General features: G+C 66.8%; 48 protein-coding genes and 2 tRNA genes (2 of these 50 only partly in view). 21 read left to right on the top strand and 29 right to left on the bottom strand.

The features are described 5' to 3' along the window. Positions 1–908: the 3' portion of a nucleoside-diphosphate sugar epimerase/dehydratase gene (locus tag EV560_RS09045; protein WP_131855514.1), read on the top strand. The gene continues 1,048 nt to the left of window position 1, outside the view; 908 of the gene's 1,956 nt are visible here — the last part of the coding sequence; its start codon lies off the left edge, out of view; it ends in the stop codon at positions 906–908. Here EV560_RS09045 and EV560_RS09040 read toward each other — a convergent pair. Beyond that, positions 832–1,761 (bottom strand): NAD-dependent epimerase/dehydratase family protein, encoded by a 930-nt coding sequence (locus tag EV560_RS09040; protein WP_131855394.1) that lies wholly within the window; start codon positions 1,759–1,761, stop codon positions 832–834. The genes EV560_RS09045 and EV560_RS09040 overlap by 77 nt on opposite strands. Continuing rightward, positions 1,751–2,776, bottom strand: a complete 1,026-nt coding sequence (locus tag EV560_RS09035) for an MraY family glycosyltransferase (RefSeq protein WP_248311946.1) — start codon at positions 2,774–2,776, stop codon at positions 1,751–1,753. The genes EV560_RS09040 and EV560_RS09035 overlap by 11 nt, the downstream gene beginning before the upstream one ends. A 168-nt stretch (positions 2,777–2,944) precedes the next feature. On the opposite strand from EV560_RS09035, the gene EV560_RS09030 reads away from it, so the two are divergent. Beyond that, entirely contained in the window at positions 2,945–3,406 is a 462-nt protein-coding gene (locus EV560_RS09030; protein ID WP_131855393.1) for an MmcB family DNA repair protein, read from the top strand. Positions 3,407–3,607: 201 nt separating this feature from the next. Here EV560_RS09030 and EV560_RS09025 read toward each other — a convergent pair whose 3' ends face one another. Further along, positions 3,608–4,162, bottom strand: a complete 555-nt coding sequence (locus EV560_RS09025) for an ActR/PrrA/RegA family redox response regulator transcription factor (RefSeq protein ID WP_131855392.1) — start codon at positions 4,160–4,162, stop codon at positions 3,608–3,610. A gap of 152 nt (positions 4,163–4,314) precedes the next feature. Then, positions 4,315–5,649: an ActS/PrrB/RegB family redox-sensitive histidine kinase gene (locus EV560_RS09020; protein WP_131855391.1), complete on the bottom strand. Its 1,335-nt coding sequence runs from the start codon at positions 5,647–5,649 to the stop codon at positions 4,315–4,317. 175 nt (positions 5,650–5,824) lie between these two features. Between EV560_RS09020 and EV560_RS09015 the strand changes: the two genes are divergently transcribed. From EV560_RS09015 to EV560_RS09000, 4 genes are all read left to right on the top strand, one after another. Next, on the top strand, positions 5,825–7,141 hold the full coding sequence (locus EV560_RS09015; protein ID WP_282568843.1) for a polyhydroxyalkanoate depolymerase: 1,317 nt from the start codon (positions 5,825–5,827) through the stop codon (positions 7,139–7,141). Positions 7,142–7,276: 135 nt separating this feature from the next. Beyond that, a complete protein-coding gene (locus EV560_RS09010) occupies positions 7,277–8,017 on the top strand; it encodes a M48 family metallopeptidase (protein ID WP_131855390.1) in 741 nt (246 codons plus the stop codon). 65 nt (positions 8,018–8,082) lie between these two features. Then, complete coding sequence (locus tag EV560_RS09005) at positions 8,083–9,279, top strand: multidrug effflux MFS transporter (RefSeq protein ID WP_131855389.1); 1,197 nt, start codon at positions 8,083–8,085, stop codon at positions 9,277–9,279. 68 nt (positions 9,280–9,347) lie between these two features. Next, positions 9,348–9,746, top strand: a complete 399-nt coding sequence (locus EV560_RS09000; RefSeq protein WP_131855388.1) for a VOC family protein — start codon at positions 9,348–9,350, stop codon at positions 9,744–9,746. 79 nt (positions 9,747–9,825) lie between these two features. Here the strand turns inward: EV560_RS09000 and EV560_RS08995 are convergent, their stop codons facing one another. Then, complete coding sequence (locus EV560_RS08995; protein ID WP_131855387.1) at positions 9,826–11,988, bottom strand: transglycosylase domain-containing protein; 2,163 nt, start codon at positions 11,986–11,988, stop codon at positions 9,826–9,828. Between the two features lie 568 nt (positions 11,989–12,556). Here EV560_RS08995 and EV560_RS08990 point away from each other — a divergent pair. Continuing rightward, positions 12,557–12,958 carry a DoxX family protein gene (locus EV560_RS08990; protein WP_131855386.1) on the top strand — a complete coding sequence of 134 codons (402 nt, stop codon included), beginning with the start codon at positions 12,557–12,559 and terminating at the stop codon, positions 12,956–12,958. A 74-nt stretch (positions 12,959–13,032) separates the two neighbouring features. Here the strand turns inward: EV560_RS08990 and trxA are convergent, their stop codons facing one another. The 13 genes from trxA to EV560_RS08925 all read right to left on the bottom strand — a co-directional run bounded on the left by trxA (position 13,033) and on the right by EV560_RS08925 (position 31,207). Next, a complete protein-coding gene (gene trxA, locus EV560_RS08985) occupies positions 13,033–13,353 on the bottom strand; it encodes a thioredoxin (protein ID WP_131855385.1) in 321 nt (106 codons plus the stop codon). A 107-nt stretch (positions 13,354–13,460) separates the two neighbouring features. Then, entirely contained in the window at positions 13,461–16,922 is a 3,462-nt protein-coding gene (gene addA / locus EV560_RS08980; protein WP_165923394.1) for a double-strand break repair helicase AddA, read from the bottom strand. Then, a complete protein-coding gene (gene addB, locus EV560_RS08975) occupies positions 16,919–20,026 on the bottom strand; it encodes a double-strand break repair protein AddB (RefSeq protein ID WP_165923393.1) in 3,108 nt (1,035 codons plus the stop codon). The genes addA and addB overlap by 4 nt, the downstream gene beginning before the upstream one ends. Beyond that, on the bottom strand, positions 20,019–20,762 hold the full coding sequence (locus EV560_RS08970) for a nucleotidyltransferase family protein (RefSeq protein ID WP_465246985.1): 744 nt from the start codon (positions 20,760–20,762) through the stop codon (positions 20,019–20,021). Before EV560_RS08970 ends, addB begins: the two co-directional genes overlap by 8 nt. Before the next feature lie 86 nt (positions 20,763–20,848). Next, the gene (locus EV560_RS08965; protein WP_131855382.1) at positions 20,849–21,061 is read right to left on the bottom strand and encodes a hypothetical protein; all 213 of its coding nucleotides are present in this window, start codon (positions 21,059–21,061) and stop codon (positions 20,849–20,851) included. Positions 21,062–21,137: 76 nt separating this feature from the next. Beyond that, positions 21,138–22,685 carry a tRNA (adenosine(37)-N6)-threonylcarbamoyltransferase complex ATPase subunit type 1 TsaE gene (gene tsaE / locus EV560_RS08960; protein WP_131855381.1) on the bottom strand — a complete coding sequence of 516 codons (1,548 nt, stop codon included), beginning with the start codon at positions 22,683–22,685 and terminating at the stop codon, positions 21,138–21,140. After that, a complete protein-coding gene (locus EV560_RS08955) occupies positions 22,682–25,150 on the bottom strand; it encodes a sensor histidine kinase (RefSeq protein WP_131855380.1) in 2,469 nt (822 codons plus the stop codon). The genes tsaE and EV560_RS08955 overlap by 4 nt, the downstream gene beginning before the upstream one ends. A gap of 372 nt (positions 25,151–25,522) precedes the next feature. Then, positions 25,523–26,917: an adenosylhomocysteinase gene (gene ahcY, locus EV560_RS08950; RefSeq protein ID WP_131855379.1), complete on the bottom strand. Its 1,395-nt coding sequence runs from the start codon at positions 26,915–26,917 to the stop codon at positions 25,523–25,525. Positions 26,918–27,295: 378 nt separating this feature from the next. Then, positions 27,296–27,622, bottom strand: coding sequence for an HPr family phosphocarrier protein (locus tag EV560_RS08945; protein ID WP_248311945.1), 327 nt, complete (start codon positions 27,620–27,622; stop codon positions 27,296–27,298). A gap of 8 nt (positions 27,623–27,630) precedes the next feature. After that, positions 27,631–28,032 (bottom strand): PTS sugar transporter subunit IIA, encoded by a 402-nt coding sequence (locus EV560_RS08940; protein WP_114828604.1) that lies wholly within the window; start codon positions 28,030–28,032, stop codon positions 27,631–27,633. 101 nt (positions 28,033–28,133) lie between these two features. Further along, positions 28,134–28,607 (bottom strand): HPr kinase/phosphorylase, encoded by a 474-nt coding sequence (locus EV560_RS08935; RefSeq protein ID WP_131855377.1) that lies wholly within the window; start codon positions 28,605–28,607, stop codon positions 28,134–28,136. A gap of 8 nt (positions 28,608–28,615) precedes the next feature. Further along, positions 28,616–30,409, bottom strand: a complete 1,794-nt coding sequence (locus EV560_RS08930) for a sensor histidine kinase (protein ID WP_131855376.1) — start codon at positions 30,407–30,409, stop codon at positions 28,616–28,618. Positions 30,410–30,505: 96 nt separating this feature from the next. Further along, the gene (locus EV560_RS08925) at positions 30,506–31,207 is read right to left on the bottom strand and encodes a response regulator transcription factor (RefSeq protein WP_131855375.1); all 702 of its coding nucleotides are present in this window, start codon (positions 31,205–31,207) and stop codon (positions 30,506–30,508) included. A 142-nt stretch (positions 31,208–31,349) separates the two neighbouring features. On the opposite strand from EV560_RS08925, the gene EV560_RS08920 reads away from it, so the two are divergent. The 3 genes from EV560_RS08920 to EV560_RS08910 all read left to right on the top strand — a co-directional run bounded on the left by EV560_RS08920 (position 31,350) and on the right by EV560_RS08910 (position 35,083). Next, on the top strand, positions 31,350–32,141 hold the full coding sequence (locus EV560_RS08920; protein ID WP_465246995.1) for a HugZ family pyridoxamine 5'-phosphate oxidase: 792 nt from the start codon (positions 31,350–31,352) through the stop codon (positions 32,139–32,141). Positions 32,142–32,433: 292 nt separating this feature from the next. Further along, positions 32,434–34,044 carry a phosphoenolpyruvate carboxykinase gene (locus EV560_RS08915; RefSeq protein ID WP_131855373.1) on the top strand — a complete coding sequence of 537 codons (1,611 nt, stop codon included), beginning with the start codon at positions 32,434–32,436 and terminating at the stop codon, positions 34,042–34,044. A gap of 37 nt (positions 34,045–34,081) precedes the next feature. Next, positions 34,082–35,083, top strand: a complete 1,002-nt coding sequence (locus EV560_RS08910; RefSeq protein ID WP_165923392.1) for an Lnb N-terminal periplasmic domain-containing protein — start codon at positions 34,082–34,084, stop codon at positions 35,081–35,083. Positions 35,084–35,218: 135 nt separating this feature from the next. Here the strand turns inward: EV560_RS08910 and EV560_RS08905 are convergent, their stop codons facing one another. Further along, positions 35,219–36,637: a sodium:proton antiporter gene (locus EV560_RS08905; protein ID WP_465246984.1), complete on the bottom strand. Its 1,419-nt coding sequence runs from the start codon at positions 36,635–36,637 to the stop codon at positions 35,219–35,221. 199 nt (positions 36,638–36,836) lie between these two features. On the opposite strand from EV560_RS08905, the gene EV560_RS08900 reads away from it, so the two are divergent. The 3 genes from EV560_RS08900 to hrpB all read left to right on the top strand — a co-directional run bounded on the left by EV560_RS08900 (position 36,837) and on the right by hrpB (position 40,807). Beyond that, entirely contained in the window at positions 36,837–37,313 is a 477-nt protein-coding gene (locus tag EV560_RS08900; protein ID WP_131855370.1) for a hypothetical protein, read from the top strand. A gap of 97 nt (positions 37,314–37,410) precedes the next feature. Continuing rightward, the gene (locus EV560_RS08895; protein WP_131855369.1) at positions 37,411–38,199 is read left to right on the top strand and encodes a class II glutamine amidotransferase; all 789 of its coding nucleotides are present in this window, start codon (positions 37,411–37,413) and stop codon (positions 38,197–38,199) included. Positions 38,200–38,302: 103 nt separating this feature from the next. Beyond that, positions 38,303–40,807 carry an ATP-dependent helicase HrpB gene (gene hrpB / locus EV560_RS08890; RefSeq protein ID WP_131855368.1) on the top strand — a complete coding sequence of 835 codons (2,505 nt, stop codon included), beginning with the start codon at positions 38,303–38,305 and terminating at the stop codon, positions 40,805–40,807. Between the two features lie 6 nt (positions 40,808–40,813). On the opposite strand, the gene EV560_RS08885 is transcribed toward hrpB, so the two are convergent. The 3 genes from EV560_RS08885 to aroA form a co-directional block, all read right to left on the bottom strand. Next, positions 40,814–41,626 carry a DUF1194 domain-containing protein gene (locus EV560_RS08885; RefSeq protein WP_131855367.1) on the bottom strand — a complete coding sequence of 271 codons (813 nt, stop codon included), beginning with the start codon at positions 41,624–41,626 and terminating at the stop codon, positions 40,814–40,816. A gap of 77 nt (positions 41,627–41,703) precedes the next feature. After that, positions 41,704–42,372, bottom strand: coding sequence for a (d)CMP kinase (gene cmk, locus EV560_RS08880; RefSeq protein ID WP_465246983.1), 669 nt, complete (start codon positions 42,370–42,372; stop codon positions 41,704–41,706). Then, a complete protein-coding gene (gene aroA / locus EV560_RS08875; RefSeq protein ID WP_131855366.1) occupies positions 42,369–43,709 on the bottom strand; it encodes a 3-phosphoshikimate 1-carboxyvinyltransferase in 1,341 nt (446 codons plus the stop codon). Before aroA ends, cmk begins: the two co-directional genes overlap by 4 nt. A 169-nt stretch (positions 43,710–43,878) precedes the next feature. Between aroA and EV560_RS08870 the strand changes: the two genes are divergently transcribed. Next, positions 43,879–44,274 (top strand): TIGR02300 family protein, encoded by a 396-nt coding sequence (locus tag EV560_RS08870; RefSeq protein WP_131855365.1) that lies wholly within the window; start codon positions 43,879–43,881, stop codon positions 44,272–44,274. Positions 44,275–44,451: 177 nt separating this feature from the next. Next, positions 44,452–44,527 (top strand) — tRNA-Ala (locus EV560_RS08865). Positions 44,528–44,661: 134 nt separating this feature from the next. Here EV560_RS08865 and EV560_RS35735 read toward each other — a convergent pair. Both EV560_RS35735 and EV560_RS08860 read right to left on the bottom strand, forming a co-directional pair. After that, the gene (locus EV560_RS35735; RefSeq protein ID WP_165923391.1) at positions 44,662–44,802 is read right to left on the bottom strand and encodes a hypothetical protein; all 141 of its coding nucleotides are present in this window, start codon (positions 44,800–44,802) and stop codon (positions 44,662–44,664) included. A gap of 167 nt (positions 44,803–44,969) precedes the next feature. Further along, positions 44,970–46,646 (bottom strand): glucan biosynthesis protein G, encoded by a 1,677-nt coding sequence (locus EV560_RS08860; RefSeq protein ID WP_348982203.1) that lies wholly within the window; start codon positions 46,644–46,646, stop codon positions 44,970–44,972. A 30-nt stretch (positions 46,647–46,676) separates the two neighbouring features. On the opposite strand from EV560_RS08860, the gene bglX reads away from it, so the two are divergent. Then, positions 46,677–49,229: a beta-glucosidase BglX gene (gene bglX / locus EV560_RS08855; RefSeq protein ID WP_348982202.1), complete on the top strand. Its 2,553-nt coding sequence runs from the start codon at positions 46,677–46,679 to the stop codon at positions 49,227–49,229. A 340-nt stretch (positions 49,230–49,569) separates the two neighbouring features. Here bglX and EV560_RS08850 read toward each other — a convergent pair whose 3' ends face one another. Beyond that, positions 49,570–50,652 (bottom strand): ATP-grasp domain-containing protein, encoded by a 1,083-nt coding sequence (locus tag EV560_RS08850; RefSeq protein WP_131855363.1) that lies wholly within the window; start codon positions 50,650–50,652, stop codon positions 49,570–49,572. 214 nt (positions 50,653–50,866) lie between these two features. On the opposite strand from EV560_RS08850, the gene EV560_RS08845 reads away from it, so the two are divergent. After that, complete coding sequence (locus EV560_RS08845) at positions 50,867–51,463, top strand: CAP domain-containing protein (protein ID WP_131855362.1); 597 nt, start codon at positions 50,867–50,869, stop codon at positions 51,461–51,463. Positions 51,464–51,579: 116 nt separating this feature from the next. On the opposite strand, the gene EV560_RS08840 is transcribed toward EV560_RS08845, so the two are convergent. Further along, on the bottom strand, positions 51,580–52,167 hold the full coding sequence (locus EV560_RS08840; protein ID WP_131855361.1) for an SCO family protein: 588 nt from the start codon (positions 52,165–52,167) through the stop codon (positions 51,580–51,582). A 39-nt stretch (positions 52,168–52,206) separates the two neighbouring features. Beyond that, positions 52,207–52,383, bottom strand: coding sequence for a hypothetical protein (locus tag EV560_RS35730; RefSeq protein ID WP_165923390.1), 177 nt, complete (start codon positions 52,381–52,383; stop codon positions 52,207–52,209). 367 nt (positions 52,384–52,750) lie between these two features. On the opposite strand from EV560_RS35730, the gene EV560_RS08835 reads away from it, so the two are divergent. Together EV560_RS08835 and EV560_RS08830 are read left to right on the top strand one after the other, a co-directional pair. After that, positions 52,751–53,248 (top strand): hypothetical protein, encoded by a 498-nt coding sequence (locus tag EV560_RS08835; RefSeq protein WP_131855360.1) that lies wholly within the window; start codon positions 52,751–52,753, stop codon positions 53,246–53,248. 73 nt (positions 53,249–53,321) lie between these two features. Next, complete coding sequence (locus tag EV560_RS08830) at positions 53,322–54,521, top strand: acyltransferase family protein (RefSeq protein ID WP_131855359.1); 1,200 nt, start codon at positions 53,322–53,324, stop codon at positions 54,519–54,521. A gap of 148 nt (positions 54,522–54,669) precedes the next feature. Here EV560_RS08830 and EV560_RS08825 read toward each other — a convergent pair. Next, a tRNA-Gly gene (locus tag EV560_RS08825) sits at positions 54,670–54,744 on the bottom strand. 102 nt (positions 54,745–54,846) lie between these two features. Next, positions 54,847–55,938: a 2'-deoxycytidine 5'-triphosphate deaminase gene (locus EV560_RS08820; RefSeq protein ID WP_131855358.1), complete on the bottom strand. Its 1,092-nt coding sequence runs from the start codon at positions 55,936–55,938 to the stop codon at positions 54,847–54,849. A gap of 380 nt (positions 55,939–56,318) precedes the next feature. Between EV560_RS08820 and apaG the strand changes: the two genes are divergently transcribed. Further along, complete coding sequence (gene apaG, locus EV560_RS08815) at positions 56,319–56,711, top strand: Co2+/Mg2+ efflux protein ApaG (protein WP_131855357.1); 393 nt, start codon at positions 56,319–56,321, stop codon at positions 56,709–56,711. 44 nt (positions 56,712–56,755) lie between these two features. Continuing rightward, positions 56,756–57,671, top strand: partial view of an acetylornithine deacetylase gene (gene argE / locus EV560_RS08810; protein ID WP_131855509.1) — the 5' portion only. Its footprint extends 215 nt past the window's final position; only the first 916 of its 1,131 coding nucleotides appear in the window; the start codon lies at positions 56,756–56,758; its stop codon lies beyond the right edge, outside the window.

Genomic DNA, 57,671 nt, shown 5'->3' with positions numbered 1-57,671 from the left:
ATGTCCGCGATCGCGCCCGGCTGACGCAGCTCTTTGCCGGCTTCGCCCCCGATATCGTGATCCATGCCGCCGCGCTGAAGCATGTCCCCTATCTCGAGGCCGATTGGGCCGAGGGCATCAAGACCAATATCTTCGGCTCGATCAACGTCACGGACGCGGCCATTGCCGCCGGCGCCAAGATCTTCGTGATGATCTCGACCGACAAGGCGATCGAGCCCGTCTCGATGCTGGGCGCGACCAAGCGCTTCGCCGAGATGTATGCGCAATCGCGCGATGCCGAGTTCGTCGCGGCCGCGGCCGGCATGCGCCTCGTCGCCGTGCGCTTCGGCAATGTGCTTGGCTCGGTCGGCTCGGTCGTGCCGAAATTCAAGGCGCAGATCGAGCGCGGCGGGCCGGTCACCGTGACCGACCCCGAGATGATCCGCTATTTCATGACGATCCGCGAGGCCTGCGACCTCGTGCTGACCGCCGCTTCCCATGCCCGTGCCGACGGGCCCGAGGCCGAGCGCGCCGCCGTCTATGTGCTGAAGATGGGGCAGCCGGTGAAGATCATGGACCTCGCCGAGCGCATGATCCGGCTGGCCGGCTATGAGCCCAATATCGATATCGAGATCGCCATCACCGGCGTGCGTCCGGGCGAGCGCCTCAACGAAATCCTCTTCGCCCATGACGAGCCGATGGCCGAGACCGGCCTCGACGGCGTCATGGCGGCCAAGCCGAGCTTCGCGGCCAGGGCGCGCATGCAGGGCTGGCAGTCGCGGCTGGAGGCGGCGGTAAAGGCCGAGGACCGCGCCATGGCCGAAGCCGTGCTCGACGAGGCGATCCCGGATTTCAGTCGGCGTGAGCAGAAGCGGCTAGCCGCGCCAGCGCCTCAGCCGTCTCTGCCGGCGGCTGCCAGCCGGCCCTGAGCAAGGCGTTCGGCCGGGCGACGAGCCCGCCGCTCAGCTTGGCGAAAAGCTCCCCGCGGCCGAGAAGCGTCGCCGCCAGCCGCAGCAGCATGGCCGGAACCGGCAAGAGGCCGGGCTCGCGCCCGAGCCCCTGGCGCATTGCCGTGATCATCTCGGCCACGCTGACCGGTTCGGTATCGGCGACGATGAAGCTGCGGCGCACCGGGCAGGCCGGCGTCAGCGCGAAGGCGATCGCCTCCGCCAGGTTTTCGACCGCAACCAGCGAACGCAGCGCCTTGAGGCTGCCGAGCGGCAGGGGCAACGGCGATTGCGCGAGCTTGAGCAGCGCCGCCATGTTGGCCTTCACGCCCGGTCCATAGACCAGCACTGGCCGTAGCGCGATCCAGTCGAGATCGAGCCCTGCGAGCCCCTGCTCGGCCGCGAGCTTGGAGCGGCCATAGGCATCGTCGGGCCTGGGCTCGTCGCTTTCGCTCAGCGTGGCGCTGTCGACATCGCCGATCTGCGCCTTGATCGAGGAGAGGTAGACGAAGCGCGAAACCCCGGCCAGCCGGGCCGCCTGGGCCAGTTCCAGCGTCGCCTGCGTGTTGATGCGCTGGTAGAGCGCCTCATCGAGACCCGGACCGGCATGGGCGAGGCCGGCGAGATGGACGACATGGCTCACCCCCGCCAGCGCCGCGCGCCAGTCGGTCGACTCGGAGAGATCGCCGGTGACGATCCGCTCCACGCCTTCGGGGACGGGCGCGTCGCGCCGCTGCGTGACGCGGATCGGATAGCTCTCCGCGCGCAGCCGCGCGACGACATGCGGCCCGATGAAGCCGCTCGCGCCGGTGACAAGGATCCGTTCAGCCGGCAAGGCTGAAGCGCTTTCGCGAGAAGCGGCGCAGCAGTATCCCGGTCAGCAACAAGGCCGCGAACAATCCGGCGAACTGCACCCAGACATTCGGGAAGGCGATGGTCATCGCCGCCAGGGCGACCAGTCCGAGATTGAGCAGCGCCACCTGCGCCACGATCTCGCTGACTCCATAGCCGTTGCTCGTCGCCTGCTGGTAGAAATGCGAGCGATGCGCCTCCCAGACTTTCTCGCCGCGCGCGAGCCGTCGCATGAGCGTGATCGTCGCATCCAGCACATGGTAGAGCGGCAGGATCAGCGCGGCGGTGAAGGCACCGGTGCCGGCGAGGCGATAGAGCAGATAGGCGGTCAAGAGGCCAATCGGCAGCGAGCCGACATCGCCGAGGAAGAGCCGCGCCGACGGCTTGTTGAACGGCGCGAAGCCGAGGAGCCCGCCGAACAGCGCCGCTGCCAGCAGTCCGCTGGCCGGATCGAGCGGCCCGGCAATGCCCGCCAGGGCCAGCGCGCCGGCGAGCGGCACGATGCCCATGACGGTGATCCAGTCGATTCCGTCCATGAAATTGGTGAGATTGACGAACCAGACCCCGGCGATGAGTGCGAGTGCCCGTTCCAGCGGCAAAGGCAGGGCCGGGAACAGCCTGATCTCCGGCGCGGCATAGAGCAGCACCAGCCCGACACAAAGTGCCTGCAGGACCAGCCTGATCGAGGCCGGCAGTGGCCTGATATCGTCCCAGGCGCCGACGATCGCGAGCAGGATGGAGGCGGCCATCACCAGCAGCAGCGCATCGCGCGCGGCAACCGGCATCGGCAGGAACAGCAGAGCTGCCCCGAGCGCCAGGAAGGCGCCAGCCAGGACCGCGATGCCGCCGCCCTGCGGTGTCGGGACGCGATGGCTCGAGCGCGCATTGGGCCGGGCCAGCGCGTAGCGCACCAGCAGCGGGCGCAGCAGCACGCATAGCCGGCCTGCGGCGGCAGCGGCGGCAATCGCGATCAGCAAGGTGGCGGCATAAGGTTCCAAGGCGGCGGCACCATAGTCGAGCGGAGCGAAATGCCTAGTGCCGATCGTCGTCGCAAGCCCCGGAAACTTTGGCCATTATCCGTCGGAGTGGGGCGGCCGGTCCGCCGCAGGAAGAGGTTCGCGTTCGGCAAGACTTGCAAATCCCGGCACAAATGGTGAACGTAGCCTATGCCCGTCGCCGATCCCGTCCTGAACCCGCCGCCCGCGCGGCCTGACATCACCCGCGCCGTCTGCCGCGGCGCCGGCCGCCATTTGCGCGAGCGCGGCTATGCCATCGTCAAGGAGATGACCTTCGCCAATGGCCGCCGCGGCGACATCGTCGCCCTCTCGCCATCCGGCGAATTGCTGGTGGTCGAGGTCAAGTCCGGCATTGAGGATTATCGCGTCGACGGCAAATGGCCGGATTATCGCGAATATTGCGACGGTTTCCTCTTCGCCGTCGCGCCGGAATTCCCGCGCGAGATCTTGCCTGAGGATGTCGGACTGATCGTCGCCGATGCCTATGGCGGAGAATTGCTGCGCGATGCCCCGCGCCATCCGCTCGCACCGGCGAGGCGCAAGATGCTGACCATTGCCTTCGCCAAGCTCGCAGCAGGGCGCCTGGCTGCGATCGAGGACCCTGCGCTCTAGAGCATTTTCGAGCGAAGTGGACACCGGTTCGCGTGAAGAAAATGCGTCAAAACAAATAGATAGAGAATTTTCGCGATTCGGAGAAACGCGGAAATACTCTAGCGCATTGGCCCGAAGAGTGGCTTGCGGTTTTCAGAAAAAGCCGATGCGAAAACAAGAAGCTAGACCATCGGACCGGTCCGACGGTCTAGCGAGGCTGCCTCAGCGCGGCGCGCGCTTGGCCAGGATACGCTGCAATGTGCGGCGGTGCATGCCGAGCCGGCGCGCGGTCTCGGAGACGTTGCGGCTGCACAGCTCGTAGACGCGCTGGATATGCTCCCAGCGGACCCGGTCGGCCGACATCGGGTTTTCCGGTGGCGTCGGGCGCGAATCACGCGCCGCGGCGAGCGCCGAATGGATCTCGTCGGCGTCGGCGGGCTTGGCCAGGAAGTCGAAGGCGCCGAGCTTCACCGCGCTGACCGCGGTTGCGATATTGCCGTAGCCTGTCAGCACGATGCCGCGCGCATCCGGGCGGCGCTCCTTCAGTCGGGCGATGACATCGAGCCCGTTGCCGTCGGCGAGGCGCAGGTCGATCACGGCGAAGGCGGGCGCAGCCTCTTCCACGGCCGCGAGCCCCTCGGACACGCTCTCGGCGGTGCGGACCGAGTAGCCGCGACCCTCCATCGCCCGTGCCAGCCGGTTGAGGAACGGCTTGTCGTCATCGACGAGCAGGAGGGACATGTCGGCCTGGGTCGCTTCGCTCAGCGCCTGTTCCATTGAAACTCTCCTTCCGCCCTGCGGTCGTGACGGAATTGTAACGCGACTATCGAATCCATGCATCTGACTGCGTTCCGGATCAATTCCTCGACCATGCCCTGGCGACAGGACCAAATCCCTTTTGCCGAACATGCTCTAACCCCAAGTAGTGATTAGGCTTCCAGGTTTGAAGACCCGGCGGGCCTGAGATCGGCCTCGAAAACCGCCCGCGGCCAGACGATCCGCACAGAGGCGCCACTGGCAGGCCCCGGCCGATTGGAGAATTCGAGCGTCGCCCCGCCGCGCTCCAGCAGGGTCTTCGCGATGAACAGGCCGAGGCCGAGCCCGCCTCCCGCGCTGCTCTCGCCGCGCTCGCGTGACAGATAGGGCTCGCCCGCGCGCATCAGCACATCCGGCGGAAAGCCGGGTCCGTCATCGGCGATGGTCAGAGCGACATGGCTTTCGCCCCATTGCGCGGTGATCGTCACCTCCGACTTGGCGAAATCGACGGCATTGTCGACGATATTGCCGAGCCCGTAGATCATGCCGGGATTGCGCCGGCAGACCGGCTCCGGCTTCTCGCCCAGCATGTCGATGCGGAACGGCACGCCGAAGGGGCGCTGCGGCCCTGCCGCCTCCTCGATCAGCAGGCGCAGGGAAAGCTGGTCGAGCGGCCCGGCATCATCGTCCTGCAGCGAGGTCAGCTTGCCCAGGATGCCGCGGCAGCGCTCGACCTGCTCGCGCAGCAGCGTGATGTCGTCGGCCATCTCGCCATCCGGCGGGGCGAGCCTGGACAGTTCTCGCGCCACCAGCGCGATGGTGGCGAGCGGCGTGCCGAGCTCATGCGCCGCGGCGGCGGCGAGGCCGTCGAGCTGCGAGAGATGCTGCTCTCGTGCCAGCACGAGCTCTGTCGCGGTCAGCGCCTCCGACAGGTCGCGTGCCTCCTTGGCGACGCGCCAGGCATAGATGCCGGTGAAGCCAAGGCCGAGAACGAGGGCGATCCAGTTACCTGCCTGGTAATAGGGCGGCAGCACCGGCCGCTCCGGCCCTGACCAGGGCAAGGGGAAATGTTGGAAGCTGAGCAGGCTCGCCAGAGCCACCGCCAGCAGGCCGAGCACCAGTGTGCGCTGCGGCTGCAGGGCTGTGGCGGAGATCATCACCGGCGCCAGGAACAGGATCGAGAATGGATTCTGCAGCCCGCCGGTCAGATAGAGCAGGGCTGCAAGCTGGATGATGTCGAAGGCGAGCAGCGCCGTCGCCGCGTCCTCGCGCAGCCGGTGGCTCAACGGAAAGCGCACCCGCAGCGCGATATTGAGCCAGGCGGAGACCGCGATGACGGCGAAGCACCAGCCGAAAGGCAAGGGAAAGCGCAGGCCGAAATGCACGCCGGCGACGGCGAGGCTCTGGCCGGCAATGGCGAGCCAGCGCAGGCGCACCAGCGTATCGAGCCGCAAATGCCGGCCCGAACGGGCGAGCGCCGGCTCGACCAGATCGGAGAAGCCGGTCATCCCGCCGCGCTCCCGATCCTAGCCTTATTTGGCAGTGCAAAACTCGCATATTCGGGCATTGTAGGAGATTCTTAGCCTTTAGCCGGATTGAATGAGAACAAAATCAACCTAACTTGATTGGTTTGTTGCGGCGCATCATCGGATGCATCGGGTATCGGAAAAGGATCGTCGCCGCATGTATGGTGCTGCCATGTCGTTCGCCTACCATGCCTACGAAGCGGTTCATATGATGGTCAGCCCCGCCAGGGGCATGTCCGATGCGCTGCATCTGGCGTTCAAGAACCCCGCCAATCCCTGGACCTACACGCCGGTCGGGCGAACCATCGCCGCTTCCTGCGAATTGTTCGAACGCTCGACGCGCCGCTACGGCAAGCCGGCCTTCGGCCTCGCCGAGACCACGATCAACGGCGTCAAGGTCGCGGTCGAGGAGCGCGTCGTCTGGGAACGGCCCTTCTGCAAGCTGGTCTATTTCGACCGCAAGATTCCCGGCCGGCGCAAGCCGCAGCCGAAGATCCTCCTGGTCGCGCCGATGTCGGGCCACTATGCCACGCTGCTGCGCGGCACGGTCGAGGCCTTCCTGCCCGGCCATGAGGTCTACATTACCGACTGGACCGATGCCCGCACCGTGCCGCTCGCGGCCGGGCCTTTCGATCTCGACGATTACATCGACTACGTCATCGACATGGTCCACACGCTCGGACCGGACACCCATGTCATGGCCGTCTGCCAGCCGGCCGTGCCGGTCATCGCTGCGGTCGCGCGCATGGAGGCGGAGAACGACGCCAGCGCGCCGCGCTCGATGACCCTGATGGGCGGGCCGATCGATACCCGCCGCTCGCCGACCGCGGTCAACCTGCTCGCCCAGGAGCGCGGCATCGACTGGTTCCGCCGCAACTGCGTCACCAGGGTGCCCTTCCCGCATCTCGGCATGTTCCGTGACGTCTATCCCGGCTTCATGCAGCTCTCGGGCTTCATGGCGATGAATATCGACCGGCACATCAGCGCCCATTACGAGATGTTCAAGCATCTCGTCGCCGGCGACGGTGATTCCGCCGAGAAGCACCGCGACTTCTACGACGAGTATCTGGCGGTGATGGACCTGACCGCCGAGTTCTATCTGCAGACGGTCGACACTGTCTTCGTCAAGCACGCCTTGCCCAAGGGCGAGATGATGCACCGCGACAAGCCCGTCGACCTCAAGGCGATCCGCCGGGTCGCGCTGATGACCGTCGAGGGCGAGAAGGACGATATTTCCGGCGTCGGTCAGACCAACGCGGCGCATGATCTCTGCGTCAACATCCCCTCGGACAAGCGCGTCCATTACCTGCAGAAGGGCGTCGGCCATTACGGCGTCTTCAACGGCTCGCGCTTTCGCGCCGAGATCGCCCCGCGCATCTCCGATTTCATGGTCAGCCTCGACATGGAAGCGGCCAAGAGCCGCCGCGACGACAGCGTAGCGACGGCCCGCAAGGCACTGAAGGTCGCGGGCTGACAATCCTGGCCTTCATTCCCTCGGCCTCATCCTTCGATACGCGGGCTACACCCGCTCCTCAGGATGAGGTCTGAAGGTTCGCCAGAGTGCAAACCCTCTTCCGCATCGCCCGCGAATCCAGCACAATTGCCGGCGATGCGGCTCTCCCTGTTCAAGCGCCAGCCTGATCCGGACGCGATCGAGGTCGCGCATGCCGGCACGCTCTATTCCGTCGCGGTGAAGCGGCGCGCCGCGGCGCGCCGGATGACCTTGCGCGTCTCGCAGGCCACCGGCGAGATCACGCTGACCTTGCCCGAGCGGGCCGATTTTCTCACCGGCAAGCTCTTTGCCGAGAAGCATGGCGGCTGGATCGCGGCGCGCATCGCCAAGCGCCCGGCCTCCGTTCCCTTCGAGCCGGGCCAGGTCATCCCCTTTCGCGGCGTGCCGCACCGGATCGTGCACTGGTCCAAGGTGCGCGGCCTGACCCAGGCGACGACCGACAAGGACGGCACGGCCATCATCGCGGTTGCCGGTGAGGCGGCCCATGTCGCGCGCCGGGTCAAGGATTTCCTGCGCAAGGCGGCACTCGACGACCTGGAGCGCTCCGTCAGGCACCATACGGCGACGCTCGGCATCCCCGCCCGCAAGATCACCATTCGCGACACGACCAGTCGCTGGGGCTCCTGCTCCTCCAAGGGCCATCTCAACTTCTCCTGGCGGCTGATCCTGGCGCCGCCCCTGGTGCTGGATTATCTCGCGGCGCATGAAGTGGCCCATCTCAAGGAGATGAACCATTCCCACCGCTTCTGGGCGCTCACCCACAAGCTCTGCCCGCGCACGGAAGAAGCGGAGGCCTGGCTAAAGCGGCACGGCGCTGCGCTGCACGGCTACGGCTGAGCCTCGACAGGCTCGTTGCGCGCGCCTAAGAGCGCTGCGGACCATCTCAGCCGAAATCGATCGCCATGAAACTGCGCCCCGACACGCTGGCGATGACCGCCATCCTCGCCATGCTGACGGCGCTCGGGCCGCTCTCGACCGATTTCTACCTGCCCTCGTTGCCCGAGATCGTCCGGGTGATGGGAACGACGGTCTCCGGCGCGCAGGCGACGCTCTCCTCCTTCCTGTTCGGCTTTGCCGGCGGCCAGATCATCTGGGGCCCGCTCTCCGACCGGCTCGGGCGCAAACCCGTGCTGCTGACCGGCCTCGGGCTCTTCCTGCTGGCGACGCTGGCCTGCGCCTTCTCGCCCTCGATCGAGGCGCTCACCGCTGCCCGCGCCGCGCAAGCGCTCGGCGCCTCCGGGCCGATCGTGCTCGGCCGCGCCATGGTGCGCGACCTCTACGACGGGCCGCGCGCCGGCCGCGAGCTGGCGCGCATGGGCATGATCATGGGGCTGGTTCCGGCCGTCGCGCCGGCGATCGGCGGTGTCTTGCAGGGCCTGTATGGCTGGCGCTCGACCTTCATCGCCTCGCTCGTCTTCGCGCTCGGTCTGGCGGTCGTGATCGTCCTCGTCTTGCCCGAGACGATTCGTGCCCGTTCGCCCGAGCGGCTTTCGCTCGTCGCGATCTTCCGCGGCTTCGGCGTGCTGCTGCAGAACCGGACCTATCGCGTCTATGTCGCCCTGACCGCGCTGGCCTATGGCGGGCTCTTCGCCTTTATATCCGGCTCGTCCTTCGTGCTGATCAGCATCTACGGCCTGTCGCCGCGCGATTACGGCCTCTCCTTCGGCATCGGCGTGCTTGGCTATATCCTCGGCACGATCATCGCCCAGCGCCTTGTCGGCAAGCGCGGCATGGATGGCGTCATCGCGCTCGGCGTCGGCTGCCTCGCGGGCGGCGGACTGCTCATGCTGGTCGCGCTCGCGAGCGGGCTCGGCGGCGCGCTTGGCGTGGTCATCCCCTGGGCTGTTTATGCGATGGGCGTCGGTCTCACCATGCCGCAGGCCCAGGCCTCGGCGATGATGCCCTTCCCCGAACGTGCGGGAGCGGCCTCATCCTTCTCCGGCCTGTGCCAGATGCTGTTCTCGGCCTGCGTCGGCCTGCTCGTCGGCAAGCTGCTGCATGATTCGGCCGTGCCGCTGCCGGCCGTGATGGCGACGCTCGGCGTGACCTCGCTTGTGCTGTTCCATGCCTCGCGCCGGATCCGCGCCAAGAAGGCCTGAACGCCGCTGCGGAACCCTGCCCGACGTCGCGGGATTGTCCCCAAGAGTAACAATCCGGGAGGCGGGCAGTGTTCGACCATATCGGCTTTCGCGTGCGTGACCTTGCCGCGGCGCGGCGCTTCTACGACGCCATCGCCGCTCCGCTCGGGCTGCAGACGGCCGACAATACCAAGACCTCGTTCGTGTTCGGCCGCAGCGCCGCGGAGCCCGTCCCCTTCGTCTGGATCGGCACGGACGAACCGAGTTTCTGGGATTCTGGGCAGCACTACGTCTCGGCGAGCCCGATCCATGTCGCGTTCTCGGCGCCGGATCGGCAGGCGGTCGATGCCTTCCATCGGGCCGCGCTCGCTGCCGGTGGTCGCGACAATGGCGCGCCCGGGCCGCGCGGCCCTGCCGAGATGAACTATTACGCGGCCTTCGTGCTCGATCCCGACGGCAACAATATCGAGGCCGGCAAGCGGGGCTGAACGCATCGAGCATTTTCGAGCGAAGTGGATAGCGGTTCGCGTGAAGAAAATGCGTCGAAACAAGAAGCGCGGAAATACTCTAGCCGCCGAACAGCCGCTCCAGGAAGTTCCGCTCCTGCGGAGCCGGCGGCACCCAGGCGCGGTCGCTGTCGGCGGTCTGGGTCGAGGCCGGCGGCTGCACGCCCGCGACCGGCGCGCCGCCATCGAAGATTGTCTTCGGCGCACCATGCCAGAGCCCGCCCGGCAGCGGCGAAGGCTGCAGGCCGACATGGGCGGCCTTCATGTATTTGCCCCAGATCTCCAGCGGCAAGCCGCTGCCATAGACCCGCTTCATCGCGCTGTTGTCGTCATTGCCGAGCCAGACGGCGGTGACGAGCTTGGAGGTGAAGCCGACGAACCAGGCATCGCGGAAATCCTGCGTCGTGCCCGACTTGCCGCCGACCTCCCAGCCCGGGATATTGCCCTTGCTGCCGCTGCCGCTGACCATGGTCTCGTGGAACATCGCGTCCATCATCGAGAGCGGCTGCGGCTGGATCACTGGGCCGAAGCCATTGCCCTTGCGCGCATAGAGCACCTTGCCGTTCAGCGTCTTCACCTCGCGGATGACATAGGGCAGCACCGACTGGCCGCCATTGGCGAAGGTCGCATAGGCCGTGGCCATCTCGATCGGCGCCACTTCGGAGGTGCCGAGCGCCAGCGACGGATTGGCCTGAAGCGCCGAGGAGATGCCGAGCCGCTGAGCCGTGCGCACCACCTCCTTCGGCGTCACCTCCTGGTTGAGCTTCACCGCGACCGTGTTGATCGAATGCGCGAAGGCAGTCTGCAGCGTCACCGGGCCGCGATAGGTGCGGGTGTTGTTCTCCGGCTGCCAGCCCTTGATCGAGACCGGCGAGTCGTCGCGGATCGTGTCTGGCGTCAGGCCGCGCTCGATTGCAGTCAGGTAGACGAAGGGCTTGAACGAGGAGCCGGGCTGGCGCCTGGCGGCGGTGGCACGGTTGAACTGGCTCTTGGTATAGTCGCGCCCGCCGATCAGCGCCCGCAGCGCCCCGTCCGGCGCCAGCGAGACGACCGCGCCCTGGCTGATGCCCTGCTTGGCGCCTTGCGCCGCGAGCGAATCGACGAGGATGGTCTCGGCCGAGGATTGCAGCTTGGTGTCGATCGTCGTCAGCACGGTCACGTCACCGTCGACCGCGCCGATGAAATCGTCGAGCACGTCCATGACATAGTCGGCGGCGTAGTTGACCGAGCCGGCGCCCACACGCTCGGCCGCTTCGGCCGGGGCGACCAGCGCGGTCTTGGCCGAGGCCTGCGAGATATAGCCCTGCTCCGCCATGGCCGAGATCACGAGCTTGGCGCGCGCCTCGGCGAGCTCCGGGTTGCGGTTCGGCGCCAGCCGCGAGGGCGCCTGCACCAGGCCGGCGAGCATCGCCGCCTCGGGAATCGTGACCGAGCGCGCCGACTTGTTGAAGTAGCGCTGCGCCGCCGCCTCGACGCCATAGGCGCCCGAACCGAAATAGACCCGGTTCAGGTAGAGCTCGAGGATCTGGTCCTTGGTGTAGGTCTGCTCCAGCCAGAGCGCCAGGATCGCTTCCTGGATCTTGCGCGAGGCGGTGCGCTCCTGGGTCAGGAACAGGTTCTTGGCGAGCTGCTGCGTCAGGGTCGAGCCGCCCTGCATGCCGCCGCGACCGCGCAGATTGGTCACGATGGCGCGGGTGATGCCGACCGGATCGATGCCGAAATGCTCGTAGAAGCGCCTGTCCTCGATCGCGACGAAGGCCTTCGGCAAATAGGGCGGCACCTCGCCGATGGTGATCGTCCGGCCACCGGTCTCGCCGCGATTGGCGAGCAGCGAGCCGTCTGCGGCGAGGATCGCGATGTTTGGCGGCCGCTTCGGCACGGTGAGCTGGTTGATCGGCGGCAATTGCGCGGCGTGATAGGCGATCAGTCCGCCGAGCCCGATCGCGCCCCAGAGGCCGAGCACCAGCGTCCAATACATCATCATGCCGAGCAAGGAGCGGCGCTTGCGCCCCCGCTTGCGGCCACCTCCGCCGCCCTTGCCGGCGCTGGGCCGGCGCTCGCGCTGCGGCTCGTTGCGGGCCTCGCTTCGTCCGCCGCCACGATGGGAGCGGCTGGAGCGGTCATCGGCGGAGAGGCGCATGTCGAAATCGTCGCGACTGCCGCCGCGCCCGCTCTCGAAAGAGGGCTCGCGCCGCTCACTGCCTCGTCTCGTCCGGTCGCTCATCCTGCCCCGTTCAGCCCGCAATCGCGCCTCGGCGGCGCATCGGATTTCACACATGAGTCAAACATGGCGCTTTTAAGGGTCGGTTAAGCGAACGGCGCCCGCGGCTTTGAAATCCATTGCGGTTTTTGCTGACTGTGTTTTTCACGCATGGGCGGCGCAGGTGATCGGTCTTCGTCCGCGTGGCGTCGCGCCCGATCGATTCGCTTGTCGGGCTCAGCATTGCACATCGAGCGGCGCAGATTCGGGCTTTGCGATGTCCCCGAATGTTCCCTGTTTGTCTGCAAATGTTCCTGCGGGCCCGGCAGAAGCAAATTCAACCGCTCTAACGAGTAGCCCATTTGCGGATTAGAGGTAGTTGAACCTGTGCGCGGGCGCAGAGCCCGGTTTGCAGCGCCGAAAGCCAACTGTGGCAAATCTGCCATTTCGTTGCGCGGTGGGCCTCCTGGCCTGTGAACCAACGTTTATGTGATTTGAAAACACGGAATAAATTTCCAGGGTCGGGCCTGCAAGCGGCGGTTCAGGGCTGTGTTCCGGCGCTAAGGATGCAATCGCAACAGGAAAGAACCCGATGCAAGCTTTCGACTCGTTGAGCCGCTACTCCCCGCAGGCGCTTGGCCTGCTGCGCATCGTCACGGCGCTGATCTTCATTGCCCACGGCACCCAGAAGCTTCTTGGGTTTCCGGCCGCTCCCGCCAGCGGCCTGCCGGCGATCTTCACCATCTATTGGTTCGCCGGCGTTCTGGAGCTGTTCGGCGGATTGGCCATCCTGGTCGGTTTCATGACCCGACCCGTTGCCTTCATCCTGTGCGGCCAGATGGCGTTCGCGTACTGGATGGGTCACGCCTCGCGCGGCCCGTTCCCGGTCCTCAATGGCGGCGACGCTGCGATCCTCTACTGCTTCATCTTCCTCCATATCTTCACCGCAGGTGCCGGCGCCTGGAGCATGGACGGCAACCGTTCCAAGGCCTGAGCGTCCGGTCTCCCGGCAAAAAGAAAGCCCGCCTTCTCGCGAAGGCGGGCTTTTTTCCTGAAGCCGCGTCGAACTCAGACGGCCGCGGCGATCCAGCGCGAGAGATCGCTCTTCGGCGCGGCGCCAACCTTCTGCGAGGCAAGCTTGCCGTCCTTGAACAGCATCAGGGTCGGGATCGAGCGGATGCCGAACTGGGCGGGGATCGCCTGGTTCTCGTCGACATTCATCTTCACGATCTTCACCTTGCCCTGCATCTCGCCGGCAATTTCCTCGAGGGCGGGGCCGATCATCCGGCACGGGCCGCACCATTCGGCCCAGAAATCCACCACGACCGGCTCGGATGACTTGAGGACATCCGCCTCGAAGCTCGCATCGGTCACCTTGTTCGTCGCCATGGCTTGATCGCCTTTCAAAAAATAAGCAGCAGCGCTGCGTGTCGATGACAAAGCTATGAACGCGCCCCCTCCGGGTCAAGGCGCGCTCACCTTGCGTTGAAGCAGGTCTACCCTGCGAGATTCGCCAGAACGGCGTCGAGCGCGGCGGGACCGGGCTCCAGCACCGCCAGATTGGCGGTGTAGATCACCAGCGCGCGCACATGCCGCCCCGGATAGATCTGACCGATCAGCGCCCGATAGACCGCAAGCTGCGCCAGGGTGGCGGGTGGGAGCGCCTGCGAATCGACAGGTGGCCGCGCGGCGGTCTTGAAATCGGCGATGAGCACGCAATCGCCGATGACCGCCAGCCGGTCGATCTGGCCGGAGACGCTGCGCATGGCGCCGTCCGGCAGGGTGATCGTGCCGGCGAGGGGGACCTCGGCCAGGGAGCCGGGCCCGAACAGGGCGGCAAGGCTCGGATTGGCCAGCAATGCGAGCGCTTGCGCCACGATCTGTCCGCGCCGCGCTTGCGGTAGGCCGGCGCCACGCATGGCGGTGAGAGCCAGCCCCGCGGCCTCGCGCCCGCCCGGCTCGATATCCGGCAGAACCTGGAGGAGCAGATGCGCCAGCCGTCCGGCCTGCGCGGCCGCGGCCAGGAAGGGCCCGTCGCCGGGCCGCTCGGCCGCATCGGCGGCGCTGAGCGCATTCGACGGCTTCAGCGGCGGCAAGGGCTCGCTCTCGGCCGGGAGGGCGCGGCGCAGCCAGGTTGGCTCGACGATGGCGGGCTTCTCAGCGGCAGTCTCCGCCCGCTCGAGCGGCTGTGGCGCCGAGACCATGAAGCGCTTGATCGTCTCCTGCCCGTCTGGCGCGGCGACCTCGTGCAGGCCACTGGGCGCAGCTGCAAGCCCGTCCTCGACCATCGCATACCAGCTGCCCTCTGGGGCCTCGCCCTTGGGCTGCGCGCCGCAGACGATCAGCCGGTCCTCGGCCCGGGTCATCGCGACATAGAGCAGGCGGTGGTGCTCCTCGACATATTGCGCGACGACCTGGTCCTTGGCCCGGCGTGTGGCGGCCGTATCGGCGGCTCGCGCCGGCGGCCAGATCGGCACCGGTGCCCCCCGCGGCGGCGCGACCTCCATGATCTTCGGCAACCGCTTCTCGCCCGGCTCTGGCGCGATATCGGCGAGGATGACGATCGTGGATTCCAGGCCCTTGGAGCCGTGCACGGTCATCACGCGCACCTCGCCGGCGCTGCTCGACAGGTCGCGCTTCACCTCCGTGCCGGCATTGACGATGTGATGCAGGAAGCCGGCGAGCGAGGGGCCGTTCTTCCGTTCGAAATCGAGCGCCGCGTTCAGGAAGGCGTCGAGCGCATCGCCCGCCTCGGCGCCGAGCCGTGCCAGCGCCAGGTTGCGCCCGCCGCCCGGCCCGAGCAGCTCCGCGAAGAAGCGGAACGGACCGCAGGACCCGGCGCGATGGCCGAGTTCCACCAGCCGCCGCTCGGCGGCGGCATAGTGCAGTTCGCTCTCGCCGGCCTGCCGCAGGGCGGCGCGTAGCGAGCCCTGTCGTTCCGGCGCAAGGCGCAGCAGATCCTCGTCGGTGAGGGCGAAAAGCGGTGTCTTCAGCGCGATCGCCAGCGAGAGATCGTCATCCGGCAGCAGCAGCGCCTTGCCGAGCGCGACGAGGTCCTCGACTGCCGGATGCTCGGCGAGGCTCAGGCGGTCGCGCCCGGTCACCGGCACGCCGGCGTCCTTCAGCGCCTTGACGATCGCCTCGAAGAGCGGCCCGCGCTGGCGCAGCAGGATCATCACGTCGCCCGGCCGGAACGGCCGGCCGAGATCGTCATGGCCCTGGCGCTGCCAGCGCCTGAGCACGGTCGCGATCCGCTCGGCCAGCTTCACCGTGCCGCTGCGCCGTTCCGGTGCGTCGACAGGCGTCGTCCAGGCATCCGGCGGTTCGCTCTGGTCATTGGCTGCGATCGGCCAGAGATCGACCGTGCCGGGGTCGCTGCGGCGCACGGTATCGTGAAGTTCCGGCCGCTGCGTACCGTCGAAGACGAGGCCGCGCGCATGGTCCGGCAGGGCGAACACGGCATCGACCGCCTGCATGATGTCCGGCGCCGAGCGGAAGGACGTGTTGAGGCTGACCGCCTCAAACCTGAGATTGGCTTCGACGATGCGCTGCCCGAGCCGCTTCCGCTCCTCGCCGAAGGATTTCGGCGCCGCGCCCTGGAAGCCGTAGATCGACTGCTTCTCGTCCCCGACGACGAAGATCGTGCGCGGCTTCGGCCCGCGCAGGACGCCGTCGCCGGCGGTGAACTCGTCGGCGAGCGCGCGCAGGATCGCCCATTGCGCCTCGCTCGTATCCTGCGCCTCGTCGAGCAGGACATGGTCGATGCCGGCATCGAGCTTGTAGAGCACCCAGGCGGCATCGACCCGCGCCAGCAGCGAGCGCGTCCTGGCGATCAGGTCGTCATAGTCGAGCAGGGAGCGCTGGGCCTTGAGCCGCTGATAGGCGGCGAGCACACGCGTCACCAGCAGGGCAAGGGCAGCGCTGCGATCGCGCACGGCAATCGCGTTGAGCCTATCCTGCGCCGCACCGACCAGCGCATGCAGCGCCTCCAGCACCGCCATCAGCGCTGGCTCGAACTCGGATTTGCCCTTGCCGCGGATATTCGCGTTGATCGTGCCCTCGGCCGTGACGAAGCCGCTGCGGCAGGTCGAGACGGGGTCGCCGCTGAACCCGGCGGCAATGACCTGCCGCAAGGTGGCGGCAAAGGTCTGGCGGGTCGGGCTGCCGGCATCGAGCCCGGCGATCAGCTCCGCCAGCCCCGACAGGGCGGCAAGCTCGCGCCGGAAGCCGGACAGCACCGCAGCGGCCTCGAGATCGGGTGTGATCTCGAGAAAGGCCGCGATGCCCTCGCGCATCTCCCGGGCCGCGCGCGGCCGGCCTGCGGCATCGCTGAACAGGGCGCGCTGGCGCAGGGCCTCCTGCATCATCGCGTCGAACGTGTCCTGCGCCGCCTGCTCGGCCAGCAGATGCAGCGCCTGCGCCTCCGCGCCCTCGGGATCTGCGGCGATTCCGGCCAGCAGTTCCCGCCGCGCATCGCGCAGCAGTTCGGCCTGGGCCAGATCGTCGGCCACCTCGAAGCGTGGCGGCACATTGGCCTCGAACGGTGCCGATTGCAGCACGCGGGTGCAGAAGGCGTGGATGGTCTCGATCTTGAGCCCGCCCGGCGTCTCCAGCGCCTCGGCGAAGAGCCGCCGCGCCGCCTGACGCTGGCTCAGGCTCGGCGGCAGCCCGGTCAGCCTGGTCAGCGCCGCCGCGAGATCGGCATCCGGCATCGTCGCCCAATCGCCGAGCGCCTTGAAGACGCGGTTGGCCATGTTGGCCGCTGCGGCCTTGGTATAGGTGATGCAGAGCATGCGGCCGGGCGCTACCCCGTCCAGCAGCAGGCGCAGCACCCGGTTGACCAGCACATGCGTCTTGCCCGAGCCGGCATTGGCCGAGACCCAGGCGCTGAGATCGGGCCGCGCCGCCAGTGCCTGGCGCTGCTCGGTCTGGAGCGGGACGTTCCAGCCGGGCTTCACGATTCGCCCCCGCTCTCGTCGCCGCCCGGCGCCGCCGACCATTCCTTGACGCGTGCGAGCTGGTCATAGGGGCTGGCGAACTTGATGAATTCGGGAGCGCGCCGTGAGAGATAGGCCTCGCGCCCGGTCCGGAGCGCGCCGAGATGCTCGATCAGCCGCTCGAGATGGCGCGCCGCGACATCGGCCAGCGGCTCGCCGTCGAATTCGAGCGGCTTGTCCTTGGCCCAGCCTTTCGGATCATGGTGGAGCTTGAGATAAAGCAGCGCTTCGACCGGCGTCGGCCCGACCGTGCCGCGAAAACCGGCGCGGGCGGCAAGCTCGGCTTCGAGCGTCAATTGCGGGGCAAAGCCCTTCTCGACCTGCTTCTTGCTCGGCGGTGCGCCGGTCTTGAAATCGATGATCCTGAGCGTCGGCAGCCGGGTCAGCTCGACCCGGTCGGCCCGGCCGCTGAGGCGGAAGCTCGTGCCGTCGGGCAGCTTGAAATTATCCGCCGTGACCTGCTCGACCGCGATCTTCGCCAGCGCCGGGCGCCGCCTCTCCTCCCAGGCCACGAAGTGTTCGGCCGTGAGCAGGAAGCGCGGCCACCAGAAGGCGCGCACCTCCGGCGTATCGGCATAGTCGCGGAACAGCCGCTCGCCGATCCCGACCACCTGCTCCAGCGCATCGACTGGCAGCTGCTCGGGATAGGCTTTGGCGAAGGTCTCGACGATGTCGTGCAGCAGCTTGCCGCGATCCGTCGCGCTCGGGTCCTCGATCAGCTCGGGCAGCGCGTCCAGCTTCAGGATCTTGCGGGCAAAGATCTGGTAGGGATCGCGGTAGAGTGTTTCGATCTCGGTGACGCTGAGCGCCGTTGGCTGCAGATGTCGCGCTGGCCGCGGCGCCGGCCGGCCGATCGGCTTGGTGGCGGCGCGTTCGGCAAGCCTCGCCGCGAGCCCGGTCAGCCGCTGCCCGCGTTGCTCGGCCTTGCTCCAGGCCGGTTTCGGCGTCACCGCCTTCAGCCTTTGCCAGAAGCGCGAGGCGATGGTCTCGGCCTCGCCGGCCTTGCGGGCACGGGTGAGCGTGACCTGCCGGGCCATGATCGCCTGGACGAAATCATGCGCGGTCTGGCCGATGCGCCGTTCCGGCGGCGGAAGGCCGAGTTCGGCCCGCATCGGCCGGTTCAGGAAGGAATCGGTCTTGGTCTCGGGCGGCCAGACACTCTCGATGAGCCCGCCGAGCACGACATGATCCGCTTCGAGCAGGCGCGCCTCGAGCAGGCCCCAGATCTTGACGCGCGGGTGGCCGCTGCCGGGGCGCCGCACGACCGTCTCGGTCAATAGCCCGTCGAGAATGGCGACGAGATCGCGCGCCCTGCCGCCCTCGGGCGCATCGCTGATGGCGCTGTCGATATCGTCGAACAGCTTGAGCAACGCCTCCCCGTCAGGGCCGGCGAAGGCGAGCGCGGCTCCGGTCTCCGTCAGGCTCAGCGCTTCGACGGCCTGGCGAGCCGCAGCGACGACGGCTGAAAAGGCCGGGCTCGGCGCGGCAAGCGCCGCCAGCAGCGGGCTCAGCGCCGCATCGAGCGCCGCAAGCAGCTGCCCACCGGCCGCGATATCCTCCGGACTCAGTCTTTTGCGCGGCAATGGCGCGTGCGGCTCCGCCTGCAGCTGCGGCAATCGGGCGACGCTGGCGCGTAAGCCCGCCATGCCCTTCGCCACCGTCTCGCCGCGCCAGGCGCCGATCTCCAGCGCAGTCGCGCCCGGGGCCACGGCCTCTCGCGTCAGGCCGAGTCGGCAGAGTGGATGTGCCAGCAGGGCGACGGTGCTGGCAGGCGTCATCTCGACCAGTGCCGCATCGAGGATCAGCCGGAGCAACGACCCGGCCGGCGCGCGCGCCAGCGGCAGGCCGGCGGAATCGTCGACCTCGATATCCCAACGCCTGAGCTCGACGGCGACGCGCTCGGCGAGCCCGCGGTCCGGCGTGATCAGGGCGGCCTGCCTGTCAGGCTCCTCCAGCGTCTCGCGCAGCGCGACCGCGATCGCCAAGGCTTCTTCGCGCTCGTCGGCCGCCTCGACGAGGCTGATCCCGGCGAAAGCCGCTGCGGCATCCTCGGCAGAGAGCCGGCTTGCGAGTCCGGCCCAAAGCTCGGTGACGGAGGCAGGCAGCATCGCCTCACGCAGCATCGCGGCGCGTGCGGCGCGCGGCACGTCGGGCACGGCGAGGCACCGGACATCATCGCGAACCGCTTGCAGCACGCCGAGCAGATGGTGCAGGGCCGCCTGCGGATGCGAGGGCGCCGGCTCCTTCTCGATCGCGCTCCAGGCCTGGTCCGCCAGTTCCAGATCGAGATCGGGCAGGACGACCGCGCCATTGGGCAGCCGCGCAATCGCCGCCAGCAAGCGCGCCGTGGCCGGGACCGTACCGGTCGAACCCGCTGCGATGATCGGACCTGTGGCGCCGCCCGCGAGCCTTTGCCGCTCGGCTTCCAGCATGCGGTTGCGGAAGGCGGCCGGGTCGCAGGCGTTACGCTCGCCGAGGATCGCCGGCCAGGCCTCGGCGAGAATGGCGAGGAAGCTGGCATTGAGCTGCCAGACCTTGTCGAAGCGCGTCGCGTCGAGCCCGGCCAGCCGCTCGATGGCCGCGCCCTCGGTCTGCATCTGGTCGAGCAATGTCGCGAGATCGCTGGCGAGCCCCCAGGCTTCGCCCAGCGTCGCCGGCACCAGCGAGGGCTCGGACGGATCGAGCCTGAGATGGCTGCGGTTTGCCGTACGGCCCCAGGCGTCGACCAGCCGCGTCAGCAGCATGCGCCGCGCCATCGGGTCGATCGGCCCGATTCGCTCCGCCGCCCAGGCGCCGGCGCCGATCTGCGCCGTCTCGGCCTCGTCGACATCGCCGAGCGGCACGATCCGCGGCAGCAGCAGCGGCTTGCCGCCGAGCTTGGCCGACAGGCAGGCGGCGAAGGCGCGCGCGGCGCGCCGCGTCGGCAAATAGAGCGTGGCCCGCGCCATCGCAGCCGGGTCGGCCGGGTCATGGATCTTGCCGAAGCGGCCCTCCAGCACCGCCTGCGCCAGCACGTCGAGGAAGGGCGCGCCGGCGGGGATGCTGAAGAGGTTGAGCTCAGGCATGAAGCGCTTGCGCGGCCGCGAAGGCGGCCTCGGCCGGTGCGATCGCCTCGGGCGTGCCGACATGCAGCCACTGGCCGCGCAGCACCGCGCCGAACAAGGTTCCGGCGGCGATGCAGCGGTCGAACAGCAGGTTGAGCGAGAACGGCCCGTCCGGCGTATCCGCGAACAGCCCGGGCTTGATGATCGCGACCCCGGCATAGACGTAAGGTGCGTTCGCCGCCTGACCTCGGCGGGTCAGTCTTCCCGCCTGGTCACGGAAGAAGTCGCCGGCGCCGTCGAAGCCGATGCTGCCTTCGCGCTCGGCCAGGAGCAGCAGCATGTCCATCCGCGCCGGCTCCCAGCCTTCCGCGATCGCGACGATGTTGGAATGGCCGTTCTCGCTCCAGAGCGAATCGGAATTGACGTGGAAGAACGGCTCGCCGCCGAGCAGCGGCAGCGCCTTTTTGACGCCGCCGCCGGTTTCCAGCAGCAGCGAGCGCTCATCCGAGATCTTGACGCGCGGACGCTCGCGGCCGGCGACGTGATCCTCGATCTGTCCAGCGAGGTAGTGGACGTTGACGATTGCCTCGTCGACACCGGCTTCCGCCAGACGGTCGAGCGCATGGTCGAGCATGGCTTTGCCGCCGATCCTGACCAGCGGCTTCGGCAAGCTGTCGGTGATCGGCCGCATGCGCTGGCCGAGCCCGGCCGCCAGCACCATCGCCCGGCGGATCGGCCGCGATCCGGTCTCAGTCACGCGAATCTCCTTGTCATGCCGTCACGCTATCAGGCATGGCGGCGGGCGACACTCAAGCCCGTTCGCGGGCCCGCTCACGCAGCGTCTCAGCGCTCTGGCGCTTCGACGACGAGCGCGTTGTTGAGGACGCGGACGACCTCCTCGAGGCTCTCGCTGACGCCGAGATTGAAGTCCTTTCCGAACGAGATGATCGTCTCGTTGGTGCCGCCCTTGTAGGTATAGACCACGCAGGCTTGCGCGGCGTTGACGAAGACCGGCTTCGCATCGATCGCGGATTTGAATTCACAGAGCTTGGGCACTTGGACCTCCTGCCATCCTGGACGAGCGAATCGGGGATCCGGTTCGGCCGTGGCGCATCGGTTTACAGGGTCGGCTTCAGGCGGTCTCGAACAGCTTCGGCAGATATTGCAGGTACCAGCCCTTCAGCTCCTCGAGCGCGGGATGATCGAGGTTGCGGCGCAGATAGGTCTCGATGCGCGGCAGATGCTTGAGATAGGCCGGCTTGCCGTCGCGCCGGTCGAGCCTGGCGAAGATGCCGGCGATCTTGGTGTTGCGCTGGGCGCCGAGGATGGCATAGGCGCGGGCGAAGCCGGCCAGATCGAATGTCTCGTCATCGGCGCGGCGCGCCTTGCCATAGGCGGCGAGCAGCCTGAGTTCCAGTGCCGCCGGCACGTCAACGCGGGCATCCTGGCCGAGCGAGACGAGGTCGTAAGCCGGATTGCCGAGCAACGAATCCTGGAAATCGATCAGCCCGAGCTTGGCATGGCCCTCGCGCTCAGGCAGCCAGATCAGGTTGGGGGAGTGGAAGTCGCGCAGGGTCCAGGTCGTGGGCGCTTCCAGGATCTCGTCGAAGAGCTTGTCCCAGATCCGCCCGAACTCGGCCTTGGTGACCGCCGGCAAGGTCACGCCGGCGATATGCGGCGCATACCACTCGAGCATCAGCTCGGTCTCGATCGTCATCGCCTCGCGGTCATAGTCGGGGATGACATGGTCGCGCCCCTCGGCCACCGGCAGGATGGTGGGCAAGGTGTGGCGGTGCAGGTCGGCGAGCAGGAGGGCGGCGGCCTCGTAGCGCTCAGGTATCGGGGCGCCTTCGGCGTCGAGCACGCCGCCATCGCCGAGATCCTCGATCAGCAGCAGCCCGGTGATCAGGTCCTGCGCCAGGATCTCCGGCGCGGAATAGCCGAGCGAGCGTAGGCCGTGATCCATCGCCACGAAGGCGTCAACCGATTCGGCGAGATGCGCGATCGCGCTGTAGGGCTTGCCGAGGCGGATCGGCGGTCCGTCCGGGCGCGGCGGCGAGATCATCAGGATCGCCGTCTCGCCGTCGGGCTGGGTGAGCCGCTCATAGGCGCGGGTCGAGGCGTCGCCGAGCATGTATTCACGCTTTGCCGCTGCCCAGCCGGCCGCGTCGATCAGCTCGCGCGCCGCTACCGCGATCGACAGCCGCGAGCGCCAGAGCACGCCGCCGGCGAGGCTGGCGATACGGCCTGTCTCGGGCCGGTCGGGCTCGACATCGAGCACGATGTCGAGCCGGCGGCCGGCCGGCAGGCGCGTCCCGGCGCGGTCAGGCCACTCGACGAGGGTGATCACCCGCTCCAGATCCTCGATCAGCCCGATATCGTCGAGCTCGTCGGGCGAGCGCACGCGGTAGAGATCGGCATGGAGCACGGCGCCGCGCGGGGTGTCGTAGCTCTGCACCAGCGTGAAGGTCGGGCTCGGCGCCTCCAACTCGGGATCGCCGGCGATCTCGCGCAGGATCGCCCGGGCCAGCAGCGACTTTCCGGAGCCGAGATGGCCGGACAGCGCGACGATATCGCCGGGCTTCAGGATCGCGGCGAGATCACGGCCGAGCCGCTCGGTCGCGGCTTCGTCGCCAAGCGAGATGAGATGCGCGCCCACCTTGGGCGTTTCGTCGCTCATTCAGCGGCATCCGAGAGGTGAACGCCCTCGGAAGGGAAGATCGCGGTGACGCTCGTGCCGCGGCCCGGCGCCGAATCGAGCTCGACGCGCCCGCCATGCAGCTCGACGATCGAGCGCACGATCGAGAGGCCGAGGCCGACGCCGCGATGCTTCGAGCCGAGCGAATGGCTCTCGAACCGGTCGAACACCTTCTCCTTGACCTCGGCCGGAATGCCGCGGCCCTCGTCGGCGACGGTGATGCGAACATCGCCGCCGCTGCGGCCGGCGACGACCTTGATGGTCTGGCCGGGCGAGGAGAAGCCGATCGCGTTCGAGATCAGGTTGAACAGCACCTGTCGCAGGCGCTTGCCGTCGGCGCGCAGCGGCCCGGTCTGCGGCGCGATCTCGGTCCTGAGCGTGAGCTTGGAATCGGTCAGCCGGTCATGCAGCCCGGCGGCGGCCTGGGCGATGGTCTCGGCGACGTCGACCTCGCCGAGATCGAGCGCCAGCGCGCCGTTGTCGATCGAGGCGAGGTCGAGGATGTCGTTGATGATGGCGAGCAGCGCGCCGGACGAGCGCACGATATGACCGGTATAGTCACGCTGCTTCTCGTTGAGCGGGCCGACCGTCTCGGTACCCAGCAATTGCGCGAAGCCGATGATATTGGTCAGCGGCGAGCGCAGCTCGTAGGAGACGTGGTGGACGAAATCCTCGCGCAGCCGTGCGACCTTCTCCAGCGCGTCGTTCTTCTCGGTCAGCGCCCGCTCGACATTCACGCTGGCGGTGACGTCGGCGAAGGTGATCAGCGTCGCGCCGTCGGGCAGTGGGGCGGCGGCGCAGTCCAGCACCGAGCCGTCACGCCGCTCCATCCGGCAGCCATAATCCTCGCGCGCGTCACGCACGCCGGTGACGGTGCTCTGCAGCTCGCTCCAGACCTCGTCATGCGGGTAGAGCGGCCGGCACAGCCGCACCACCTCCTCGATATGCGGGGCCGCGCCGGAAAGATCGGTCTGGATCTTCCAGGCCTGCGCGAAGGCCGGATTGGAAAGCTTGAGCCGCCCGTCGGAGCCGAACACGGCGACGCCTTCGCGTAGCGAGTCGAGCGTCTCGCGCTGTGTGCGGGAGAGGGCATTGAAGCGCGATTCCAGCGTGAAGCGCTCGGTCACGTCGTCAAAGAGATAGGTCACGCCGCCCTGCGGGTTGGGGCTGGCGACGACATGGATGGTGCGCCCGTCCGGCAGGAACCACCAGTCTTCGCTGGCGCGCAGACTGGTATAGGCCGCCTGCACGCCGGCCTTCCAGCTGCGGTAGTCGCCTAGCTCGGGCAGGCGCCGCTCCGAGCGGAGCCGGTCGAGGATCTCGCCATCGGTCGGCTTGCCGTCGAGGAAGGCGGGGTCGAGCGACCACAACGCCTCGAAGCCGGAATTGGCATAGACCAGCCGCTGCGAGGCATCGAACACTGCGACGGCGGTCTTCAGCCGGTCGAGCGTGCGCACATGCGCATCCATCTGGCGCTGCAGGTCGGCCCGCACCGCTTCGAGCTCGCTCATGTCGGTGGCGATGCCGGCAAAGCCGGCCGGGGTCGGCAATTCCAGGATGTCGAGCGTGCGGCGCTGGCCGGCGACCACGGCGCGCGCCCGCGTCGAGAAGGTCTTGTGGTCGTGCCGCGCCAGTGCTGCGCCCTCGCGCACGCCGCGGTCGAGCAATTCGAGCCCGCTCTTGACCACCTCGTCGCTGCCGGCTGCCTCCACGGCCCGAACATAGGCGGCGTTGGCCCAGCTCAGATGGCCCTCGGCAGTGCGTGTCCAGACCGGTTGCGGCAGCCCCGACAGCAGGGTCGACAGCGCCGCATGCTCGGCCGTCACCTGTTTGAACTCGTCCTGCAGCGCCAGGAGCTTGGCCCGCTCGCCGGTGACCTCGCGGAAGCGGATCACCGCGCGCCCGGCGACCGGCCGGCCCTCGATGTCGATGAACGGGCCGGATTTGCTCCTGATCATGAAACCAAACGCTTCGCCGCGCTGCTTCAGCGCGTCGGTCGCCAGTTCTAGCCGCTTGGCATCGGTGGGCGTGGCCCAGGTACCGTAGGCGAGCGCAAGCGTCGCGCCGGACATGCCGAGGAAACCGCTATCACCCTCGAAGACCGGGTCGGCACTCTGCCCGTTCCAGCTCACCACGACCTGCGGGTCGGCGGCGAGCAATGCGTTGAGCCGGTCCTGATGGCCGCGCACCGCCTCGAGATCGCCAGCCAGCTCGGCCTCGCGGCGCTGCCAGCGCGAGCGTTCGCGCACATAGACGATCGAGGTCGTGGCGGCGAAGACGACGAGCCCGGCGAGAATGATCGACAGGCTGCTGGTGCTCGTCGCGGAAGGAAGCAGCTCGGATTGCGCGAAGGCGCCGCTCGATGCGCTGCCGATGACGAGACCTGGAATGAGTGCGTCACGGCACCTCGCGCCGCGGCCTCGTTCCTGTTGTCTCGCTCGTCTCATTCGCTGCCGCCATTCTATCAGTGGTCACCGGCACGGCCGGAATCCGGCCGGAGCGCCGCCATCCGAACCGGACGCACGCACACCACCCGAGACAACCCAATTTGAGTGTTGATCCGGCTCACGCGAACGCGTCCCCAGCCCGAATCAACTCCACTCTAATCACCGGTGGAGTCCGGCAGGAAGTACTTAATGGCGGGTAAAGAGGCATAAAATCGCGGCCAAATCGCGGGGTCGCTGCAGAAATCAAGCAGTAGAGGCTGGAATGAGCCAGCGCGGCTATTAGTAGTGGTCCAGGCGGCCGCGACACGATGACCAAATGAAAAAGGCCCGGCGCTTGCGCCGGGCCTGATCGTCTTGGCTGAAAATTTCGTGTCAGTAGCGATACAGTTCGGGCTTGAACGGCCCGCTCTGCGCCACGCCGATATATTTCGCCTGCGTCTCGTTGAGCACGGTCAGCTTGGCGCCGACCTTGGCGAGGTGGAGCGCGGCGACCTTCTCGTCGAGATGCTTCGGCAGCGTGTAGACCTTGGTCTCGTACTTGGCGTGGTGGTTCCAGAGCTCGATCTGGGCGAGCGTCTGGTTCGAGAACGAGCACGACATCACGAAGGACGGGTGGCCGGTCGCGTTGCCGAGATTCACCAGGCGGCCTTCCGAGAGCAGGATGATGCGCTTGCCGTCGGGGAACTCGATCTCGTCGACCTGCGGCTTGACGTTGTCCCACTTGAAGTTCTTCAGGCCGGCGACCTGAATCTCCGAGTCGAAATGGCCAATATTGCAGACGATGGCGCGGTGCTTCATCGCGCGCATGTGCTCGACGGTGATGACGTCGAGATTGCCGGTCGCGGTCACGAAGATGTCGGCGCGCGGGGCGGCGTCTTCCATGGTGACGACCTCGTAGCCCTCCATCGCCGCCTGCAGGGCGCAGATCGGGTCGATCTCGGTGACGAGCACGCGGCAGCCGGCCTGGCGCAGCGAAGCGGCCGAGCCCTTGCCGACATCGCCGTAGCCGGCGACGAGCGCGACCTTGCCCGACATCATCACGTCGGTGCCGCGGCGGATCGCGTCGACCAGCGATTCACGGCAGCCATAGAGGTTGTCGAATTTCGACTTGGTGACGGAGTCGTTGACGTTGATCGCCGGGAAGGGCAGGCGCGAAGCCTTGGCGAGCTCGTAGAGACGGTGCACGCCGGTGGTGGTCTCTTCCGAGACGCCCTTGATCGCGGCGCGGGTCTTGGTGAACCAGCCCGGATTGTCCTTGAGCTGGCGCTTGATCAGCTTGAAGAAGATCGTCTCTTCCTCATTGCCCGGCTTGTCCAGGAACTCGGCCTTGCCGGCCTCGGCCTCGGCGCCGAGGATGATCAGCATGGTCAGGTCGCCGCCATCGTCCAGGATCATGTTCGGCGTGCCGCCGTCGCCCCAGGTCGCGGTCTTGAGCACGTATTCCCAGTAGTCTTCCAGGGTCTCGCCCTTGATGGCGAAGACCGGCGTGCCGGTCGCGGCGATCGCGGCGGCGGCGTGGTCCTGGGTCGAGAAGATGTTGCAGGACGACCAGCGGACGTCGGCGCCGAGTTCCTTGAGGGTCTCGATCAGCACCGCGGTCTGGATGGTCATGTGCAGGCAACCGGCGATGCGCGCGCCCTTGAGCGGGGCCTTGCCCTTGTGCTCGGCGCGGATCGCCATCAGGCCCGGCATCTCGTCCTGGGCCATGTTGATTTCCTTGCGGCCATAATCCGCAAGCGCAATGTCCTTGACGACGTAATCCGACACGGGGCTGCTCCAGTTTGAAAGCGCTGAATGACGGCGGCTCTGTAGCAGCCCGCGTCGGGGAAGGCAATCAAAGATATAAAGATGTCTTTATGTGTTTGCCGGCGCGGCTTGAAACCCCGGCAGACCTGCCAAACTCGCCCGTGTGGGGAGCATCTACACCCCGAACGCTGTCTGGCACCAAGGAGGATGTGGTGGCCGCGACAAGCCCGACCATGACGGTAACGGGCTGCGGCTATTGATGGCCTGACCGCTTGCGCATCCCGCGCAGCGATATGCGGCCTCTGAAGAGTGCGACGAAGAAGCAGCCGAGTGTGACGTTGGCGCCGGAGATCTTCACGAAAGCCAGCGATGCATGCGCATCGCTCCACCCCTGTGAATTTACTCCCCTTCGCCGAACTTGTCGGCGACGAGCGCGGACAGCGCCTGCAGCGCTTCCTTGGCGTCAGGACCTTTGGCGACGACGGTGATAGACGAGCCGATGCCGGCGCCGAGCGTCAGGATGCCCATGATCGACGTCGCGCCGACCGTCTCGCCACAGCGGGTCACGGTGATATCGGACTCGAAATTGGAGGCGCATTGCACGAATTTCGCCGTGGCGCGGGCGTGCAGCCCCTTCTTGTTGACGATCTGGAACTCGCCATAGACGGCCCCGGCCGGAATCTCGACCTCGGGACAGTCGCAATCGTCGTCGCAGTTCTCGCTCACGGCGGTCCTCATTTGCCCGCCAGGACGCGGCTGGCGACCGTGATGTACTTGCGCCCGGCATCCTGGGCGCTCGAGACCGCCTCGTCGAGAGTCTTCTCCTCGCGCACGCTGGCGAGCTTGATCAGCATCGGCAGGTTGATGCCGGCGACGACGTCGATCCGGCCCGGCTCCATCACGGAGATGGCGAGGTTGGACGGCGTGCCGCCGAACATGTCGGTCAGCACGATCACGCCGCTGCCGTTCTCGACCTGCTCGACCGCGGCGATGATGTCGCGCCTGCGGCCCTCCATATCGTCATCGGGGGCGATGGCGATCGTGGCGAGATTTTGTTGGGGTCCGACGACATGTTCGAGCGCAGCCCGAAACTCGGTCGCCAGATGGCCGTGCGTCACGAGGACGAGTCCAATCATTCGCAATGGCACCGGAGAGCGCTGGGCGCCCGGACAAGGTCGCGGTTTATGCGGCAGGTGCGAAGGATAGGCAAGATGGCGCGCTTAAAACTTGTCGAAATCTAGGCGAAAGACTCGTCCTGGAACAGGCGCAAGGCCGCCAGAACCAGCCTTTCGTCGCCCGCCTGGCCGTGGATCGTCAGGCGCGGGAGGTCGATTCCGAGGACCTGCTCGACGAGTGCCTCAGGCTCCGGCATGCGCGGCGGCTCCTCGCCTTTGCAATCGACGATAAGGCGGATCACGGCGGCTGAAAGATAGGGTTCCGGTGTCAGCCCGAGCCCGCGCCGTTCGACCAGGCCCTCGAGCGGCGAGACCGGCCGGGCGATGATCCTGCCGCCGCAGGCCGCGAGCGCGACCCGGTCGTCGCCGATCAGGCGGGCGAACAGCCCTTCCTGTTTCGCAAGTGCGAGCAAAGCCAGCGACAGGAAGGACTTGCCGGCGCCGGATGCGCCGCGGATGAGCAGCCCGGCCTCGCCGATCGCGACCGCGCTGGCATGAACGCGCTCGCTCGCGCCGTTTCGCTTGGATCGTGGCATGGCCTCGCTCAGGCGGCTTGCGACACGGCCGGCAGGCGCACCACGAAGCGCGCGCCAAGGCAGGCCTCGTTGTCATTGGCCGGGTCGGTGCGGTTCTCGGCCAGGATGCTGCCGCGATGCGCCTCGACGATCTGGCGCGAAATCGACAGGCCGAGGCCGGAATTCTGGCCGAAGCCCTCGTTCGGCCGGTCAGTATAGAAGCGCTCGAAGATGCGTTCCAGCGCGTGATCCGGGATGCCGGGCCCGTCATCCTCGACGCTGACCAGCACGTCCGGCCCGGCGCGCGACAGAATGACGCGCACCGGCTTGTCCGGTGGCGAGAAGGAGCGGGCATTGTCGATCAGGTTGACCATGACCTGGCCGAGCCTGGAATCGTGGCCCATCACCAGGAAGTCGCTGCGCCCGCCTGGCCGCTGGCCACGGCGCTCGATCTTGAGCTCGATGCCGGGCTGGCCCTCGCGCTTGGTCTGGTTCTGCAGCCCGACCACCGCCTCCAGCACCTGCGCCATGTCGACCGGTTCGGCCTCGTTGCGGGCGAGCTCGGCATCGAGGCGCGATGCGTCGGAAATATCGGAGATCAGCCGGTCGAGCCGGCGGACATCGTGCTGGATCACCGCCATCAGCCGGCTGCGCGCATCGTCGTTGCGGGCGCGCGGCAGGGTCTCGACGGCGCTGCGTAGCGAGGTCAGCGGGTTCTTGAGCTCATGCGCGACATCGGCGGCAAAACTCTCGATCGCCTCGATGCGGTTGTAGAGGGCCCGGGTCATGTCGCGCAGCGAGCCCGAGAGATGGCCGATCTCGTCATGCCGGCTGGCGAAATCCGGGATCTCCTCGCGCGACTTGACGCCCTTTCGCACCCGCTGCGCCGCGTCCGCCAGCTTGCGGATCGGCTCGGCGATCGTGCCGGCGAGAAGCACCGAGAGCACGGTCATGACGCCGGCCGCGACCGCGAAGACCTGGAAGATCGCGTAGCGCTCGCCGGCGATGATGCTGTCGATATCGCCGCCCTGGGTCGAGAGCAGCAGGGCGCCGCGCACGGCCCGGAAGCGCTGTACCGGCACGGCGACCGAGACGATGGTCTGTCCGCGCGTGTTGACGCGCACGATGCTGGCCGGAACGCCGCTCAGCGCCCGCGCCACCTCGGGATAGGATTTGCCGTTGGCATTCTCGAAATCGTCATAGGTCGGCACGTCCGGGCGGCCGAGCCGGTTGCGCAGCATGTTCCAGGTCCGCTCCAGCAGCGGCGGCTCGTCGGGCTCGCCGAGGCGGGGCAGGTCGAGCCGCAGGATGTCGCCGCGCGAATAGAGGTTGCGCGAGTCGAGCGTCAGCATCCCGTCCTTGTCGTAGACGCGCGCCCGCGTCTTGGTCGGCGTCACCAGGCGCCGCAGCAGCGGCGCCACCTTCTCGGGATTGATCGAGAAATCGAGCGGGTCCTCGGCGATGCCGGCGCTCTCGCCGGCCTGGAGCTGCAGCAGCTTGTCGGGATCGATCGTGATCGCGTCGGTCTCGACCGTGGCCGAGGCGGCGATCGCGCCGGCGATGATCTCGCCCTGCGTCAGCAGGCTCTGTACGCGCGATTCGATCAGCCCCTCGCGGAACTGGTTGAGATAGAGGAAGCCGACCAGCAGGGCGACGAGCCCGGCGAGGTTGAGCACGACGATGCGCCGCGTCAGGCTCGATGCCGCGCGCGAGGAAACGGCGCGCAACGCCCGCTTGCCAGCGAGCATCAGCCGTCGGCGCAAGGCCGCGCCCCAGCCGCGGCTTTCCGACGAAACCCGGTTGTCATTCCCGACACTGGCCATGGTCTTGGCGCGTCTCGCTCTTCAGCCGCCTGGCTGCCGTCGCCCCGCCCCTCTCGCGAGGGTCTGGAAATTCGCGCGCCTCAGGCGCGCGGCGCTTCACATCTCCTTGAAGCGGTAGCCGACGCCATACAGCGTCTCGATCATATCGAACTCGGCATCGACCTGGTTGAACTTCTTGCGCAGCCGCTTGATGTGGCTGTCGATCGTGCGGTCGTCGACATAAACCTCATCATCATACGCCGCATCCATCAGCGCATTGCGGCTTTTCACCACGCCCGGGCGCTGCGCCAGCGACTGCAGGATCAGGAATTCGGTGACCGTCAGCGTCACCGGCTCGCCCTTCCAGGTGCAGGTATGGCGCTCCGGATCCATGCGCAGCTGGCCGCGCTCCAGGGCCTTGGCATCCTCGGCGCGGGCGGGAGCCGCCGCGTCCTTGGCGCCGGAGCGGCGCAGGATCGCCTTGACGCGCTCGACCAGGAGCCGCTGCGAGAAGGGTTTGCGGATGAAGTCGTCCGCGCCCATCTTCAGGCCGAAGAGCTCGTCGATCTCCTCGTCCTTCGAGGTCAGGAAGATCACCGGCAGGTCGGATTTCTGGCGCAGCCGGCGCAAGAGTTCCATCCCGTCCATGCGCGGCATCTTGATGTCGAAGATCGCCAGATCCGGCGGGTTCTGCTTCAGACCGTCGAGCGCCGAGGCGCCGTCCGTATAGGTCATGATGCGGTAGCCCTCCGCCTCCAGAGCGATGGAAACCGAAGTCAGGATGTTGCGGTCGTCATCGACCAGCGCAATGGTTGGCATAAGCTCTCTGTCTCTTTTGCCGGTTGCAATGAATGGTCCACTCTCGCGTGAGAGCGGCCAAACCATGGCCGCAATCTAGCCCGCGCGTGACAATTTCGCTACGCCTCTGCCGGCAAAAAGACTGAAAGCGCCAAGAGGTTCCATCGTGCAGGACGCATCCCGGGAAGAAGAAGTCGCGCGCAGGCCTGCCCAGGACCCGATCAGGCCGACCGATGACGGCGCCCGCGCTCTGGCGCGCGAGCTTGTCCGCGCTGCCCGTCACGGCGCGCTGGCGACGCTGTCGGGCGATGGCCACCCCTTCGCCAGCCTGACCAGCCTCGCCACCGACCTGGATGGCACGCCGCTGATCCTGGTCTCGGCGCTCTCGGGCCATACCGCCAATCTGAAGGCCGATCCGCGCGCCTCGCTGCTGGTTGCCAGGAGCGGCAAGGGCGATCCGCTCGCCCATCCGCGCATCACCTTGCGGGTGCGGGCGCGCCGGATCGAGCGCGAGAGCGAGGAGGGGAGCCGCATCCGCCGTCGCTTCCTGGCGCGCCAGCCCAAAGCGCAGCTCTATGTCGATTTCCCGGACTTCTCCTTCTTCGCCCTGTCGGTCGAGGGCGCCAGCCTGAATGGCGGCTTCGGCCGCGCCTATGAGCTGACACCCTCCGACATCCTCGCCGATCCCACGCAGATTCAGGGTCTGATCGCTGCCGAGGAAGGGGCGGTGGCCCATATGAACGAGGACCATGCCGACGCGGTGAAGCTCTACGCCACCGCCCTGCTCGGCGCGCCCGATGGCGACTGGCGCATCACTGGGCTGGATCACGACGGGCTCGATCTCGCGCTCGGCGACCAGGTCCTACGGCTGCCCTTCCCGGAACCGGTCGACGGGCCCGGCGCGCTGCGCTCGGTGCTGGTCGCGCTCGCGGCAAAGGCGCGCACCACCGCCTGAAGGCGTTTCACCGGCAATTTCGAAGTGAATCGCTGCCCAGGCTGCAGCGCTCTTTCAACCAAGCGGATGAAACGCCAGTTCAGCCGCTCCGGCGCGTTAATGATCGCAGCGTTTTCAATCGATTTAGTACGTTTTCAACGATTTAGGGACTTTTCCGCGACTTGAGCCGGCGTCATCATGCCTCTAAAGAGCGCGCCACCAACCCCATTCGTCGGCGCGAAGCCAAGGCTTCGTGCTCCACGACAACACAGTGCCCGCATCCTGGCGGGTCAGCGTCTCGGGAGGATCCCCAGTGGAAAATATCGGTCTGTTCAACGCCGTTCACGGCGCCGATCAATCCGGCTTCCGCAAGCTCAAGACCGTCTACTGGAACCTCGAAGCGCCCCGGCTCTATGAGGAATCGCTGAAGCGCGGCGAGTCGCAGATCGCCAGGGGCGGCGCGCTCTGCGCCGATACCGGCAGCCATACCGGCCGTTCCCCCAAGGACAAGTTCGTCGTCAAGGACGCCCAGACCGAAAGCAATGTCTGGTGGGAAAACAATGCGGCGATGAGCCCTGAGCATTTCGAGACCCTGCTCGCCGACTTCCTCGCCCATGCCGAGGGCAAGGAGCTCTTCGCCCAGGACCTTTATGGCGGCGCCGATCCGTCCCATCGCGTCAAGGCGCGCGTCTACACCGAATATGCCTGGCACTCGCTCTTCATCCGCAACCTGCTGATCCGGCCCGAGCAGGGCGAGCTCGCCTCCTATGTGCCGGAGATGACGATCATCGACCTGCCGAGCTTCAAGGCCGACCCCAAGCGCCATGGCTGCCGCACCGACACGGTGATCGCGATCGATTTCACCCGCAAGATCGTGCTGGTCGGCAACAGCGCCTATGCCGGCGAGATGAAGAAATCGGTCTTCACCTATCTGAACTATGTCCTGCCGACCAAGGGCGTCGTTCCGATGCACTGCTCGGCCAATGTCGGCGCCAAGGACGAGTCGGCGATCTTCTTCGGGCTCTCCGGCACCGGCAAGACCACGCTCTCGGCCGATCCCGACCGCACCCTGCTCGGCGATGACGAGCATGGCTGGTCGAAGGACGGCATCTTCAATTTCGAGGGCGGCTGCTACGCCAAGACGATCAAGCTCTCGGCCGAGGCCGAGCCGCAGATCTACGCGGCCTCGCTGCGCTTCGGCACGGTGCTCGAGAACATCGTGATGGATCCGATCACCCGCGAGGTCGATTTCGACGACCAGTCGAAGACCGAGAACACCCGCTCGGCCTATCCGCTCGACTTCATCCCCAACGCCTCGCGCACCGGCCGCGCCGGTACGCCCAAGAACATCGTCATGCTGACGGCGGATGCGTTCGGCGTCATGCCGCCGATCGCCAAGCTGACCCCGGCCGAGGCGATGTACCATTTCCTCTCCGGCTATACCGCCAAGGTCGCCGGCACCGAGCGCGGCCTCGTCGGCGTCGAGCCGGAATTCTCGACCTGCTTCGGCTCGCCCTTCCTGCCGCGCCATCCGTCGGAATATGCCAACCTGCTGCGCGACTTCATCGCCAAGCACCATGTCGATTGCTGGCTGGTCAACACCGGCTGGACCGGCGGCAAGTATGGCACCGGCCGGCGCATGCCGATCCGCGTCACCCGCCGCCTGCTCTCGGCCGCGCTCGATGGCTCGCTCTCCCGCGCCGATTACCGCCGCGATCCCTATTTCGGCTTCGCGGTGCCGACCTCGGTCCCGGGCGTCGAGCCGCATATCCTCTATCCGGTGAAGACTTGGCAGGATAAGGCCGAGTTCGCCGAGACCGCCAAGAAGCTGGTCGGCATGTTCGCCGAGAACTTCAAGCGCTTCGAGGATCATGTCGACGATTCCGTCCGGGCCGCCGCCCCGACGAATTCGCTGGCGGCCTAAGCGCCAGACGCCTTGCGATGTGCTACGAGAGGCGGCGATGAGCCGCCTCTTTTTCATTGTGCTGAAGCTTCTCCTGACATTGGTGATCCTCGGCGCCGCGACCTGGGGCGTCGGGCTCCTGCTGTTTCGCCTCGAGGGTAGCGTCGCGATCGTCGCCGCGGTCGGCTTCGGCATCGCCGCGCTTGCCGGGCTGGTCGGCCTCTGGACCGCCGCGCCGCGCCTGCCGCTCGGTTTCGCCATGGTCTTCGTCGGGCTGCTGTCCTGGTGGAGCACGTTCCAGCCATCGCATGATCGCGACTGGATTCCCGAGCTCGCCCGCCTGCCCGAGATCACGCGAGAAGGCGACAAGATCACCGTCACCAATCTGCGCAATTTCCGCTGGCGCACCGAATCCGATTACGACCAGCGCTGGGAGACGCGCAGCTTCGATCTCTCGAAGATCGAGGGCGCCGATCTCTTCCTGTCCTACTGGTCGGGCGAGGCGATCGCTCATCTTCTGGTGAGCTTCACCTTCGCCGATTCTCCGCCGCTGACCTTCTCGATCGAGGTCAGGCGTCACAAGGGCCAGGAATGGTCGGCGCTCGCCGGCTTCTTCCGCATGTACGAGATGGCCTATGTCGCGGCCGACGAGCGCGATATTGTCGGCCTGCGCACCAATGCCCGCGGCGAGGATACCAGGCTCTTCCGGCTCGTCGCCCCGCCGCAGCAGGCGCGCAACCTGCTCTTGGCCTATGCTGCCGATGTGAACCTGCTGGCGAAGCAGCCGCGCTGGTACAACACCCTCACGACCAACTGCACCACGGTGGTTTTCCATCTCGCCGGCACGGTCGCGCCCGGAGCGCTGCCGCTCGATCCTCGCGTGCTCCTCTCCGGCTATTTGCCCGGCTATCTCCAGCGCATCGGCGCTGTGCGTACCGACATTCCACTGGCGGAGCTGGTCCGGCTCGGCAGGATCAGCGAGAAGGCGCGCACGCTCTCGCTCGACGATCCGGATTTCTCGAAGAAGATCCGCGAGGGCGTGCCGACCCGGCGGCCGTGACGCGCGTCATCCCGCACGCGCTGCGGCATGTAATGCTGCTGCGCAGATGCGGGCCCGTCCGACGGAGAGGGCGCCTCATTCTGCACGCGGTCCCGTGCGGCACTGCGCGCCGCGGCGCGCACGGGATGACACGCCTTACCTGAAGAACAACGCCGTCATCACCATGAAGAGCGGGATCAGCACCGCGCCCGACCAGAGCATGTAGCCGAAGAAGCTCGGCATCCTGACCTTCCGGTCCTTGGCGATGGCGTAGACCATGAAGTTCGGCGCGTTGCCGATATAGCTGTTCGCGCCCATGAACACGGCGCCGGCCGAGATCGCGGCCAGCGTCAGCGCCCCGGTCGTCATCAGTGCCTTCGGGTCGCCCCCGGCGAGCTCGAAGAAGACGAGATAGGTCGGCGCATTGTCGAGGAAGGAGGAGAGCGCCCCGGTCAGCCAGAAATAGGCGGTGATGTTGGGCGAGCCGTCGGCGCTCGAGACCAGCGCGACCAGCGCTGCGAAGGCGCCGTCCCGGCCGGCCTGCAGCATCGCCAGCACCGGGATGATGCAGATGAAGATGCCGGCGAAGAGCTTGGCGACCTCCTTGATCGGCCCCCAGGAGAATTCGTTGCCGGCCCGTACCGGCCCTGGCGTCAGGACGAGCGAGAGCCCGGCCAGGATCAGCAGGGCGATATCGCGCAGGACGTTCTGCAATTGGGCATGAACGCCATGGATCTCGAAGCTGACGCCCGGCTTCCAGCTCGCCGACATCAGGATGGCCAGGATCACGCCGCCGAGCAGGAGCAGGTTGATCTTGCCCCAGAGCCTGATCCGGCTGTCCGGCGTCGGGTCGCGCAGCGGCGGATAGTCCTTCTCCTTGCGGATGAAATAGCTGTCGAGCGCGTAGAACAGCGCCAGCAGGACAATCACCGCGAAGGTCGTCGCCGGCAGCAGATGCGTCGTGGTCCAGAAGAAATCGACGCCGCGCAGGAAGCCGAGGAAGAGCGGCGGATCGCCGAGCGGCGTCAGCGAGCCGCCGATATTCGAGACGAGGAAGATGAAGAACACCACGACATGGACGTTGTAGCGCCGGTCGTCATTGGCCCGCAGCACCGGGCGGATCATGATGATCGAGGCCCCGGTCGTGCCGACGAAGCTTGCCAGCACGGTCCCGATCGCCAGCAGGATCGTATTGGTCGCCGGCGTGCCGTCGAGATTGCCGATCACCAGGATTCCGCCCGCGATGGTGAAGAGCGCGAAGAGCAGGATGATGAAGGGGATATAGTCGAGCAGCGCCGTGTGCAGCAGCGTCCCCAGCGCCGGTTCGAAGCCGCGGAACAGCACCAGCGGCACCACGACCAGAACCGACCAAAAGGCAGCGAACTTGCCGTAATGCAGCTCCCAGAGATGCGGAAAGAGCACCGGGCCGAGCGCGATCGAAAGCAGCATCCCGGCAAAGGGCAGCGCCCAGGCGACTCCCATGCTCGCGCCGCCGATATCGCCAGCGGCGAAAGCTGCGCTGGGAAGGAGGCAAAGCAGGAGCGTGGCGCACGCAAGCGATGAGACGATCTTCACCCTGGTTCCCCTTGGCCCGCGTGCCGCGGCCTGTCATCGTTCCTTTGCCTGCTGACTAAACAATGGCTCCGACGCTAGCAACCACGCGGCATGCAGCCGCCGCGGCTATCCAATCTATGAAATCTATTCTCCACTTTTGGACGGCATGCTTCAGTTGCGTAACGTCGGGTGGAAACGGCGTGCCGGGGGAAATTCCGCGATGCGGACTGCTGTCTATGCTTTGACGCTTGCCGTCGTCGCAGCCTCTTCTTTTCCTGCCCATGCCCAGGTCGCGATCGACGAGATCCGCGCCCAGCTATTCCTGGAGCGCTCCGGCAAGCTCTCGGAGAATCTCGTCGGCACCAAGAAGGCGCTGTTCAACACGGTGATCGGGGAGGGCGATGCCGGCGAGCCGGCGGACGCGATTTTGGTCACGCTCGCTTTCACCGGCGCCAAGAACACCAAATCCTCCGACAAGATCGCCCGCGACCTCGCCTCGATCACGGTCAAGCAGCAGGCCAAGACCGGCGAGAAGATCCTGCTCCGGCGCGTCTATGGCGGTTTCCTGTTCGGCGAGACAGGCCGCATCCACAAGGCTTTCCTGCTCGACAACGCCACCTGCGCGCCGCTCGAGATCGAGGTCAAGGTTGGCCGCAGCCGCAAGGAGGCCAAGCTGGATTTCGCCTGCGGCGAGTGAGCTGGCTCATAGAAGAACTGTTATGTCGCCGTTCATTTTCGTGGAACAATCTTCTCCCTGAGCCGCCTTAGCCCCGCATCCTGATTCGGTCCCGACCATGTGCCGTTTCCTCGCCTATTCCGGCGTTCCGGTCTTCCTCGAGGATTTCGTCGCCTCTCCCTGCCATTCGCTGATCCACCAGTCGCTCCATGCCGAGGAGGCCAAGACCGGCACCAATGGCGACGGATTCGGTGTCGGCTGGTATGGCGAGAGGTCCGAGCCCGGCCAGTATCGCGAGATCAGGCCGGCCTGGTCGGACGAGAACCTGCTCTCGATCTCCAGGCAGGTCCGCTCGCATCTGTTCTTCGCCCATGTCCGGGCCGCGACCGGCACCGCGACGACGCGCGCCAATTGCCACCCCTTCGTCCATGGCCGGCATCTGTTCATGCATAACGGCCAGGTCGGCGGCTACGCGTTGATCCGCCGGCGGCTGGAGGCGTTGATTCCCGATACTCTCTATGACGCTCGCGTCGGCACGACTGATTCGGAAGCGCTCTTCCTGCTTGCCCTCGCTCATATGGAGGAAGGCCTGCCGGCTCCGGATGCGCTCGCCGCGGCCATCGGCGACGTCCTGCTGCTGATGCAGGCGGCCGGCGTCCAGGAGCCGCTGCGCTGCGCCGCCGCGCTCGCCGATGGCGAGACCATCCACGCCATCCGCTGGTCCTCCGACGCCAAGCCGCCGACGCTCTATGTCTGCAATCGCGACGACAGCGTCGTGGTCGCCTCCGAGCCGGTCGACGCCGCCCGCGATTGCTGGCAGGCGGTGCCACCGAATGCCTTGGTCACCGCCACCCGCGGCTCGGCCTCCGTCTCGGTCTTCGAGGTCGGCCTGAAGCGGGCGGCCTGAGCGCGGCGCTTGCGCGCGGGCGCTGCCTGCGCCACATCGCGAAGTGGTTGTTTGAGCATGTTCTTATCGCAAAAGTGCATGCCACTTCTGCGGAACATGCTTTATGCGCGCCTTCGATAGCCCTCTCCCCATCGATGCCGTTCTCGGCGACCTCGCCAAGGCGCTTGCGGCTGCGCCCAATGCCGTGCTTGTCGCTCCGCCCGGCGCCGGCAAGACGACGCGCGTGCCGCTCGCCCTGCTCGACGAGGCTTGGACGAAAGGCGGCAAGCTCATCCTGCTCGAGCCCCGCCGGCTCGCGGCCCGCGGCGCCGCCAACCGCATGGCGCAGACGCTCGGAGAACGTGTCGGCGAGACGGTCGGCCTGCGCGTCCGGCTCGGCTCGAAGATCGGGCCGAAGACACGGATCGAGGTCGTCACCGAGGGCGTTTTCGCCCGGATGATCCTGGACGATCCCGGGTTGGACGGCGTCGCCGCCGTGCTCTTCGACGAATTCCATGAGCGCTCGCTCGATGCCGATTTCGGCCTGGCCCTGGCGCTCGATGCGCAGGGCGGCCTGCGCGAAGACCTGCGCATCCTCGTGATGTCGGCGACACTCGACGGCGCCCGCGTCGCCAGGCTCCTGGGCCAGGCGCCCGTGATCGAGAGCGAGGGCCGCGCCTTTCCCGTCGAGACCCGCTATCTCAGCCGCGACCCGCTGAAGCGTATCGAAGACCAGGTCACCGACGCCGCCTTGCAGGCGCTGAACGAGCAGGCCGGCTCGCTCCTCGTCTTCCTGCCGGGCCAGGGCGAGATCAGGCGTGTCGAGGAGCGTCTGCGCGAACGCCTGCGTGACCCCGCCGTCGAGATCGCCCCGCTCTACGGCGCGCTCGACCAGCAGGAGCAGGACCGCGCCGTGCTGCCGGCGGCGAAGGGCAGGCGCAAGATCGTGCTGGCGACCTCGATCGCCGAGACCTCGCTGACCATCGAGGGCGTGCGCGTCGTCATCGATTCCGGCCTGGCGCGTATCCCGGTCTATGAGCCCGATATCGGCATCACCCGCCTGGAGACGCGCCGGGCCAGCCGCGCCGCCAGCGACCAGCGTCGTGGTCGCGCTGGCCGCACCGAGCCCGGCATCTGCTACCGGCTCTGGGAGGAGGCCGGCACCGGCGCGCTGGAAGCCTTCACGCGGCCCGAGATCCTCTCGGCCGATCTCAGCCCGCTCCTGCTCGATTGCGCCGCCTGGGGCGTGACCGACCCCGCGAGCCTCGCCTTCCTCGACGCGCCGCCCGCGCCCGCGCTGAAGGAGGCGCGCGCGTTGCTGCTCGCGCTCGCCGCGCTCGACGGCGATGGCCGGATCACGCCGGATGGCCGCGCGCTCCAGGCCCTGCCCCTGCCGCCGCGCCTGGCACGCATGGTCGTGGCGGCTGCGCATTACGGCCAGGCCGGACCCGCCGCCGATCTGGCTGCCGTGCTGGTCGAGCGTGGCCTCGGCGGGGACGGCATCGACCTTGCCGAGCGGGCCGAGCGCATGGGGCGCGAACGCGGCGGCCGCGCCGCCGACATGCGCCGCCTCGCCGAGGGCTGGGCACGATTGGCGGAAAAGGCGAGCCCGCTCCGGCAGGACATGGCGCTCTCGCCCGGCTTCCTGCTCGCGCTCGCCTATCCCGACCGTGTCGCCAGGGCGCGCACACCGGGTTCTGGCCAGTATCTCCTCGCCAATGGCCGCGGCGCCGCGCTGGAGCCGAGCCAACGCCTGACGCGCGAACCCTGGCTCGTCGTCGCCGATATGACCGGTGTCGCCCAGCAGGCCCGCATCACCGGCGCGGCCGCGATCGGCGAGGATGAGATCATGCGGCTGGCAAGCGAAGGCCTTGCTCCGGTCGCGCTCGTGGAGGGCACCGAGACCAGCTTCGACCGCAACGCCCGCGCGTTGCGCTCACGTGCCGTCCGGCGCTATGGCGCGCTCGCCTTGGCCGAACGGCCGCTCCCGGTCGAACCCACGCCCGAAAATGCCGCGATCCTCGCCAAGGGCATCGCCGCGCTCGGCATCAATCTCCTGCCCTGGAGCAAGGGCCAGCTTCAGCTGCGCGAACGCGCCGATTTCCTGCGCAAGGCGGCCAATGCCGGCGGCGACAATCCCTGGCCGGACCTTTCCGATACCGGGCTTGCCGCCGAGCCGGAGCTTTGGCTTGCTCCCCATATCGAGGGGCGCAGCGCACTCTCCGCGATCGACCCCTCGGACCTCGAGTCAGCTCTTGCCGAGCTCCTGCCCTGGGACCTGAAGCGCCGGCTCGATGCGGAGGCGCCGACCCATTTCGCGGCGCCGACCGGCTCGAACCTTGCCGTCGACTATGCCGCCGAGGCCGGCCCGACGATTTCGGTCAGGGTGCAGGAGCTCTATGGCCTCGCCCATCACCCTTCGCTCGCGGGTGGCCGGGTGCCGCTGGTGCTGGAGCTGCTGTCGCCGGCCCATCGGCCGATCCAGGTGACGCGTGACCTGCCCGGCTTCTGGCGCGGCTCGTGGTCTTCCGTGAAGACGGAGATGAAAGGCCGCTACCCGCGCCATCTCTGGCCAGACGATCCAGCTGCCGCGCTGCCGACGACGCGGGCTAAACCGCGCGGAACCTGAGCGCCCTCAATTCCCCATCCGGTCGCGCCATTGCCGCTCGCCCGCCAGGCATTCGGTGCGCGGCTTTTGCGCCTGCGCCTTCTGGATCAGCGCCTCGCCGGCTGGCAGCTCGGCGATCTCGCGCACCAGCTTGGTCCGCGTCGCGTCGACGAACTGGTGGCGTTCGCGGATCGGGATCACGAAGGCGCCGATGCCGGTGATGACGCAGTCCTCGTAGTAGACGTCGAGATTGTCGATGTCGAAATAGCTCGCCTGCTTCAGCATCACCGGCAGGCCGTTGATGCTGATGCCCTTGTCGCGGGCCTCGTCGCGCGCCGCCGTCACCGGCCGCCCGTCATTGTTGGCGCCGTCGCCGGAGATATCGATTACCCGGCGCATCGCCGTGACATTGGCCTGGTCGAGCAGCGACATGCCGAGGTCGATGGCGCCGGAGATCGAGGTTCGCCGCCCACGCCGCGTCGGCGCCTCGCCCAGCTCCTCGGCGAAGGCGATCGCCGATTGCGGTGTGTCGATGATCGTCCAGGGCTTCACCACGAACTGGAAATTGCCGCCGGCCCATTCGAAATAGGTCACGGCGATCTTGCCGATCGCGCCCTTGGCAATGGCCTGGTGCAGCTGCGGCGAGCGGAAGGCCTCGATATAGCCGTTCCGCTGCAGCGCCAGCTCGTCGATATCCATCGAATAGGAGACGTCGACCGCGAGCACGAGCGCGACATCGACCTCGTCAGTCGGTGCCGATGGTTGTTGCGCATTCGGCGCCGAGCCGGTGCAGAGCCCGGCCGCCGCGAGACTCAAGAGACCGAACAGCCAACGCCGCATCGCCACCTCCGTCATCGTCCTGTGACGGGAGTGTGCGCCTCGTTTGCGTTCTCGCCAAGGGCGAAAGCTGTGCAGGCTCAGCCTGCGCGGCGCGCATTCACGATCGTGATCGCCGCTACGACCGCTTCCTCGACCGTCAGCGCCGAGGTGTCGAGGATCACGGCATCCTCCGCCGCCTTCAGCGGCGCATCGCTGCGGCCCGAATCACGGGCGTCGCGCCGGCGGATATCGGCCAGGATGCCCTCGAAAGTGGCAGCCTCGCCGCGCCCGGCCAATTCCTTGTGGCGCCGCGCGGCGCGCACCTCGGGCGTCGCCGTGACGAAGAGCTTGGCCGGTGCGTCCGGACAGATCACCGTGCCGATATCGCGCCCGTCGAGCACCGCGCCCTGCGGCTGCGCCGCGAAGCTGCGCTGCCGCTCGATCAGCCCCTTGCGCACTGCCGGCATCGCCGCGACCACCGAGGCTGCCTCGCCGATCTCGCGGCCGCGCAGCGTCTCCTCGGCAAAGCCCGACTGGTCGAAGCTCGCGACGACATGTTCCGCCGCGGCCGCATCATGGATGTCGCGGTCGTCATCGAGCATGGCGCGCGCCACCATCCGGTAGAGCAGGCCAGTATCGAGATAGGGCAGGCCATAATGGGCCGCGAGCCGCCGCGCCAAGGTACCCTTGCCCGAGGCCGCCGGCCCGTCGACGGCGATCACGAGCCGCCCGCCCTTGCCCTTCATGCTTGCATCGTTCCCGTTCATCCGATCTCGGCGCCCAGCTCGTTCATCAGCGCGACGAAACCCGGAAAGCTGGTCGCGATCATCGCCCCATCATCGACCTGCATCGGCTTGCGTGTCGCCAGCCCCATCACCAGAAAGCTCATGGCGATGCGGTGGTCGAGATGGGTCGCGACCACGCCGCCGCCGGCGACCGAACCGCTGCCCCCCTCGACGACGAGATCGTCGCCCTCGATCCGGCAGGTCACCCCGGCGGCCTTCAGCCCCGCCTCGACCGCCGCGAGCCGATCCGATTCCTTGACGCGCAGCTCCTGCAATCCGCGCATCCGCGTGGTGCCCGTGGCGAAGGCGGCCGCGACCGCCAGCACCGGATATTCATCGATCATCGACGGCGCCCGCTCCGACGGAACGGTGATCCCGCAGAGCGCACTGGCGCGCACGCGCAGCGTCGCGACGCTTTCGCCGCCCGCATCGCTCTCGCTCTCGACGGTGATATCGGCGCCCATTTCGCGCAGGGTCGCCAGCAATCCGCTGCGCAGCGGGTTGGTCATAACGCTCTCGATGATGACGTCGGAGCCCGGCACGATCAGGGCCGCCACCAGCGGGAAGGCCGCGGAGGATGGATCGGCCGGCACCAAGACAGGCGCCGCCTGCAGCTCCGGCTGGCCCTTGAGGACGATGCGGCGGCCGTGAGCGCCGTCCGGCGAGGCGCGCAGCTCGGCGCCGAAATGCGCAAGCATCTTTTCAGTATGGTCGCGTGTGGCCTCGGGCTCGATCACGCTCGTCTCGCCCGGCGCGGCAAGCCCGGCGAGCAGCACGGCTGACTTGATCTGGGCCGAGGCGACCGGCGGGCGATAGCTGATCGGCACCGCCTCCTTCGGCCCGCGGATGGTGATCGGCACGCGCCCGCCGTCCTGTTGTGCGACGACGGTCGCACCCATCAGCTCGAGCGGGTCGAGAATGCGGCGCATTGGCCGCTGGCGCAGCGAGGCGTCGCCATCGAAGGTCACGGTGATCGGATGCGCGCCGCAGACGCCCATCATCAGGCGCGAGCCGGTGCCGGCATTGCCGAAATCGAGCGGCCCGGCCGGCTCCCTCAGGCCGCCGATGCCGACGCCGCGGACGCGCCAGGCGCCGGGCCCGTCACGATGGACGATCGCGCCGAGCGCACGCGCGGCCGCCGCTGTGTGCATGACGTCCTCGCTTTCGAGCAGTCCGTGGATCCTGGCCTCGCCGATGGCGAGCAGCCCCAGGATGAGCGAGCGGTGCGAGATCGACTTGTCGCCGGGGACGCGGACGCGGCCTGAAAGCGGGCCATGACTGCGTGCGGTGACGGGAATCGGAGGCTCGGCATGCGCCACGATCGCGGGCTTCCATAGGACTGCGTGAGGAACGCTGGCTGCCTAGCATGAGCGTCACGCTTGCGTCACGCAGGGAACAAAGCCAAATCAGTATTTGACAGGGCGGTCCCACCCGACTAACGGACGCGCCTGCTTTTCAGAACATGTCCGAACTTGAAGGTCCGACGCAGTGGCGAAACCGGAACTTGGTACGAAGCGCGTTTGCCCGACCACGGGGCGCAAATTCTACGATCTGAACAAGGATCCCATCGTCTCCCCCTATACGGGGCAGGCTTTCCCGCGCTCGATGTTCGAGCCGCAGGCCACCAAGGCGGCGCCGCCGAAGCCGGCCGATGACGAGGAAGAGACCGAGGCCGCCGAGGGCAATGTCGAGCTCGTGTCGCTCGATGAGGCCGATGCCGAGACGGCCGAGAAGGAAACCGTCGTCACCAGCGAGGACGATATCGAAGTCGATGACGATATCGCGCCGGAGGAGGACGACACCTTCCTCGAGGAGGATGAGGAAGGCGACGACGACGTTTCCGACCTGATTGACGGCGATATCGAGGGCGAAGAGGACGTCTGAGGCGCCTCGAAAAGAATTGACGGAAAACCGTCACATGGGTGCTTGTGTCTCGGAGCAACCCCGCCTATAGAGCGCTGCGCCGCGGTTGCGGCGAGCGAGTGATCCGGCCCCGAAGCGGTGACGCACAGGACGGATGAACGCGGAAGACCCGGCCGATCCCCAAATCGGCCAGCAAGTGGGGCCATAGCTCAGTTGGGAGAGCGCTTGAATGGCATTCAAGAGGTCGGCGGTTCGATTCCGCCTGGCTCCACCAAATCTCCTCCAGCGAAAACCTTGCAGCATGTCTCGGGCCGTTATCGGCCATTCGCTGCGATTGGCTGCAATCTCTCAATAGCCCGCCGCTAATCCCGCCTGAGTCGTCGCGGTGGATGCTGCGTCTCGGTCGGCCTACCGACACTCCGTCAACGTCTGGCCATTGCCGATCGAATGGGTTTCGCAGATGGGCTTGCCGCCCTCGGTCTCGGATCCCGTGGCGACGCAGGCGGAGATCGTCAGGCCGATGAGGCAGGCGCCGATGAGTCTCAGCATGGCCATCTCGTTTCGCCGCCGCCAGGATAGATGATGCAGGCCCCGAATCGGCTGGACGTCAGCTTGCTCCAGCCTGCCCGCTCGCAACGGCTTCGGAATTTGCACCGCTGCATTCCGTCTCGACGCATGAACGCATGCCGCCGAAGCGTTCGCTCCGGCGGCTGATGCTACTCCATCGTCTTGAAGAGGTTGAGGTAGCGCTCCCGCTCCTTGGCGGACATGCTGGCCGGCAGGGGCGGAAGCTGGAAGCTCCAGGTTTCGCTCAGGCTGCGCCCCTCCAGCTCCAGCGCGGCGCGCAGCTCGGACACCTCGGTCGGATCCTTGACCTTGACCCGATAGGTCAGGCGCCAGCCATTGATGGCGGGGTTGGGCTGAAGCTCCGACCCGACGATCTCGACGTTGTCATTGGCGCTGACGCGGGCGGTGACCGGCGCGCCGGACGGGAGATCGCTCAGCGACTGGCCCTTGAAATCGACCAGGAAGGCGAGCGTGCCGTCATGGGCCCGGATGAGGTTGGATTGATAGATCTCTCCGGTGCCGCGTAAGGTCTGCCAGACATAGGACAGCCCGTCCTTCATGATCGCCGGCTCGTCCATGGTCCAGTGCATGCGGTAGTCGAACTGCATCGGCTGGCCGGGGGGAGGGAGCGTCTCCGGCGCCCAGAGCGCGACGATATTGTCGTTGGTCTCGTCGGCGGTCGGGATCTCGACGAGGCGGACATGGCCCTTGCCCCAGTCGTTGGTCGGCTCGATCCAGGCGCTCGGGCGCAGGTCGTAGCGGTCCTTGAGGTCCTCGTAGCGCGAAAAGGCCCGGCCGCGCTGCAGCAGGCCAAAGCCCTTCGGATTCTCGACGGCGAAATTGCTGACGGCGACCATCTGAGGGTTGTTCAGAGGGCGCCAGATCCACTCGCCGTCCCCGGTATGGATCGCAAGGCCGTTGGAATCGTGGATCGCTGGGCGGAAATTATAGTTTGGCGGCGGCTGGTTGGGGCCGTGGAGGAACATGCTGGTCAGCGGCGCGATGCCGAGCGCCGCCGGCTTCCCGCCCGGACGCATGAAGACGCGGGCCTTGACGTCGAGCATCGTGTCGTCGCCGGGCGTCAGGGTGAACTCATAGGCGCCGGTCGCCCGCGGTGAATCGAGCAAGGCATAGAAGGTGATGGACCGGTCCTGCTGCGTCGGGCGGCGGATCCAGAACTCGCGGAAGGCCGGGAATTCCTCGGCGATCGGCAGGCCGGTGTCGATGGCCAGGCCCCGGCCCGAGAGCCCGTAGATCTGGTGCTTGCCGATGACGCGGAAATAGCTCGCGCCCAGCACGCTCATGATCTCGTCGTCCTTGCCGGGCTGGTTGATCGGGTAGGTCACCCGAAACCCTGCCCAGCCGAGCTTGCTGGTCTGCTCGCGGTCGAAATGCAGGTCGCCGAAGGCGAAGCGGCCGGGATCGTAGGGAATTTCCTGGACGTTCCCGCCGACGATCTCGTTGATCTTCACCGGCGTGCTGAACTGCATGCCCTGATGGTAGAAGGCCAACTGGAATGGCGTGTCGAGATCTGCCCAGGCGAAGCGTTCGCGCCGCGGCTGGATCTTCATGTAGTCCGCGAACTGCATCTTGCTGAAGACGTCGGGCAGGTTGCTGACCGGGGCGACATAGGGCGTGTCGGCCAGCGCCTTCGCCCTGGCCATCACCTTGTCCAGCCCGAAGCCGGTCGGCAGTTCCTGCGCGAAGGCCGGCGTGGCAAGTGTGAGGGCTCCGGCAGTCAGCCAGCCCAGAACCGAAGTTGAGATGCGCCAGGTCGGGGAGCGTCGGGCCAGATCGCAGGGCCCGACTGCGGGACGAGTCGACAAATTCACAGAAGCTCCTCTACAAAGGCCCAAATGGCAGGGCGGCGCGCGCGCGTCCTGCGTCGGCGGCGGCGCGCACGAGCACAAATGCCTATCATCGACATAAGGGTCAAGGATGAGCGCCGAACACCTCGACCCGCATCTGCGCCGTCTGCGGCGCCTATCATCGAAGTGAACAAACTCAGCATGGACAAGTCAAACGGTGTGCCGGTCGTCGACGGGCGGGAGGCGAACTCTGGCGCGGACGCAGGCGGGAGCGGGCTGTCCCGGCGGCAGGCTTTGGGCGCCATCGCGTCCGTCGCCTGGGCGACTGGAATGGCGGCGAATCTGGCGACGACAGGCCCGGCGCGCGCGCATCCCTCGGTCGATCAGGCCGCCAAGAAGGGCTTCATCGACGACCTGATTTCGCGCATGACTGTCGACGAGAAGGTCGGCCAGCTGCGCCTGATCAGCATCGGCCCCGAAATGCCGCATGCCCAGCTGATGGAGGAGATCGCGGCCGGGCGCATCGCCGGCTCGTTCAACACCGTCATCAGGCGCGACAACAGGCCGCTGCAGGAGGCCGCCGTCAAGCGCAGCCGCCTCAAGATTCCGCTCTTCTTCGCCTATGACGTCGTGCACGGCCACCGCACGACCTTCCCGATCCCGCTCGGCCTTGCCGCCAGCTTCGACATGGCGGCGATCGAGCGCATGGCCCGCGTCTCCGCGGTCGAGGCCTGCAATGACGGCGTCGACATGACCTTCGCGCCGATGGTCGATATCAGCCGCGACCCGCGCTGGGGCCGTACCTCGGAAGGTTTTGGCGAAGATCCCTATCTCGTCTGCGAATGCGCCCGCGCCAGCGTGCGCGGCTTCCAGGGCCAATCCGTCGACCGGCCAGACAGCATCATGGCCGCGGTCAAGCATTTCGCACTTTACGGCGCGGTCGAGGGCGGGCGCGACTACAACACCGTCGATATGAGCCCGATGCGCATGCATCAGGTCTATCTTCCGCCCTATCGCGCCGCGATCGATGCCGGCGCGGGCGGCGTCATGATCGCGCTCAACTCTGTCAACGGCGTGCCGGCGACCTCCAACACCTGGCTGCTGCAGGACCTTCTGCGCAAGGAATGGGGTTTTAGCGGCGTCACGGTCAGCGACCACGGCGCGATCACCGAGCTGACCAAGCATGGTGTGGCGCGCGACGCGCGCGAGGCCGCCAAGCTCGCCATCAAGGCCGGCGTCGATCTCAGCATGGCCGACAAGGTCTACCTGGCCGAGCTGCCGGGCCTGATTGCCTCCGGCGAGGTCGCCATGGCCGAGCTCGATGCCTGCGTGCGCGAGGTGCTGGGCGTCAAATACGATCTCGGCCTCTTTGCCGATCCCTTCATCCGCATGGGCAACCAGGCCGACGATCCGGTCGACGAGAAGGCCGATAGCCGCCTCCACCGCCAGCCGGCGCGCGAGATCGCCCGCGACACCATCGTGCTGCTGGAGAACCGCAACCAGACCCTGCCGCTGAAGAAGGCCGGCACGATCGCGCTTGTCGGGCCGCTGGCCGATTCCGGGCTCGACATCCTCGGCAGCTGGTCGGCGCAGGGCGTGCCGGAGCTTGCCGTCACGCTGCGCGCCGGCATCGAGAAGGCGATCGCCGGCAAGGCGCGCCTGCTCACCGCCCGTGGCTCCAACGTCCTCGACGATCCCAAGATCGTCGACTACCTGAACTATCTCAACTGGGACAAGCCCGAGGTCATCCAGGACCCGCGCAGCATCCAAGCGATGATCGACGAGGCCGTCGCGGTGGCGAAGCAGGCCGATGTCGTGATCGCCGCCGTGGGCGAAGTGCGCGGCATGTCGCATGAATCCTCGAGCCGCGTTAGCATCGAGCTGCCGGGCTCGCAGCGCTTGCTGCTCCAGGCGCTCAAGGCGACCGGAAAGCCGCTCGTCGTCGTGCTGATGAACGGCCGGCCGCTGGCCATCGGCTGGGAAAAGGACAATGCCGACGCATTGCTCGAGACCTGGTATTCCGGCACCGAGGGCGGCAACGCCATCGCCGACATCCTGTTCGGCGACCATAATCCTTCAGCCAAGCTGCCGATCAGCTTCCCGCGCTCGGTCGGCCAGATCCCGGTCTACTACAACCAGCTGCGCATCGGGCGCCCGGTCACGGAGGGCAAGCCCGGCAACTACACCTCGCAATATTTCGAGGAGCCGAATGGGCCGCTCTATCCCTTCGGCTTCGGCCTGAGCTACAGCCGCTTCACGCTCTCGGGCCTGAAGCTCTCGGCTTCCAGGATCGCGCGCGGCCAGACCCTCACCGCCGAGGCCACGCTGAAGAACGAAGGCGCCTATGAGGGCGCCAACGTCGTGCAGCTCTATATCAGCGACGCCTATGCCTCGGTGGCCCGGCCGGTGAAGGAGCTGAAGGGCTTCCAGAAAGTCACGCTCAAGCCGGGTGAGAGCCGCGTCGTGCGCTTCGAGATCGGCGAGGACCAGCTCAAGTTCATCAATGCCGAGCTGAAGGAAGTGGTCGAGAGCGGGCGTTTCGACGTCCAGCTCGGCCTCGATTCCCGCGATGTCCTGGAGGAGAGCTTCGAGCTCGCCTAGAGCATTTTCGAGCGAAGTGGATACCGGTTCGCGTGAAGAAAATGCGTCAAAACAAGTAGATAGATAATTTTCGCGATTCGAAGAAACGCGGAAATGCTCTAGGTCTGACAGATTCGATGCAGGACCAAGGAGATCGATCGCCACGTCGCGTCCGACGGGACGCGGCGATCTCGACTCAATCGGTTCCACCCAATCGCGCCTGCCATGCAAATGAAGGACGCGCTGGCGTTTGAAATGCGTCATCTCGGGAGCGCAGCGGGGCGTAACTGGATCAACCCCGCTTGTTCCTCCCCTTAAACTGGCCCCGCCAGCCCTGCTGACGGGGTCTTTTTGTTGAGCTTCAAAGCTGGCGGCCGTTCGCGGCCTGATGGCGGGGGTCGAGCCGGCTCGCGAGCGTGAACGCGGCCGGCAGCGGATCGGCGAGGACGAAGCGCAGGAACGCACGGTCGCTGCCGTTCAGCGACCATGGCCGCATGAAGCGGCCGAGTACGGTCGAGGCGCCGTCGAGCCGGACGGGACGTATCGGGAAAAGCCCTTTCCCCTGCGAACGCTCGGGCCAGAGTCCGTATTCGATGAAATTGGCGCCCGCCCGCATGGCCGCGTCCATCCGGTACCAGAAGCGCGGGTTGCATTCGATCAGGAAGAGCCGGCCCTCCGGATCGACGCGGACATCGAAGACCATGACGCCGTCATAGGACAGGGCGGCGGCGATCTTTCCCGCCAACTGTGTCGCCTCGCCCTGGTCGAAGAAGCTGACCGCCCCGCCCTCACGGGCGTAATGCGTGACCTTTTCCAGGGCGCCGGCCCGGGCGAGCACGACGGTCGTGAATTCGGTGCCGGGAATATAGGCCTGCAGCAGGATCGGGCTGTAGCTCAGCGATTGCAGCACCGGCTCGGCCTCGCCAGCGGTGATCATGGCGACGCCGAGGCTGCCCCAGAGCCCGAGCGGCTTGACGACGAAGCGGCTGCCCGGCGTGGCTGCCGCCAGCACCGCCCTGACCCCGTCCACGTCATCACAAAGCTGTGTCTCCGGGTGAGGCACGGCGAGCCGGGCGCAGAGGCGCGCGAACTGGGCCTTGTCGTTCAAGGCATCGAAGGTCTCGACATCGGGCACGGGATAGCAGGTCGCGGCCAGGGCGCCGCGATGCTCGGCGAGGAAGCGCGTCGAATCGGCATCGCTCGGCAAGATGTAATCCAGCCCCCGTGTGACCAGGATCTCGTTGATCGCGTCGATATCGGCAGGCGTTCCAAAGGCCTCCGGCCCCGATCGGCTCGGATGGAAGCGACGGCAACAGAACGAGCGCGCCAACGTCCTGGCATCGCTCGTGCCATAGACCTCGACGCTCTCGAACAGCGGGGCGGCGCAGCGCAGTGTCCGATATTGCAGGCGGAAACCGTTGGCCAGTATCAACGCTTTCGGCATTTCGTTCCCCCGCTTTCAACGCGGGCCTGCCGGGGCAGTCGTGAAAGCGCGAGGATATCCTGACCCTAGGGAAGCTGTCCGCGTCGAGCACTCTTCAGGGTTACCACTGCCGATCGTGGAACATTCGGATAGCCGGCACTGCGTCTGGACGGACCTCAAAGCAGACATGATCTTGCGCGACAGCGGCCGCATCTGACGCGAGCCAAGGCGAATCATGCTGAAGAACAGGATCGGATTCAGGGCTTTCGGGCTGTGCGCGGCGCTCTTTCTCGCAGGCTGCGCCGGTGAGCCGCGGCGGACCGGGCCGATCGATCAGAAAACCCTGCAATCCCTCGCCAATGTTCGCGTCGATCCTGCCGATGCCGCAAAAATGCTGTCGGCCTATCGCGCCCAGAAGGGCCTCGGCCCGGTCCGGCTCGACCCGAAGCTGACCGCGATGGCCCAGCGTCAGGCCGATGCGATGGTCGCGGCCAACAGCCTGTCGCATGATGTCGGCGGCAACTTCTTCTCGCGGGTGAATGCGGCCGGGCTCGACACGGTGCGGGCCGCCGAGAATCTCGGCGGCGGCTATTATTCGACTGAAGAGGCCTTCGCGGGCTGGCGCGCCTCCTCGGGGCACAATGCCAATCTCCTGATGCCGGAGGCGACGCGCTTCGGCATCGCGCTGGCCAAGGATCCGCGCAGCAGCTACCGGGCCTATTGGGCAATGGTCGTCGCCGCCGAGCCCGAGCAGCGCCGCGAGGGGCCGGGGGTGCTGATGTCGCCCCTTGGGCCGGTCGCCGTGAGCGGGCCGGGTCCGGCGCCGCGCTAGGCGGTCCCCGGGGCCAGTCTGCGCGACGTCCCGGCCGGCCGGTGCTCAGCCTGTGGAGTGCCGCAACTCAGCTCTGCCCGGGCGGGCGTACGCCTCGCGCGCTGCGAGGCTCAGGCTCAAAGGTATCGCAGCCATTCCGCCGCAGACTGGGCCGGCGTCTGTTCGATATTGAATGCGCCGACGAAATTGCCGCTCTTGTCCATCAGGTAGACCAGCGCGGTATGGTCCATCGTGTAGTCGCCATCCTTCTGCGGCACCTTCTTGGCATAGGCGCGATAGGCCTTCACGGTCGCGTCGATATCGGCCTGGCTGCCGGTCAGGCCGATGATGCGCGGGTCGAAGCTGCCGAGATAGCTCTTCATCACCTCGGGCGTGTCGCGCTCGGGATCGACGCTGATGAACAGCGCCTTGAGCTTGTCGCCCTTCGTGCCGGCCGCCCGCAGCGTCTCCGAAATCTCGAAGAGCTTGGTCGGGCAGACATCCGGACAATGGGTGAAGCCGAAGAAGACCAGGAAGGGCGCGCCGCGCAGTTCCTTGTCGGTCAGGGGCTTGCCCTCGGCCGTGGTCAGGGTGAACGGCCCGCCGACGCTCGCGGTCCCGCTCTGGCCCTGCTGGCGCGGGCTGAAGGTGATGATCGCCGCGGCGGCGAGCGCCAGCGCGCCGATCAGGAAGACGACGAGGGGCAGGATGAGGCGGCGGTTCAAGGGATCCTCGCGGGGCGGCGGTTCGGAACGGTGGACGCCTCAGAAACAGGCGACGATGGCGGCGATCAGCCCGTCGGTGAAGAGCCGGTCGCCCTCGCGCCACCAGAGCAGCAGCCCGGTCAGAAGCAGGCCGCCAGCGCCGCCACCGAGCAGCAGCAGCCCGGTCCGCGAGATCGGAACGGCATTCTCGTCCTGCGTCTGGTCGGGCTGCGTCATGGCCGTAAACATAGTCGCAGGCCGCTGCCGCCGAAAGCGGCAACCGTGACGCAGGCACTGACATGTTCGGGAGGATTGGAGCGGGCGATCCGGTTTTTGCCGGGACAAGGATTAAGCTAGGCAGCCTCTCCTGCGAAATCGCTGCGAGCTTTCACACCCATGGACTTTGAAGCTCTTGACTGCTCAAATCCTTCATTGCGTCATAGCACTGGAGAGAATGATCGCGGCCATAAGGGCGGTCGATCTTCGGCTGGTCCGGATAGCGGTGGCTGCCGTCAATTCGCCGGTTTGGCGGCCCTTGGCAAGAATGGCTGCGCGAACGCTTCCAAGATCTGAATCGGACGGAACACAGTCGGGAAGGAACGTCATGCGAGCCGCATCGCGCGTGTTGGCTACTCTGTCACTGTCGTCCCTGTTGATTGGCCAAGGCGCCTGGGCGTCCGGGTTCGAGTGCGGCTGGCAACGCACTGCCGATTTGCCTGCCGGGATACAGGACATCGCCTCGCTGCTGCCGGTTTCGAACCTGCTCGACCGTCCGGGTTCGCTCAATGCCGCCGTCGACAAGCTGCGCCAGCAGGGCCTGAGCAAGACCCAGATCATCGACAATTTGATCGGAGCCTATTGTCCCCTTGTGGCGAAGGACACGACGCTGAACGACGCGCAGAAGACCGCGCTCATGCAGCACTTTAGCTTGCAGGCCACGCGCTCCGTCTACGCAATCGAGATCGCCGACCGCATCTTCCTCGATGTGCCGCTGGCGCCAGACGTCGTCGACGCGGTCAACGCGAAGGCACGGGCGGCGGGAATCTCCCCGCAAGACTGGGTCGCGCAGGCGATAGGCAAGGTGTTGGCCACGCAGCCATAAGCATGCCGACGACCGTAAACGAGCGGAGCGCTAAGCTCGGCCAATTCAGCTGGACGTTGGGGGGCTGGCGACCATGGACAACCACAGAGCCGAGCTCGATGGTGTTCGTGGTTTTGCCTGTCTCTCAGTCCTCGTCCTGCATATTATCATTGGGCCGATCAGGGTCGCTCCTGACTCATTTTTTGCTCAAGCAAGAACTGTCATCCAACCGTTCCTGATCGGCGGGGTCGATCTGTTCTTCGTGCTTTCGGGTTTCCTGATCAGCGGAATCCTGATGGACGCCAAAGGTACGCCGGCGCGCGATTTCTTCCCGACATTCTGGAGGCGGCGCATCGGCCGGATCTTCCCGGTCTACTATCTGATGGTCGGACTGGTGCCGGTATTTTACGGCCTCCACGCGATCTTCAACGCGAAATACACGAGCTATTTCATCGACACCGTTCCGTTCTGGACGTATGCGACCTTCACTCAGAACTTCTATTTCATCGCGACGGGCAACTACGGCAATTTCCTCGGAGTCACGTGGTCTCTGGCCATGGAGGAGCAGTTCTATTTGCTGCTCCCATTTGCCATCTACTTCCTGTCAAAGCGACGGATCGCCCAGGTGGCGATCTGCCTGATTATTTTGGCTCCGTTTGTTCGAACCGTGCTTTGGGAACTGATCAACTGGAGGGCAAGCTATCACCTCACCCCGGGTCGGATGGACACGATCATGTGGGGCGTGCTGATCGCTTACGTGGTGCGCCGCCCAGATATAATGACAGCGCTCTCCCATCGTACCCTGCTCATCGACGCGATGATGATCGGCCTCATTCTGATTGTCGCCTTTGACGTCACGACCTTGGTCGGCCAATCAGTAATCGGGCAGCATCGCTCGGTAGGGCTGTTCGCCATTACTCTACGCTATTCGGCCTTGGCCATGCTCTACGGGCTGCTCCTCTTGCGTCTTTCTCTTCCAGGTGGGCGCCGGCTCAAGTCGAGCTTCTCGACGACGTGGTTAGCAAAGGTCGGGTTGGTCTCTTACGCAGCGTACATGTACCACCAACTGATACATTTCGCGCTTTATCGGGCGGTCTACGACACCAATCCGTTGCTTGACCGCCTCGACAAGGCGTGGATGCCCGTGGCTGTGTTCGCACTGACCTTCCTGGCCGCGGCGGTGTCCTACCGTTACATGGAAAAGCCGATCCAGAGATGGGCCAGAAAGTCCGAATACAAACGGACTTCACCAGCCCAAGCGGCTGGGAATCAACAGGCCGCCACCGTCGCGTAGCCGATACCGGTCAGCGCCGAGTCGTGCTCGTCGTTGTTCCCGGTATCGTCGCCATGGTCGGTGTCGCGCCGACCCTGACACAGGCAGGATAGGCGGCAAGGATGCGGTGATCTCAAAGGAAACCACCAGCTACGCTCTAAGGGAAAATTGGAGCGGGCGATCGGGATCGAACCGACGACATTCAGCTTGGGAAGCTGACGTTCTACCACTGAACTACGCCCGCATCTCACAGCGACCGCAGGTCGACGGCGAGGACGGAATCCTCATAGCGAACTCCGGCGCGGGTGTCATCCGGCAATCACACGGAAACCCGGGCGTGCCCCGCTCAATCGTGAAAATGCTTGGAGAGCTTGAGCGCCTGGCCCTGGTAGTTCGATTTCAAATCGGCGCCGTAGAGCGCCTCCGGCCGTGCCGCCATCTTCTCGTAGACAAGGCGGCCGACGATCTGGCCGTCCTCGATGATGAAGGGCACGTCGCGCGAGCGCACCTCCAGCACGGCGCGCGCGCCCTGGCCGCCGGCGCCGCTATGGCCGAAGCCGGGGTCGAAGAACCCCGCGTAATGCACCCGGAACTCGCCGACGAGCGCGTCGAACGGCGTCATCTCCGCCGCATAATCCGGCGGCACGTGCACCGCCTCCTTCGAGGCGAGGATATAGAACTGGTCGGGGTCGAGGATCAGCGAGCGCGACGGCTCGGCCGCGATCGGCTCCCAGAAATCGGCGACGCGATAGGCGCCGGGGCTGTCGACATCGATCACGTCGGTATGATGCTTGCCGCGATAGCCGACGAGGCCGCCATCGAACCCGGCGAGATCGACGCTGACGGCGACGCCGCTCTGGAACGAGGGGGTGGCGGAGCTGACCAGGGTTTCGCGCTCGTGCAGTTCGCCGAGCGCCCTGTCGTCGAGCCTGATCTCGCCGGCGCGGAAGCGGATCTGCGACAGGCGCGAGCCCGAGCGCACCAGCACCGGGAAGGTCCGCGGCGAGATCTCGATGAAGAGCGGGCCTTCATAGCCCTCCTCGACCAGGTCGAACTCGCGGGCGCGGTCGGTGATCACGCGGGTGAACACATCGAGCCGCCCCGTCGAGCTTTTCGGATTGGCGGCGGCGCGCAGGCCCTTCGGCAGCGCCAGGCCCTCCATCAGCTCGGCGACATAGACGCAGCCGGTCTCGAGCACGGCGCCGCGCGTCAGGTCGATCTCGTGCAGGGCAAGGCTGGCGAGCCGCTGCGCCACAGTCTGGCCCGGACCGGGCAGGAAGCTGGCGCGGACGCGATAGGCCTTCTCGCCGAGCCGAAGATCGAGGCTCGCCGGCTGGATCTGCCCCTCGGCCGCCGGGCGCGCCAGCTTGATCGCGCCCTCGTCGATGAAGGCGCGGATGCGGCTGTCGGGCTGGATGCCGGGTGAGAAGGGCTGCAAGGCGATATTGGACCAGTGGATCGACCACAGCTAGCGAAGCTGGAGCCAAAGGCCAAGCGCGCGCCCTTGCCGCAGGCGGGCGTGGCCGTGGTTGTCCACGCGAGAATGATGCTGTTGCCCGCCGCTGTGGGATTGACGCTGTTCGCCACCGGCTCATAACAAGGCCGTCGCAGGCAGCCGGTATGGCGTGCTAGAGCATCGGCCCGAAAAGTGGATTTCGGTTTTCGGAAAAGCCGATGCGAGAATCGAGAGCATTTTCGAGCGAAGTGGACACCGGTTCGCGTGAAGAAAATGCGTTAAGACAAAAGGATAGGGAATTTTCGCGGTTCGGAGAAGCGCGGAAATGCTCTAGGCCCCGCTTCAGGCATGGAGCAGCTAGGATGTATCAGGCACAGACCCATGGCGTGCGCGTCACCGCCATGCCCGAGTTCATGGAGAAGGAATCCTCGCATGAGCAGGGCCGCTATTTTTGGGCCTATACGATCGAGATCATGAACCTCTCGCAGAAGACGATCCAGCTGATGACGCGCTATTGGCGCATCACCGACGGCAAGGGCGAAGTCCATGAGGTCCGCGGCGACGGCGTCATCGGCCAGCAGCCGGTGCTGCGTCCCGGCGAGAGCTTCAGCTATACCTCCGGCTGCCCGTTGATGACCCCGGACGGCTCGATGCAAGGTTTCTACGCCATGCTCGGCGATGACGGCACGGTCTTCGATGTCGAAGTGCCGCTGTTTCCGCTCGATTCCCCCTATGTGAAGAAGGTTCTGCATTGACCGCCCAGCCAAAGCCGAGCGCGCAGCGTTACACGCCGCTCGAGATGCTCGCCCGCCTCGTTGCGTTCGACACGATCAGCACCAAGTCGAATCTCGAGCTGATCGCCTTCGTCGCGGATTATCTCGATGGCTGGGGCGTGCCCTATCATCGCTTCCCGAACGCCGATGGCGACAAGGCGGCGCTCTTCGCCACGATCGGGCCGCAGGATCGCGGCGGCATCGTGCTCTCCGGCCATACCGATGTCGTGCCGGTCGCCGGCCAGAGCTGGTCGCGCGATCCGTTCACCCTGCATGTCGAGGACGGCAAGGCCTATGGCCGCGGCGCGGTCGACATGAAGGGCTTCGTTGCGCTCTCGCTGGCGCTGGTGCCGGATTTCCTGGCGGCCGGCCTCGAGACGCCGATCCATCTCTTCCTCTCCTATGACGAGGAGCTGACCTGCCTTGGCGTCGTCGACGGCATCGCCGCGATGGGCAAGAGCCTGCCGCGCCCGCGCGCCGTCATCGTCGGCGAGCCGACCTCGCTCGACATCACCGACGCGCATAAAGGCATCCGCACCTTCAGCACAGTGATCACCGGCTTCGCGGCCCATTCCTCCAAGCCGCAGCTCGGCGCCAGCGCCGTCCATGCCGGCGCGCTGCTCGCCGCCGAACTCGACCGGATGGCGCAGGAGGCCGCGGCCAAGCTCGATCCGAGCGGCCGCTTCGACCCGCCCTATGACACGATCCATGTCGGCAAGCTGCATGGCGGCATCGCCCGCAACATCCTTGCCGATCGCTGCGAGCTCGCCTGGGAAGTTCGGACCCTGCCGGGCTCGGACCCGGACGACGTGCCGCGGCGCTTCGCCGCCTATTCCGAGACGGTGCTGGCCCGGATGCGCAAGACCGCGCCGTCCTCGACGATCGTGACGGAGATGACCTCGGACGTGCCGGGCCTGGCGCCCGATCACGGTTCGGAGGCCG

Source organism: Allobosea sp. BK604 (assembly GCF_004341515.1).
Taxonomy (GTDB): Bacteria; Pseudomonadota; Alphaproteobacteria; order Rhizobiales; family Beijerinckiaceae; genus Allobosea.
Note: the sequence above shows the minus strand (reverse complement) of the source record. Positions and strands in the feature narration are given on the sequence as shown.

Coding starts and splice junctions, on each gene's coding strand:
- EV560_RS09030 (WP_131855393.1), top strand. CDS start 2,945: ATGCCCGTCGCCGATCCCGTCCTGAACCCGCCGCCCGCGCGGCCTGAC.
- EV560_RS09025 (WP_131855392.1), bottom strand. CDS start 4,162: ATGGAACAGGCGCTGAGCGAAGCGACCCAGGCCGACATGTCCCTCCTG.
- EV560_RS09020 (WP_131855391.1), bottom strand. CDS start 5,649: ATGACCGGCTTCTCCGATCTGGTCGAGCCGGCGCTCGCCCGTTCGGGC.
- EV560_RS09015 (WP_282568843.1), top strand. CDS start 5,825: ATGTATGGTGCTGCCATGTCGTTCGCCTACCATGCCTACGAAGCGGTT.
- EV560_RS09010 (WP_131855390.1), top strand. CDS start 7,277: ATGCGGCTCTCCCTGTTCAAGCGCCAGCCTGATCCGGACGCGATCGAG.
- EV560_RS09005 (WP_131855389.1), top strand. CDS start 8,083: ATGAAACTGCGCCCCGACACGCTGGCGATGACCGCCATCCTCGCCATG.
- EV560_RS08995 (WP_131855387.1), bottom strand. CDS start 11,988: ATGAGCGACCGGACGAGACGAGGCAGTGAGCGGCGCGAGCCCTCTTTC.
- EV560_RS08990 (WP_131855386.1), top strand. CDS start 12,557: ATGCAAGCTTTCGACTCGTTGAGCCGCTACTCCCCGCAGGCGCTTGGC.
- trxA (WP_131855385.1), bottom strand. CDS start 13,353: ATGGCGACGAACAAGGTGACCGATGCGAGCTTCGAGGCGGATGTCCTC.
- addB (WP_165923393.1), bottom strand. CDS start 20,026: ATGCCTGAGCTCAACCTCTTCAGCATCCCCGCCGGCGCGCCCTTCCTC.
- tsaE (WP_131855381.1), bottom strand. CDS start 22,685: ATGAGCGACGAAACGCCCAAGGTGGGCGCGCATCTCATCTCGCTTGGC.
- EV560_RS08955 (WP_131855380.1), bottom strand. CDS start 25,150: ATGAGACGAGCGAGACAACAGGAACGAGGCCGCGGCGCGAGGTGCCGT.
- EV560_RS08940 (WP_114828604.1), bottom strand. CDS start 28,032: ATGATTGGACTCGTCCTCGTGACGCACGGCCATCTGGCGACCGAGTTT.
- EV560_RS08935 (WP_131855377.1), bottom strand. CDS start 28,607: ATGCCACGATCCAAGCGAAACGGCGCGAGCGAGCGCGTTCATGCCAGC.
- EV560_RS08930 (WP_131855376.1), bottom strand. CDS start 30,409: ATGGCCAGTGTCGGGAATGACAACCGGGTTTCGTCGGAAAGCCGCGGC.
- EV560_RS08925 (WP_131855375.1), bottom strand. CDS start 31,207: ATGCCAACCATTGCGCTGGTCGATGACGACCGCAACATCCTGACTTCG.
- EV560_RS08910 (WP_165923392.1), top strand. CDS start 34,082: ATGAGCCGCCTCTTTTTCATTGTGCTGAAGCTTCTCCTGACATTGGTG.
- EV560_RS08900 (WP_131855370.1), top strand. CDS start 36,837: ATGCGGACTGCTGTCTATGCTTTGACGCTTGCCGTCGTCGCAGCCTCT.
- EV560_RS08895 (WP_131855369.1), top strand. CDS start 37,411: ATGTGCCGTTTCCTCGCCTATTCCGGCGTTCCGGTCTTCCTCGAGGAT.
- hrpB (WP_131855368.1), top strand. CDS start 38,303: ATGCGCGCCTTCGATAGCCCTCTCCCCATCGATGCCGTTCTCGGCGAC.
- EV560_RS08885 (WP_131855367.1), bottom strand. CDS start 41,626: ATGCGGCGTTGGCTGTTCGGTCTCTTGAGTCTCGCGGCGGCCGGGCTC.
- cmk (WP_465246983.1), bottom strand. CDS start 42,372: ATGAACGGGAACGATGCAAGCATGAAGGGCAAGGGCGGGCGGCTCGTG.
- EV560_RS35735 (WP_165923391.1), bottom strand. CDS start 44,802: ATGCTGAGACTCATCGGCGCCTGCCTCATCGGCCTGACGATCTCCGCC.
- bglX (WP_348982202.1), top strand. CDS start 46,677: ATGGCAGGGCGGCGCGCGCGCGTCCTGCGTCGGCGGCGGCGCGCACGA.
- EV560_RS08850 (WP_131855363.1), bottom strand. CDS start 50,652: ATGCCGAAAGCGTTGATACTGGCCAACGGTTTCCGCCTGCAATATCGG.
- EV560_RS08845 (WP_131855362.1), top strand. CDS start 50,867: ATGCTGAAGAACAGGATCGGATTCAGGGCTTTCGGGCTGTGCGCGGCG.
- EV560_RS35730 (WP_165923390.1), bottom strand. CDS start 52,383: ATGACGCAGCCCGACCAGACGCAGGACGAGAATGCCGTTCCGATCTCG.
- EV560_RS08835 (WP_131855360.1), top strand. CDS start 52,751: ATGCGAGCCGCATCGCGCGTGTTGGCTACTCTGTCACTGTCGTCCCTG.
- EV560_RS08830 (WP_131855359.1), top strand. CDS start 53,322: ATGGACAACCACAGAGCCGAGCTCGATGGTGTTCGTGGTTTTGCCTGT.
- apaG (WP_131855357.1), top strand. CDS start 56,319: ATGTATCAGGCACAGACCCATGGCGTGCGCGTCACCGCCATGCCCGAG.